The sequence below is a fragment of the Priestia sp. MDV22-iso46 genome, from assembly GCF_058629175.1.
This window is the reverse complement of the sequence record NZ_JBZVWT010000014.1, coordinates 1-57,671: the sequence shown is the minus strand read 5'-3', so window position 1 is coordinate 57,671 and position 57,671 is coordinate 1. Positions and strand designations below refer to the sequence as shown.

64 protein-coding genes and 2 pseudogenes (1 of these 66 running past the window's edge) are annotated in these 57,671 nt (G+C 34.0%); 34 read left to right on the top strand and 32 right to left on the bottom strand.

The genetic code is table 11. The features are described from left to right. Both AC4NPH_RS28635 and AC4NPH_RS28630 read left to right on the top strand, forming a co-directional pair. Positions 1-1,449, top strand: partial view of an S-layer protein gene (locus tag AC4NPH_RS28635; protein WP_098197599.1) — the 3' portion only. 123 nt of this gene lie to the left of the window's left edge; 1,449 of the gene's 1,572 nt are visible here — the last part of the coding sequence; its start codon lies off the left edge, out of view; it ends in the stop codon at positions 1,447-1,449. 153 nt (positions 1,450-1,602) lie between these two features. Next, positions 1,603-1,863, top strand: coding sequence for a hypothetical protein (locus AC4NPH_RS28630; protein ID WP_098197598.1), 261 nt, complete (start codon positions 1,603-1,605; stop codon positions 1,861-1,863). A 322-nt stretch (positions 1,864-2,185) separates the two neighbouring features. Here AC4NPH_RS28630 and AC4NPH_RS28625 read toward each other — a convergent pair whose 3' ends face one another. The 7 genes from AC4NPH_RS28625 to AC4NPH_RS28595 all read right to left on the bottom strand — a co-directional run bounded on the left by AC4NPH_RS28625 (position 2,186) and on the right by AC4NPH_RS28595 (position 8,494). Further along, a complete protein-coding gene (locus tag AC4NPH_RS28625; RefSeq protein WP_029325695.1) occupies positions 2,186-3,184 on the bottom strand; it encodes an NADP-dependent oxidoreductase in 999 nt (332 codons plus the stop codon). A 26-nt stretch (positions 3,185-3,210) separates the two neighbouring features. Further along, positions 3,211-3,570, bottom strand: coding sequence for an ArsR/SmtB family transcription factor (locus AC4NPH_RS28620; RefSeq protein ID WP_029325696.1), 360 nt, complete (start codon positions 3,568-3,570; stop codon positions 3,211-3,213). Positions 3,571-4,323: 753 nt separating this feature from the next. Continuing rightward, positions 4,324-4,539, bottom strand: coding sequence for a hypothetical protein (locus tag AC4NPH_RS28615; protein ID WP_098315258.1), 216 nt, complete (start codon positions 4,537-4,539; stop codon positions 4,324-4,326). Between the two features lie 228 nt (positions 4,540-4,767). Beyond that, complete coding sequence (locus AC4NPH_RS28610) at positions 4,768-5,352, bottom strand: TetR/AcrR family transcriptional regulator (RefSeq protein WP_098197595.1); 585 nt, start codon at positions 5,350-5,352, stop codon at positions 4,768-4,770. A 7-nt stretch (positions 5,353-5,359) separates the two neighbouring features. Beyond that, positions 5,360-6,112, bottom strand: a complete 753-nt coding sequence (locus AC4NPH_RS28605) for an alpha/beta fold hydrolase (protein WP_098197594.1) — start codon at positions 6,110-6,112, stop codon at positions 5,360-5,362. A gap of 352 nt (positions 6,113-6,464) precedes the next feature. Then, positions 6,465-7,214, bottom strand: a complete 750-nt coding sequence (locus AC4NPH_RS28600; protein ID WP_098197593.1) for an SAM-dependent methyltransferase — start codon at positions 7,212-7,214, stop codon at positions 6,465-6,467. A gap of 713 nt (positions 7,215-7,927) precedes the next feature. Beyond that, a complete protein-coding gene (locus AC4NPH_RS28595) occupies positions 7,928-8,494 on the bottom strand; it encodes a CBO0543 family protein (RefSeq protein ID WP_098197592.1) in 567 nt (188 codons plus the stop codon). Positions 8,495-8,676: 182 nt separating this feature from the next. Between AC4NPH_RS28595 and AC4NPH_RS28590 the strand changes: the two genes are divergently transcribed. Then, complete coding sequence (locus AC4NPH_RS28590) at positions 8,677-9,153, top strand: hypothetical protein (protein ID WP_097812999.1); 477 nt, start codon at positions 8,677-8,679, stop codon at positions 9,151-9,153. A 222-nt stretch (positions 9,154-9,375) separates the two neighbouring features. Beyond that, entirely contained in the window at positions 9,376-9,531 is a 156-nt protein-coding gene (locus AC4NPH_RS28585; protein WP_170959623.1) for a hypothetical protein, read from the top strand. A 125-nt stretch (positions 9,532-9,656) separates the two neighbouring features. On the opposite strand, the gene AC4NPH_RS28580 is transcribed toward AC4NPH_RS28585, so the two are convergent. The 3 genes from AC4NPH_RS28580 to AC4NPH_RS28570 all read right to left on the bottom strand — a co-directional run bounded on the left by AC4NPH_RS28580 (position 9,657) and on the right by AC4NPH_RS28570 (position 11,957). After that, a complete protein-coding gene (locus tag AC4NPH_RS28580; RefSeq protein ID WP_098315257.1) occupies positions 9,657-10,139 on the bottom strand; it encodes a hypothetical protein in 483 nt (160 codons plus the stop codon). Between the two features lie 139 nt (positions 10,140-10,278). Continuing rightward, positions 10,279-10,752, bottom strand: coding sequence for a DUF3574 domain-containing protein (locus tag AC4NPH_RS28575; protein ID WP_255286354.1), 474 nt, complete (start codon positions 10,750-10,752; stop codon positions 10,279-10,281). A gap of 701 nt (positions 10,753-11,453) precedes the next feature. Next, complete coding sequence (locus AC4NPH_RS28570; protein ID WP_098315256.1) at positions 11,454-11,957, bottom strand: DinB family protein; 504 nt, start codon at positions 11,955-11,957, stop codon at positions 11,454-11,456. Positions 11,958-12,519: 562 nt separating this feature from the next. On the opposite strand from AC4NPH_RS28570, the gene AC4NPH_RS28565 reads away from it, so the two are divergent. The 4 genes from AC4NPH_RS28565 to AC4NPH_RS28550 all read left to right on the top strand — a co-directional run bounded on the left by AC4NPH_RS28565 (position 12,520) and on the right by AC4NPH_RS28550 (position 16,364). Continuing rightward, positions 12,520-13,470, top strand: a complete 951-nt coding sequence (locus AC4NPH_RS28565; protein ID WP_098197501.1) for an ABC transporter substrate-binding protein — start codon at positions 12,520-12,522, stop codon at positions 13,468-13,470. A gap of 88 nt (positions 13,471-13,558) precedes the next feature. Then, positions 13,559-14,566, top strand: a complete 1,008-nt coding sequence (locus tag AC4NPH_RS28560) for a FecCD family ABC transporter permease (protein WP_098197502.1) — start codon at positions 13,559-13,561, stop codon at positions 14,564-14,566. Continuing rightward, on the top strand, positions 14,563-15,549 hold the full coding sequence (locus AC4NPH_RS28555) for a FecCD family ABC transporter permease (protein ID WP_098315255.1): 987 nt from the start codon (positions 14,563-14,565) through the stop codon (positions 15,547-15,549). Before AC4NPH_RS28560 ends, AC4NPH_RS28555 begins: the two co-directional genes overlap by 4 nt. A 14-nt stretch (positions 15,550-15,563) precedes the next feature. Next, positions 15,564-16,364: an ABC transporter ATP-binding protein gene (locus AC4NPH_RS28550; RefSeq protein WP_098197504.1), complete on the top strand. Its 801-nt coding sequence runs from the start codon at positions 15,564-15,566 to the stop codon at positions 16,362-16,364. A gap of 661 nt (positions 16,365-17,025) precedes the next feature. Here the strand turns inward: AC4NPH_RS28550 and AC4NPH_RS28545 are convergent. Together AC4NPH_RS28545 and AC4NPH_RS28540 are read right to left on the bottom strand one after the other, a co-directional pair. Next, positions 17,026-17,778, bottom strand: coding sequence for a hypothetical protein (locus AC4NPH_RS28545; RefSeq protein ID WP_098315254.1), 753 nt, complete (start codon positions 17,776-17,778; stop codon positions 17,026-17,028). 91 nt (positions 17,779-17,869) lie between these two features. Continuing rightward, complete coding sequence (locus tag AC4NPH_RS28540) at positions 17,870-19,270, bottom strand: alkaline phosphatase family protein (RefSeq protein WP_097812990.1); 1,401 nt, start codon at positions 19,268-19,270, stop codon at positions 17,870-17,872. A 277-nt stretch (positions 19,271-19,547) separates the two neighbouring features. On the opposite strand from AC4NPH_RS28540, the gene AC4NPH_RS28535 reads away from it, so the two are divergent. The 5 genes and pseudogenes from AC4NPH_RS28535 to AC4NPH_RS28515 all read left to right on the top strand — a co-directional run. Then, positions 19,548-20,579, top strand: a complete 1,032-nt coding sequence (locus tag AC4NPH_RS28535) for a DinB/UmuC family translesion DNA polymerase (RefSeq protein WP_257141739.1) — start codon at positions 19,548-19,550, stop codon at positions 20,577-20,579. A 239-nt stretch (positions 20,580-20,818) separates the two neighbouring features. Then, the gene (locus AC4NPH_RS28530) at positions 20,819-21,295 is read left to right on the top strand and encodes a GNAT family N-acetyltransferase (RefSeq protein WP_055991858.1); all 477 of its coding nucleotides are present in this window, start codon (positions 20,819-20,821) and stop codon (positions 21,293-21,295) included. Between the two features lie 282 nt (positions 21,296-21,577). Further along, positions 21,578-21,895, top strand: coding sequence for a YolD-like family protein (locus AC4NPH_RS28525; RefSeq protein ID WP_055991855.1), 318 nt, complete (start codon positions 21,578-21,580; stop codon positions 21,893-21,895). Between the two features lie 450 nt (positions 21,896-22,345). Continuing rightward, positions 22,346-23,092, top strand: coding sequence for a type I methionyl aminopeptidase (map, locus tag AC4NPH_RS28520; protein WP_098197507.1), 747 nt, complete (start codon positions 22,346-22,348; stop codon positions 23,090-23,092). Positions 23,093-23,236: 144 nt separating this feature from the next. Further along, a pseudogene (locus AC4NPH_RS28515) lies at positions 23,237-23,359 on the top strand (DUF8096 family protein); the annotation flags it as partial. A gap of 132 nt (positions 23,360-23,491) precedes the next feature. On the opposite strand, the gene spxA reads toward AC4NPH_RS28515, so the two are convergent. Further along, positions 23,492-23,893, bottom strand: a complete 402-nt coding sequence (gene spxA / locus AC4NPH_RS28510; protein WP_057244072.1) for a transcriptional regulator SpxA — start codon at positions 23,891-23,893, stop codon at positions 23,492-23,494. A gap of 478 nt (positions 23,894-24,371) precedes the next feature. Between spxA and AC4NPH_RS28505 the strand changes: the two genes are divergently transcribed. The 5 genes from AC4NPH_RS28505 to AC4NPH_RS28485 all read left to right on the top strand — a co-directional run bounded on the left by AC4NPH_RS28505 (position 24,372) and on the right by AC4NPH_RS28485 (position 26,379). Then, positions 24,372-24,662 carry a YolD-like family protein gene (locus AC4NPH_RS28505; protein ID WP_228541216.1) on the top strand — a complete coding sequence of 97 codons (291 nt, stop codon included), beginning with the start codon at positions 24,372-24,374 and terminating at the stop codon, positions 24,660-24,662. A gap of 63 nt (positions 24,663-24,725) precedes the next feature. After that, positions 24,726-24,902 carry a DUF8096 family protein gene (locus AC4NPH_RS28500; protein ID WP_098197509.1) on the top strand — a complete coding sequence of 59 codons (177 nt, stop codon included), beginning with the start codon at positions 24,726-24,728 and terminating at the stop codon, positions 24,900-24,902. A 27-nt stretch (positions 24,903-24,929) separates the two neighbouring features. Beyond that, a complete protein-coding gene (locus tag AC4NPH_RS28495) occupies positions 24,930-25,388 on the top strand; it encodes an SMI1/KNR4 family protein (RefSeq protein WP_029324147.1) in 459 nt (152 codons plus the stop codon). A 350-nt stretch (positions 25,389-25,738) separates the two neighbouring features. Next, the gene (locus AC4NPH_RS28490) at positions 25,739-25,912 is read left to right on the top strand and encodes a hypothetical protein (RefSeq protein WP_170959608.1); all 174 of its coding nucleotides are present in this window, start codon (positions 25,739-25,741) and stop codon (positions 25,910-25,912) included. 317 nt (positions 25,913-26,229) lie between these two features. Further along, the gene (locus AC4NPH_RS28485; protein WP_170959609.1) at positions 26,230-26,379 is read left to right on the top strand and encodes a hypothetical protein; all 150 of its coding nucleotides are present in this window, start codon (positions 26,230-26,232) and stop codon (positions 26,377-26,379) included. 89 nt (positions 26,380-26,468) lie between these two features. Here the strand turns inward: AC4NPH_RS28485 and AC4NPH_RS28480 are convergent, their stop codons facing one another. Continuing rightward, positions 26,469-26,741 (bottom strand): HU family DNA-binding protein, encoded by a 273-nt coding sequence (locus AC4NPH_RS28480; RefSeq protein ID WP_098315251.1) that lies wholly within the window; start codon positions 26,739-26,741, stop codon positions 26,469-26,471. A gap of 101 nt (positions 26,742-26,842) precedes the next feature. On the opposite strand from AC4NPH_RS28480, the gene AC4NPH_RS28475 reads away from it, so the two are divergent. Beyond that, positions 26,843-27,043 carry a YolD-like family protein gene (locus AC4NPH_RS28475; RefSeq protein WP_141524694.1) on the top strand — a complete coding sequence of 67 codons (201 nt, stop codon included), beginning with the start codon at positions 26,843-26,845 and terminating at the stop codon, positions 27,041-27,043. 51 nt (positions 27,044-27,094) lie between these two features. Continuing rightward, positions 27,095-27,241: a hypothetical protein gene (locus tag AC4NPH_RS28470; RefSeq protein ID WP_170959610.1), complete on the top strand. Its 147-nt coding sequence runs from the start codon at positions 27,095-27,097 to the stop codon at positions 27,239-27,241. Positions 27,242-28,091: 850 nt separating this feature from the next. Here AC4NPH_RS28470 and AC4NPH_RS28465 read toward each other — a convergent pair. After that, positions 28,092-28,469, bottom strand: coding sequence for a hypothetical protein (locus AC4NPH_RS28465; RefSeq protein WP_098315250.1), 378 nt, complete (start codon positions 28,467-28,469; stop codon positions 28,092-28,094). A 17-nt stretch (positions 28,470-28,486) separates the two neighbouring features. Then, positions 28,487-29,671 (bottom strand): Alp7A family actin-like protein, encoded by a 1,185-nt coding sequence (locus AC4NPH_RS28460; protein WP_491939318.1) that lies wholly within the window; start codon positions 29,669-29,671, stop codon positions 28,487-28,489. Between the two features lie 531 nt (positions 29,672-30,202). Between AC4NPH_RS28460 and AC4NPH_RS28455 the strand changes: the two genes are divergently transcribed. Further along, a complete protein-coding gene (locus AC4NPH_RS28455; protein ID WP_098197514.1) occupies positions 30,203-30,412 on the top strand; it encodes an alpha/beta-type small acid-soluble spore protein in 210 nt (69 codons plus the stop codon). A 334-nt stretch (positions 30,413-30,746) separates the two neighbouring features. Here AC4NPH_RS28455 and AC4NPH_RS28450 read toward each other — a convergent pair whose 3' ends face one another. From AC4NPH_RS28450 to AC4NPH_RS28430, 5 genes are all read right to left on the bottom strand, one after another. Further along, on the bottom strand, positions 30,747-31,613 hold the full coding sequence (locus tag AC4NPH_RS28450) for an Rpn family recombination-promoting nuclease/putative transposase (protein ID WP_098197515.1): 867 nt from the start codon (positions 31,611-31,613) through the stop codon (positions 30,747-30,749). A 414-nt stretch (positions 31,614-32,027) separates the two neighbouring features. Then, the gene (locus tag AC4NPH_RS28445) at positions 32,028-32,450 is read right to left on the bottom strand and encodes a universal stress protein (RefSeq protein WP_098197516.1); all 423 of its coding nucleotides are present in this window, start codon (positions 32,448-32,450) and stop codon (positions 32,028-32,030) included. Between the two features lie 349 nt (positions 32,451-32,799). Beyond that, entirely contained in the window at positions 32,800-33,294 is a 495-nt protein-coding gene (locus tag AC4NPH_RS28440) for a YflT domain-containing protein (protein ID WP_098197517.1), read from the bottom strand. Positions 33,295-33,452: 158 nt separating this feature from the next. Further along, the gene (locus AC4NPH_RS28435) at positions 33,453-33,752 is read right to left on the bottom strand and encodes an MTH1187 family thiamine-binding protein (RefSeq protein WP_047934282.1); all 300 of its coding nucleotides are present in this window, start codon (positions 33,750-33,752) and stop codon (positions 33,453-33,455) included. A gap of 73 nt (positions 33,753-33,825) precedes the next feature. Continuing rightward, a complete protein-coding gene (locus AC4NPH_RS28430; RefSeq protein ID WP_098197518.1) occupies positions 33,826-34,251 on the bottom strand; it encodes a CBS domain-containing protein in 426 nt (141 codons plus the stop codon). Between the two features lie 252 nt (positions 34,252-34,503). Here AC4NPH_RS28430 and AC4NPH_RS28425 point away from each other — a divergent pair, with 252 nt between their 5' ends. The 6 genes from AC4NPH_RS28425 to AC4NPH_RS28400 all read left to right on the top strand — a co-directional run bounded on the left by AC4NPH_RS28425 (position 34,504) and on the right by AC4NPH_RS28400 (position 38,865). Then, on the top strand, positions 34,504-34,830 hold the full coding sequence (locus tag AC4NPH_RS28425; protein ID WP_098197519.1) for a YflT domain-containing protein: 327 nt from the start codon (positions 34,504-34,506) through the stop codon (positions 34,828-34,830). Positions 34,831-35,031: 201 nt separating this feature from the next. Next, positions 35,032-35,259: a hypothetical protein gene (locus tag AC4NPH_RS28420; RefSeq protein ID WP_098197520.1), complete on the top strand. Its 228-nt coding sequence runs from the start codon at positions 35,032-35,034 to the stop codon at positions 35,257-35,259. 1,160 nt (positions 35,260-36,419) lie between these two features. After that, entirely contained in the window at positions 36,420-36,593 is a 174-nt protein-coding gene (locus AC4NPH_RS28415; protein ID WP_098197522.1) for a Fur-regulated basic protein FbpA, read from the top strand. Positions 36,594-36,637: 44 nt separating this feature from the next. Further along, entirely contained in the window at positions 36,638-36,820 is a 183-nt protein-coding gene (locus tag AC4NPH_RS28410) for a YolD-like family protein (RefSeq protein ID WP_098197523.1), read from the top strand. 482 nt (positions 36,821-37,302) lie between these two features. Next, positions 37,303-37,566, top strand: a complete 264-nt coding sequence (locus AC4NPH_RS28405; RefSeq protein ID WP_098197524.1) for a hypothetical protein — start codon at positions 37,303-37,305, stop codon at positions 37,564-37,566. A gap of 324 nt (positions 37,567-37,890) precedes the next feature. After that, positions 37,891-38,865 (top strand): zinc-dependent alcohol dehydrogenase family protein, encoded by a 975-nt coding sequence (locus AC4NPH_RS28400; protein ID WP_098598676.1) that lies wholly within the window; start codon positions 37,891-37,893, stop codon positions 38,863-38,865. 196 nt (positions 38,866-39,061) lie between these two features. On the opposite strand, the gene AC4NPH_RS28395 is transcribed toward AC4NPH_RS28400, so the two are convergent. After that, a complete protein-coding gene (locus AC4NPH_RS28395; protein WP_240530881.1) occupies positions 39,062-40,249 on the bottom strand; it encodes a styrene monooxygenase/indole monooxygenase family protein in 1,188 nt (395 codons plus the stop codon). 567 nt (positions 40,250-40,816) lie between these two features. On the opposite strand from AC4NPH_RS28395, the gene AC4NPH_RS28390 reads away from it, so the two are divergent. Beyond that, on the top strand, positions 40,817-41,113 hold the full coding sequence (locus tag AC4NPH_RS28390) for a hypothetical protein (RefSeq protein ID WP_098197527.1): 297 nt from the start codon (positions 40,817-40,819) through the stop codon (positions 41,111-41,113). Between the two features lie 272 nt (positions 41,114-41,385). Here the strand turns inward: AC4NPH_RS28390 and AC4NPH_RS28385 are convergent, their stop codons facing one another. The 4 genes from AC4NPH_RS28385 to AC4NPH_RS28370 form a co-directional block, all read right to left on the bottom strand. Beyond that, positions 41,386-41,718 carry a hypothetical protein gene (locus AC4NPH_RS28385; RefSeq protein WP_098197528.1) on the bottom strand — a complete coding sequence of 111 codons (333 nt, stop codon included), beginning with the start codon at positions 41,716-41,718 and terminating at the stop codon, positions 41,386-41,388. A 337-nt stretch (positions 41,719-42,055) separates the two neighbouring features. Beyond that, complete coding sequence (locus AC4NPH_RS28380) at positions 42,056-42,304, bottom strand: hypothetical protein (RefSeq protein ID WP_053488669.1); 249 nt, start codon at positions 42,302-42,304, stop codon at positions 42,056-42,058. Positions 42,305-42,659: 355 nt separating this feature from the next. Further along, positions 42,660-44,771: a sigma-54 interaction domain-containing protein gene (locus AC4NPH_RS28375; protein WP_098315246.1), complete on the bottom strand. Its 2,112-nt coding sequence runs from the start codon at positions 44,769-44,771 to the stop codon at positions 42,660-42,662. 58 nt (positions 44,772-44,829) lie between these two features. Continuing rightward, positions 44,830-46,257: a YfcC family protein gene (locus AC4NPH_RS28370; RefSeq protein ID WP_098197530.1), complete on the bottom strand. Its 1,428-nt coding sequence runs from the start codon at positions 46,255-46,257 to the stop codon at positions 44,830-44,832. Between the two features lie 373 nt (positions 46,258-46,630). On the opposite strand from AC4NPH_RS28370, the gene AC4NPH_RS28365 reads away from it, so the two are divergent. After that, positions 46,631-47,776, top strand: coding sequence for a M20 family metallopeptidase (locus AC4NPH_RS28365; protein WP_240530878.1), 1,146 nt, complete (start codon positions 46,631-46,633; stop codon positions 47,774-47,776). A gap of 221 nt (positions 47,777-47,997) precedes the next feature. On the opposite strand, the gene AC4NPH_RS28360 is transcribed toward AC4NPH_RS28365, so the two are convergent. Next, positions 47,998-48,558, bottom strand: a complete 561-nt coding sequence (locus AC4NPH_RS28360; protein WP_098197531.1) for a GNAT family N-acetyltransferase — start codon at positions 48,556-48,558, stop codon at positions 47,998-48,000. 534 nt (positions 48,559-49,092) lie between these two features. Between AC4NPH_RS28360 and AC4NPH_RS28355 the strand changes: the two genes are divergently transcribed. From AC4NPH_RS28355 to AC4NPH_RS28340, 4 genes are all read left to right on the top strand, one after another. Beyond that, on the top strand, positions 49,093-49,392 hold the full coding sequence (locus AC4NPH_RS28355; RefSeq protein ID WP_098197532.1) for a hypothetical protein: 300 nt from the start codon (positions 49,093-49,095) through the stop codon (positions 49,390-49,392). Positions 49,393-49,404: 12 nt separating this feature from the next. Further along, positions 49,405-50,538 (top strand): FtsK/SpoIIIE domain-containing protein, encoded by a 1,134-nt coding sequence (locus AC4NPH_RS28350; protein WP_098315245.1) that lies wholly within the window; start codon positions 49,405-49,407, stop codon positions 50,536-50,538. After that, complete coding sequence (locus tag AC4NPH_RS28345; RefSeq protein ID WP_098315244.1) at positions 50,535-51,230, top strand: hypothetical protein; 696 nt, start codon at positions 50,535-50,537, stop codon at positions 51,228-51,230. Before AC4NPH_RS28350 ends, AC4NPH_RS28345 begins: the two co-directional genes overlap by 4 nt. A 313-nt stretch (positions 51,231-51,543) precedes the next feature. Continuing rightward, positions 51,544-51,720, top strand: a complete 177-nt coding sequence (locus AC4NPH_RS28340) for an aspartyl-phosphate phosphatase Spo0E family protein (RefSeq protein ID WP_098197535.1) — start codon at positions 51,544-51,546, stop codon at positions 51,718-51,720. A gap of 290 nt (positions 51,721-52,010) precedes the next feature. On the opposite strand, the gene AC4NPH_RS28335 is transcribed toward AC4NPH_RS28340, so the two are convergent. Together AC4NPH_RS28335 and AC4NPH_RS28330 are read right to left on the bottom strand one after the other, a co-directional pair. Beyond that, positions 52,011-52,838 carry an STAS domain-containing protein gene (locus tag AC4NPH_RS28335; RefSeq protein WP_098197536.1) on the bottom strand — a complete coding sequence of 276 codons (828 nt, stop codon included), beginning with the start codon at positions 52,836-52,838 and terminating at the stop codon, positions 52,011-52,013. A gap of 466 nt (positions 52,839-53,304) precedes the next feature. Next, a complete protein-coding gene (locus AC4NPH_RS28330; RefSeq protein ID WP_098315242.1) occupies positions 53,305-53,532 on the bottom strand; it encodes a helix-turn-helix domain-containing protein in 228 nt (75 codons plus the stop codon). 985 nt (positions 53,533-54,517) lie between these two features. On the opposite strand from AC4NPH_RS28330, the gene AC4NPH_RS28325 reads away from it, so the two are divergent. Continuing rightward, entirely contained in the window at positions 54,518-55,219 is a 702-nt protein-coding gene (locus tag AC4NPH_RS28325; RefSeq protein WP_098197538.1) for a MerR family transcriptional regulator, read from the top strand. A gap of 142 nt (positions 55,220-55,361) precedes the next feature. Here the strand turns inward: AC4NPH_RS28325 and AC4NPH_RS28320 are convergent, their stop codons facing one another. The 3 genes and pseudogenes from AC4NPH_RS28320 to AC4NPH_RS28310 form a co-directional block, all read right to left on the bottom strand. Beyond that, on the bottom strand, positions 55,362-56,231 hold the full coding sequence (locus AC4NPH_RS28320) for a hypothetical protein (protein ID WP_098315241.1): 870 nt from the start codon (positions 56,229-56,231) through the stop codon (positions 55,362-55,364). A 22-nt stretch (positions 56,232-56,253) separates the two neighbouring features. Continuing rightward, positions 56,254-57,009 (bottom strand): ParB N-terminal domain-containing protein, encoded by a 756-nt coding sequence (locus tag AC4NPH_RS28315; protein WP_098315240.1) that lies wholly within the window; start codon positions 57,007-57,009, stop codon positions 56,254-56,256. A gap of 107 nt (positions 57,010-57,116) precedes the next feature. After that, positions 57,117-57,671, bottom strand: a pseudogene (locus AC4NPH_RS28310) (replication protein); the annotation flags it as partial.

Here is a 57,671-nt window from a genome sequence, read left to right as displayed (position 1 = left end):
AAGGGAGAATATCATGCTCACACTACCCAATCTGATGATGCACAGCAATCTCAAACTGTCCAATTACTTCTCGATAAGGCGTTTGATACATACAGCATGGATTGGATAGCAATCTCCGATCATCTAAGAATGTCTTCACGAGATGCAGAGGGAAATACAGTTCCTGATGGACCTATTCCGTTATCTCAAGGTCTTGCGCAGTATCAAATACCTAAAATAAAAGAACTACAAGAAGCAGGGAAATACAAAAATAAAATTATTTTTTCTGGATTTGAATGGGATATGCCAACTTATGAACATGTGGGAATTGGCATAATAGGAGATCAAGCAGGTTCAAAGGAGAGTTTAAAGGCCGCGAATCAATTTGAATATTTATTTACGAATAGAGATGAAAAGTTATTTAATTCTAACGATGTTGCAACCTGGAAAAAAAATAATCAAAGAGCGTATACAACGGCTGAAGATGCACGTATAGCATTAAATTGGCTTGAAAAAAATTATAAAAAAACGAGCTATGCTATTCTAAATCATCCCTCTAGAAAAACAGTTTATAAAATTTCTGATTTTCGTGACTTTAATAATCTTGCACCAGACGTAGCGTTTGGATTTGAAGGAATACCTGGAAATCAAATGGAGCCTGACAGAGGCGGGTTAAACTTAACAACACCAGAAAACCGAACGTATGGCGGGGCCGATTATATGTTAGCTAAAGTTGGTGGCACCTGGGATGCTCTTTTAGGAGAAGGCCGTAAATTTTGGAGCTTTTCTAATTCAGATTCCCATTTTGAAATTAGTGATAACCGTTTATATTCCAGTGGGTATTGGCCAGGTCAATATTCTAAAAACTATACGTGGGTGAATGGAAATACAGCACAAGCTATAGTAAATGGTATGAGGTCTGGAAAATCTTTTTCAGTTAACGGTGATCTAATTAATGAATTAGATTTTAAAGTGTCAAGAGGTGCACAGAAGGCTGAGATGGGTGAACAGCTAAAAACGAAAAAAGGAAAAATGATGACGATCACGATTCGTTTCAAGAGCCCAGAAAAAAATAATAACGGAGACAAAGTTAAAGTAGATCATGTAGACTTGATTGCTGGTGATGTAACCGGGAAAGTTAGACCAGGAACAGCTGCTTATAATAATGCTACAAACAGCACAACAAAAGTTATCAAACGTTTTACAGAAAAAGATTGGAAAGTAGATCGCAATGGTTATTACGTGATGAAGTACAAAATAAAAGCAACAACCGATCAATATTTTCGTTTAAGAGGAACCAATTTAGGACTTAATGTCCCAGGAGAAATGAAAAAAGGAGAACCACTTATTGATCCTCGAACAGACATTGAAGATAACGAAACACGTTTCGCTGAAATTAATAAACGAAATTATAAAGACCTTTGGTTTTATTCAAACCCTATTTTTCTAGATTTGAATGAAAAGCATTGAAACATAAATACACAACCAAGAAGCTGATTTCTTCAGGCTGTTGAGAAACTTTTTCTCAACAGCTTTTTTTAGATTTGTGTAATTCAAGTCCAAATAAGATAGTAATAATGACTGACAAGGCGATTGAAGGGTGTAGAACTGGAGTGAAATAAGTTGCCTAACAAAGAGTATCCATACTATTTTATAAAGTTAGGTAGGTTATATTATGTAACTGAATCATGTAGACACATAAAAAGGAAAGAAATCTCTAGTTACGAATTTACAAATGATGAATTGGTCGCCTTTCCCTTTGACACACAGTCTATTGCAAAACAGATCACAGATGATTATGGTGGTTATATTGTAGTTAGAAATGCTACGCTTGATGATTATATTAACCAAGGAGAATGCTGGAGTAAGTATATAGATTATTAAGAGAAAAATATATGAAAGCTCTATAATGTTAAGTAAACAATAAAATATTTTTGTTATAAATACTTTATCAATTACATCTATTGTAGAAAAAGACGCTATTTGTCGTCAGGTAGAGTAAATAATAAAACTATGATTTTTATAACAAAGTTTTATTATTTACTTCTTCATATAAAAAACATTCATTTTTTACTTTCAATTTTATTTATCTTATTAAAAACATATTAACGTTACATACTTGTAATTTTTCTATTATTACTTTTTCCTTTTCATGCCTAAAAGAAAAAAAGGAAAGTTAGGATGTATTTTTTGCTTCGTTTGACAACTATCTTATTTTTAATATTATTTTCCCTTTCGCCCTTCCTGACTCCGCATATTCCATCGCTTTTTGAGCATCTTTAAAAGAAAAAACCTTATCAATTATAGGTTTGATTTTACCAGTCTCAATAAAATTTGCGATTATACGTAATTGTTCTCCACTTGGCTTCATAAACAAAAACGTATATTGAACATTATGCTTTTTTTCAAGCCCAGTAAGTTTATGACTTGCTGCTGAAAACAACAACGTCTTAAAAAAACCGGAACCATATTCTTTACCAAAACGAGCATTCGGTAAACCTGAAACGGAAACAAGTTTTCCTCCGTCTTTTATAATACCAAATGATTTTTCGAGTATCTCGTCCCCAAGTGTATCAAATACTGCATCATAGTTTTTCAGTATTTCCTCAAATTTTTCTGTCTTGTAATTTATAATTTCATCTGCACCAAGAGATTTTACTAAATTCGCACCAGCTTCACTGGCAGTCGTTGCAACAGTGGCACCCATTAATTTAGCCAGTTGAATAGCAAAGGTACCGACACCACCAGCACCAGCTTGAATTAAAATCTTTTGTCCCTTTTTTAATTGCAAAATGTCTGTTAGTGCTTGATAGGAGGTTAACCCCACCAGTGGAATCGATGCTGCTTCTTCAAAGCTCAAATTTTTAGGTTTTAATGCGATGTCATCTTCATGAATAGCGATATATTCAGCAAAAGTACCGATTTTACTCTTACGTGGACGTGCATATATTTCGTCACCAGCTTTAAAACGAGTCACTTTTGCGCCAACTTTTGCAACGACACCAGAAAAGTCATTCCCTAAGATAAGAGGCATCTTATATTTAACTAATAATTTCACTTTCCCATCGCGTATCTTAAAATCAATAGGATTAATACTAGCTGCATGAATTTCTGCGAGTACCTCATACTCACCAATTTCAGGTGTGGGCATTTCCGCCAAATGCATTGGAACTTTCCCATACCTATCAATAACCATTGCTCTCATAGCCTATACCTCCAAATAATGTGTGTTTAAATTCCATCATTTCTATAAAAATTTTTCATGAACTTATCAATATCCAACACAAGCGTTCTTAATAAACCTAATTCTGTACGCACATTAATATAATAAAAGTTTTTTGTCCCTTCTTTACGCATTAAAATAACACCAGCATCTCGTAAAACCTTAAGATGATGGGAAACAGCAGGTCGAGAAAGATGTGTTTGTTCAGTAATTTCACCCACACGTAATCCTGTTTGACAATCCGTCCCCATTAGAACTAACAAGATCGATTGACGTGTTTCATCACCAATTGCTAATAGTACCTTTTGACAATTAATAAAATCTTCTTTGATCATATTTAGTTGGTCCTGTTTATTCATTCGTAAAATACCTCCAATAATCGGTTTAATGGTTTAAGTTGATGAACCATATAACTGAATACAACAATATACTATTGTTATGTTAGGTGCAATATTGAGAAAGTAAATCGAGACGAATACATCTTAGAGGAGAAGCATCATTAACTTTTAATGATCAGCAACTAAAAAAAGGGGACTATGTTTGATGATTGCTCTAAGAAATAAAACAATTTTAGTATTCCACTTGATCCGTTAATTAAGATAAATGCTAGTTAACATAGTCAACATTATCGGTATTAATGATGTATAAGATAAATAAAAATCCCTCTTTAATTGAAGAGGGATTTTTATTTATTAATTGTCTTTAACAACAATTTTGAGGTTATAAATGAAATAGTGGCTGCTATAATAGAAGTTAAAAATGTATAGTTCACCGATTCATTTCCAACAGTACTAATCGTTGAATTAAAACTACCTGACATTTCAGGCTCATATGTAAGTGTAAGAAATAGACCTGAAAGAATCTGAAATACGAACAGTAACGCTATAAAGCTAACAATGAAAACTGTATATCCTTTCAAAATAACTCCCCCTTAGCTAATATATCTCCTTTGATTAAATTCCTACTTATTGAAATTATAACATTTTTTTCTATATAGAGGTACTATATAAAGTTAGTTAACATAAAACTGCTTATAAGAATGAAATATATAGAATAGAAAAAGATCCCCTTTACCTTAGGTAAAGGGGATCTTTTATTCATATACACAATAGAATTAAGAACTATTCTTTATTGTTACGAGTGGTACGAACAATTGTATCAATACCTTTTTCACGAGATTGGAGAATCAATCCTGCAACTACAAAACTAATAAAAAGTACCACTATTTTTAATATTACAGCGATTATATGATAATTAATAAAGGTAACGAGAAAGCTTATAAGAATCCCACTTACAATTAATATTGCAATTAAAATACTTCTTTTTAATTGACTCATAACTGATCTTCCTCTTTTCTTGATCTAATCCTATTGTGTACATAATTAGTATATCGCAAAAATTAGTAATTTTTTACTTTTTAAACAAAGTATATCTATGGTTTTTAGTATGAATACTCCATACATTTTTAGTTACCATAATGTACTTTATCGGCACTGAACAAGGATCTTTATTTTAAAAGATCCTTGTTTAAATTTTATTCAAGATAAATTTCGAAAAATAATAGACTAGTTACAAAACTCCCTTATAATTTGATTCTTTATTTCTTCTATCGGAAATTTTTGTGGATAGGTAGATATCATTAACATAATACCTTGGAGTACAGATGAAAAATATAACGACCGTTTCCTCGACTCCTTTACTTCCATCCTTTCAAATATTTCACATTGCATCTCGAACAGTCGAGCGTTTTCTTGAGTAAGCTGTTTACTGTATTTTATCAAGTCATCATCATCCACTGGTTGAGTTTGCAAGTGCAGATAGAAACGATGGACTTCTGGCTTTTTGTAAACATTATCAATTGCACCATTGACTATATATTTAAGCTGTTCATCAGGTGTATCCAAGGTAATTGCTTTTTCCATGACTTCGATCACTTCCCTAATCCTGGCCTCGACCATTTCAGAAAGCAGCTCTTCTTTTCCTTTGTAATAGTTATAGAGTAATCCTTTCGAAATACCCGCCTGTTTAGCTATATTGCTTATAGAAGTAGCGTAATATCCTTGTGTCATAAATAACTCCATAGCTGCAGCTCGAATTTTTTCTTTAGATGCTTGACGAATACGGTCATTCTCTTCCGGTGTACGTGGCATTTTAATTTTAATCCTCCATAAAAGCAGTGATTTCTTGATATATATCTTCAAAATGGGTGAGGGGCAGCATATGATCGGCATCCTCTATTTTGACGAAACGGATGTTTGGAACCTTACGGAAACAATCGGCAACTCTAAAATTATCTGCCAAGTCCTTTTTGCCTATAATAAATAAAGTTTGGGGATTCAATTCTTCTAATCGTTCCATTGCTGGCGGGTGAGGCCATTTCATGCAGAAATCAGTGGGCCACTCAAGCATGCGCTCTAAATGGTGACGGAGCATTTGGACAACTAGATCTTTGTGCGGACTATTGATAACGACTTGATATGTTGGTGAATGAAGGGAAAGTTCTAACATCTTATCTATACTAGGAGCAGCTTCTAATATTTTGTTATGATATTGTTCAAACTCTTTTGAATAGGGAAAACCAGTTAGCGACGGAGCAATTAATACAAGTTTTGATACTCTTTCAGGATAATTAAGGGCGAAATCAGTTGCAATCTGTCCACCCATAGAATGGCCTATAATTGTTGCCTGATTAAGTGCTAAGTTATCCATTAGCACCCGTACATCTTCAACATAGTTTACATGTTTTATAGGAGATGGTGACTGACCGGCACCACGGCCATCAAAAGCAATAACTTTGTAATTCTTAGATAAAAGAGATACTAAAAATGTCCATTGTCTTAAATCAGCTCCACCACTATGAATAAGAACAACAGGGTGCCCATTACCAATAATCTCAACATGTAAATCCAATACAATCCCTCCAATTTTTACTTAATTTTCAGTATTATTTTATTATTGAATGAACGTTTAGTCAATATAAAATGTAATTTAATTTTAAATGGTTTAAGATATCATTCTTACCCCCAAAAATTTACCGATTGCTGAATAAGATCTTTAATAATAAAGTGAATACTCTATACAAGTTTAGTTAACATAATCACTCTTTTCGGTACCTCTATTAAAAGGAATATTTGGCTTGTTAGTTGATGAAAGAAATATGTATAACGTATAAATATTTAGTTATCATAATGTGAATTACAGAAAATATAAAACCTGAAATTCCTTGTTCCATAATGGAAGGTATCTCAGGTTCTTTTGAAATTTATTGATTTTGAAAAAGATAAAGGCCAAACCCTAAAGTATCTCTACCCCATGTAAGGTAAGTACGTTTCCATGACCTAATTTTATTTAACATACTGTCACAATCAGGGTCGTTCTGGTTTTCATAACAATATTTTTCCATAGACATAGCATATAGTCCTTCATATTCATCCCAATCATCGTCACTTGCAACAACTGACCAAATCGGCACGAGCCCCATACTTTCTCCCATAAAAACATTCTCATGGTGTTTTTTTAATTCTAACTCATCTGCTCCACCAAGTGCTTCTAAATATGCCTGACTAGGTTTCTTCTTCCAGTATCCTTCTCCTACTAGAATAAAGCCGCCCTTTTTAACATTTCTTTTAAGAGATTGCAACGTTAATTCCAGGCTCCCTAAAGCATGAGTAGAACCAACACAAATTCCTACATCAAAATGATTGACGTATTCACTTACCACTTGTTTGGCATCTTTTACAATGTACGTAATTTTTTCTTCAGGGATTCTTTTTTGGACCTGTTGCTTTGCCTCTAAAATAGAACCTTCATATAACTCTACGGCTGTTGCTTCAATATCATATTTTTCAACTAAACGTATTAACAGTTCACACTTCCCAGCCCCGATATCTAACACTTTTGCATGAGGTTCTAACTGAAGAAAATCTATAGTTCTATTGATTTTAGTTTCACTTATCGGGTTACTAAATAAATGTTTACTGTGGGCAATTGATGAGAATTTATTTCTGTCCATTGGTTGAACTCCCCTTTGTCCTTTTTAGATACTCTTTTTCTCATTAAATTATTTAAGATAGAAACACTCATAGTCCCAGTCCCTTTCAGAATAAATATCTATATTTACATGTAACAATAATTAATTCGATTTTCGTTTATTTTACTACTCTAGACACTTCGTTAAGTTTATTGCTACTGATAATTAATTCCTTAAAAATTGGAGAAACCCTTCCTCACCGTATCATAATTAAATGGTCAAGGTGGACAACGTATAGCTAGTTAACTTAAAACACATTATAAGAAGCAAAAATAAAAACACACTAACTACCTTCCACATAGTCAGTGTGCCTTTCTTGTCCTTAAAAATGAATTCTAAAGACAAAACGCCTTACTTTTCCGTCCCTATATTTTATGCATATTATTAATATAAAAGAATCAAATTAGGAATTTTTTCTTGAGTTTTGAGCAAACTACTAAAGATGCTTAAAAACATCAAAATATGTATAGCACATGTTATTAAAGAGAAAAATCACTGTCTCCGTCAGTGATTTTTCTCTTTTTTAGATATGTATTATATACACCTTTACTTACCATAATGGATGTTCTAGGTAGTTAAATAAAAAAGATTAGCTTCTTACAGCTAATTTTTTTTATTTAAGAGATAATATCCTAATTTCCATACTAATATGAATCAGGATACTATCTTTAAGAACGTTTTAAAGGTAGTAATCATTATTTTACTAATCGATGGGACTTAGAGATAGCAACTAATTTTTCAACACAAGCTCTTACTATAATTCCAATTACAATATAATAAATAAAAGAGTATATATATTTCCATTTTATATAGATGACAAGATGCGCCCATATAGAAAAAGGTTCACCAATAAAAGAAAATGCACTAGCCATACATATAAGTGAAATAATAAAGGATTTCCAGGTTCTAAAATATTGATACAATAACATGAACGTAACTGGAACCATGCTGAAATCAAAAGGTAAAGCGCCAGGATAAATGGGCAGGAATTGTGTAATGTACCCCCAGAAACGAAACGTAATTCCAATAAGATCTAGAAGAAATGTAATGATGATAATGAAGGTACCAAACAATAAGGTTTCAAGGATTTGTTTACGGTTTAAAAAGATACTCCAAATGATCCAAGGAAGAATTAGAAAAACAAGAAGCAACCACCAGCTTCCTGTTAAAAATTCATCGTGTAACCAATACTTTATATCTAATTCTGCTATTTTATCTTGTAAGGACCTGACTCTCCAAAAATTCTCTATCCTTTTATCCATGGATTTATCCCCTTTATAATGATATACAATACTTTAATTTCCATTTTATTATTTGAGCATCTTATTGTTTTATGTAGCTCTTTATTACCTAAAAAAGCATTCCCAATAAGGAACCTAAATTTCACATTGAGGTATTACACTGATATGTATGGGGAAAATTAATAAAAAAAAGGAAGTTAGTGATGATAGGACTTATTATTGCAATTATTGCCTTTAATCTTATTGCTTTTATCGTCAATAAAAGACTAACAGCAAATCAAATAGTCCATATTTGGATATTTACAACTGCATTTCAATTAACTTTTGATCTTTATGTGAATTTTAAATATCATGGTTACTGGTACTTTACAAAAGGTGTGGATTGGAAGGCATTTCCCGCCCATGCTATATTAATTCCTCCTGTAAATATAATCTTTTTGAATTGGTTTCCTTATAGAAATTTACTCAGTAAAAAAATAATATACTTACTCTATTGGGATATAGCATTAGTCCTTTATGAAGTTCTTACATTGCTTCCTGAACCTTGGGGATACTTTAGATATGGATGGTGGGATTGGTGGTATTCAGCAGCTATCAATCCTATCCTTCTTATGATTTTATTGGGATACTATAAATGGACATGTAAACTAGAAAAGAAAATTGTTCGTAGCCAATCGTAAAGCAAACATCACTCTTACGTACGATAAAGAGTAAATCTTGATTTTTTCATGTAGGAAATAGGTTGTTGAAAAGAATGATTTATAGAATATGTATTTCTAATTTACATAACAGAGACTGTCGGAAATCATATGCTAAGTAGCGCGCTTAAAAGCTTTTTCATTTATAACCAGAGGATGAAAGGTTTATTGTTGGGAAAAATAAACCTGAAAGGAGTGTACTGGATGAGAAAACAAAAAAACTCAACTGATAAACCCACAATTGCAGAAGGAATGAATACTGAAGATGAATTGCAAAAAGATGCAACCCCAGAGGAAATTTCTAAAGGAGAATATACTAACGTAACTACTCTCTCTTTAGATGAAAATGATCCAAGCTAAATTATTTTAGAACAAATTTTTATTACACCGTTTATTTGAAACGGTGTTTTTATTGATTATTTTCCCCTAGTAATTGCCCCTATCCTGAGCATTATATTAGTTACCATAATACAGCTTCTAGGAAGTCAAAAGTTTTCATCCCAAAATAAAATATGATCTAATCCATACTCATCTTCATAAATAAAGATTCCGAAATTCTTTTGATGTCCTAGTAAGGTAAAGAAAAAGAGTGAAGACTCATCTTCAAGATTTAAAAAATTAGCTATTGAGCTTAAGTTATTCCAAAAGTCTTCAAATCTTAATTTCAATCGGTAAGAAGGAAGTATTTCCTTCTGATATAGCAATATATATTCGTTTCTATATGCGCCGAATTCTTCTTGTAAAAAGGAGATTTCCTTCATAATTCTATTTAGATTATGTTTGAATCGAATCTGGGGCTCTTGATCGTTAGAATAAACGTTTTGAAACCTCAATTCAATTTCCTTAGATGTAAGGAATTCAAAATCAGTTATAGAAGCACAAATGCATTTGAATTTTCCTTCCAATTGTTTTTTTAGATTCTTTCTTTTAAGTTCCTCTATTCTTTGTTTACGTGTTTCCTTATTCATTTTTATCAACTCTATATATAAGATTTTTGTTTAAAATCAATTATAACCTTATCCATACAAATCTAGTTACCATAATGTCTCTTATCGGAAAGGCTCTTAGAATAATTTATTCTAAGAGCTTTTTGACCTTATAGACCTTTTATTCAATGAAATACATTCTTCCATTTACTTCAATAGATATCGAAGATTGCTTCATTTCTTTTCTTAGATCTTCTGCATACGCTACAACTTCATTAATTTTATTCTTATCTAAATTTTCAGTGAAGCTATAAACAATGGTTACCTTTTCCTTAACTAATTTTTTATTGTCTCCTATCCAAGCTCCTGTTCCATCATCAGAAGTGGCACCCCCAAACATATTAGAGAATTTCTCTAAAGATTGGTCAACATATTTGCTATTATCAATAGGTTGATCAATATTGTAAGTAGATGGAACATAAATTTTTACAACATCATCAAGGTAAGATTGTCCTCTCAGAACATTTGATTGTTGGTCTGGAGTAGTAGATGTTTGTTTAGATGGGTGTTCAGCATATACTATATAACCAAATAACCCAATTAACATAAGGAATGCTAATAACTTAATTACTAATTTATTCTTCAGTTTTATCACTTCCCCTTATTTAATAATCCCTAACTACAAATAACAAATATAGGAAATTTATCTTTATAATATCAAAAATGTATATGAGCGTATATATACTTTTTTTGTCGATTTTTAATCTTTATACAATATTCATTTATAGTTAACATAATCACAATTATCGGAAATAAAAAGGCCTTTATAATTTACAAAGGCCTTTGAAAAAATTGTTTAGTTAAGCTTAGAGAATGTAGATTTATCAGAGATTCTCAAAAAATCTATTTACCTATTAAAAAAATTTTTTATAGCTTCTAGACGTATCCTATGCCCACAATCTTCACAAGTGTATTTCCCTTTCATATTCTCTTTAACTAGCTTATATTTCAATGTGCCTTCATATACTTTGAATTTTTTTCTGCAACTTATACAAATTACCTCATAATAAAAAATTTCAAATCCCTCCCCCTTCTTAAATTTAATATATGAAACAAAGAATTTATATTTGAAATTTGGGCAAACTATCCAAGACGCCGTGAGGCATCATAATGCTAATTCTCCAATTTCCTTACGAGAACAGAAAAACTACCTTCCCAACTCCAGAGGTAGTTTTTCTGTTTTTAGACTGTATATGATATAAAAAGGTAGTTAACATAATGTCGTTTATTGGAAATCACATGCAAAAAAGCCCTTTTATTAAGGGCTTTCACTTGTTTACTCTTATATATTTAATGTTACATTTTGGGAGCTTCCATACCAAAATTTGCCCATTCTTCTTTTGATGGCCCATAAATACCTGGAACGGTTAATCCTGCTTGTCTCATAAGAACGGTCATTTGTCCCCGATGGTGGGTTTGATGTTGTATTAAAAACATTAAAAGTGACCCATTTGGTATTTTCTGACCCAAAAAGTCTATTCGTTCTTCTAACGTTTTGTCGATCCATTGAGTTTTTAATGCTTGTACAAATGCATCACTTGCTTGCTGATAGCTGTCTGCTATAAACTGAGCCGTAGTAGGAATAGGCCAATCTTCAGACGGCGCTTCAAACGTTAAGTTAGTATTTGAAGCAATTATATGAATGGCAGCCACTGTATGCCAAGCTATACGTCCTAGAGTCCAATTCTGTGAAGTAATTTCCTGTTTAAGCGACTCATCAGTTAAATTTTTTAGTAGTCTCTGAGTAGCATTTGTTTCATATTCCCAAGATTTTAAAAAACTATCTAAACTATGAAACATAAAAATCCCCCTTTTGTATATCCTTTTAATTCCATTTTAACAATAGTTGTATTATAAAACACTATGTATAAGACATTCACTCCTAGTTTACATAAACACTCTTTCCAGTACACATCAAAAAAAGAACTCCTTGAGCCACATGGAGTTTAAGAAAGGGTCCTTTTATGAATTATGCAGCTTTTTATACATCCTTGATATTAATGGTTTATCCCAAGATCCAGGTGGAAGGAGAATGTATAAAAAGTCTGCGTTTTATACATATGCTCGTCTAGAGAAATATAGTCTATATGGCAAAAATGTGCTATTGCTTATTTGCAGTTATTTTCTTATAGTAATAACCCATACCCACCAAAAAGCTACCTCTTACGCTGCACACCAGTCCGCAAAGGTATACATTTCAAGATACTGACACTTCAATTTAAAAGGTTCATCACCTGTGTAAGAGAGTAAATTATTACCGAAAAGCTATTGACTATATAAATACAAGAAGATATGCTTAAACCATTGTATTAATGATAATCATTATCATCTTTAGTGAATTTTATGGGAGGAAAATTGAAAAATGAAGACTGGAAGGAAATTAAAAATAGTAAGTGTAATGGCAATCCTTTCTATATTGCTAGTGTTAGCAGGATGTGGGGCAAAGCAGGATTCTACTGATAAAGAATCTTCTAACAATCAAAAGGTAGCTGTTAAACACGAATTAGGTACTACCAAGGTTCCTGAAAATCCAAAGAGAATTGTTGTTCTTGAATTGTCGTTTGTTGATGCACTTCACGGTTTAGGTATTAAGCCTGTTGGAATAGCTGATGACAACAAAAAAGATATGATTGAACAGTTAGTAAATGGAAAAATGAAGTATACTTCTGTTGGGACACGTCAACAACCGAACCTGGAAGTAATTAGCTCATTAAAGCCTGACTTAATTATTGCAGATGTTCAACGTCACAAAGCAATCTATAAAGACTTACAGCAAATCGCTCCTACAATTGAGTTAAATAGCCGTGAATCTACATATGAAGAGAATATAGATGCCTTCAAAACAATTGCGAAAGCAACTGGAAAAGATAAGAAAGCAGAAGAGCGATTAAATAAACATGAGGAAACGATTGCGGAATTAAAAAAGGAAGTAAAAGAGGAAAATGGTCAGACAATCTTACCAGCTGTAGTTCGAGACACTTCATTCCAAGCTCATACTTCGGCTTCATATGACGGAGGATTCCTTGAAAACCTAGGTTTTAAGGATGCTGTACAAAGTAAAGAAGCCTACGCTGAAATGAATCTTGAACAGTTGTCAGACATTAACCCAGATATCTTAATCCTAGCTAATAATGAAGGAAAATTATTAACAGATGAATGGAAATCAAACCCTCTATGGAAGAACTTAAAAGCTGTTAAAAATCATAAAGTATTCGTGGTAGATCGTAACTTATGGACAAGGTTCCGAGGCGTTGTTTCTTCAGAAGCAATTGGAAAAGATACAGTTAAACTCTTACATGATCAACAAAAGTAAAGCTGTAGCTATGAAGTGAGGAAGTGAGAATAGTTTTCTATTCTTGCTTCTATTTGTATAGTAAAGTATTTGAGAAAGTGTGTTGTAGATGAACAAGAATATCAAGAAACAACGAGCAAGAAGATACATAATAGGATTTATTAGTGTTTTTCTATTGATAGCTGGAATATTTATTCACGTTTCTGTAGGTTCTTCTTCTATTGGTATAACCGATGTAATAAAAGCATTATTTCAACCTGACAATTCCAAACAAACAACGGTTATTCAAACTCTGAGACTACCGCGAGCTGTTCTTGCGGCACTAATTGGGGCTAGTCTTGCTGTAGCTGGAGCACTGATGCAAGCTATTACTAGAAATTCTTTAGCCTCTCCTCAAGTGTTCGGCGTAAATGCTGGAGCTTCTTTAGCTATTGTAGTAGCAACAATCTTATTTCCAGAATTACATTCAAAAACAACCGTTTATTTTGCATTCTTAGGATCTGCATTAGGTGGAATAACAGTCTACTTATTCGCAGCCGGGGGGAAAGTAACACATATCAAGTTAGCTCTTGCTGGTATGGCTGTTCATCTATTTTTATCTTCCCTTACACAGGGAGTGATTGTGTTAAATGAAGATGCTACGGACGTTTTGTATTGGCTTGTAGGGTCAATTAATGGAAAGAACTGGTCTCATGTTTTGATTTTACTTCCCTGGTCTGTATTTGGACTTCTAGCAGCTTTTATTATGGGGCGTTCTATTTCTATATTAGTTCTAGGAGAAAATATGGCAACCGGTTTAGGCGAAAAAGTGCAGTGGATAAGGCTTGTTTCTGGAGTGATTGTTATTATCCTTGCTGGTTCCTCCGTTGCGGTTGCCGGTCCAATTGGCTTTATTGGTCTGATGGTTCCTCATATTGCACGAAAGTTAGTGGGAGGAGATTATCAACGTATTTTACCATTTTCCGCACTTTTAGGCGGGATTCTACTTATTTATGCAGACATACTTTCACGTTTTATTGCATATCCGTTTGAATCACCGGTAGGGATTGTAACAGCACTAATTGGGGCACCTTTCTTTTTATACCTTGCTAGAAAGGGGAGGAATATTAAACAATGAATGCAAAAAAACATCCTTATGGCATACTCAGTGTGCTCCTCATCATCCTAGTTATGATAGCATTCATAAGTTTAGGTATTGGAGCTGTATATACTTCACCAGTTGAAGTTTTTACTAACCTTATAGGAAAATCACAAAGTAATCATTTTATTTTATTTAATTATCGAATTCCACGAATGCTTCTCGCTATTATAGTTGGAGCATCTTTAGCTGTCTCTGGAGCTATCTTGCAAGGGATTTTAAAGAATCCATTAGCCTCTCCAGATGTAATCGGTGTAACAAAGGGTTCAGGTTTATTTGCTGTTGCTGTCTTAATTATTTTTCCAGGAGCTTCTATGGTGGCATTACCGTTTTCAGCTTTCTTAGGAGCTGCAGTAATTGCTATTGCTCTTATGTTGTTCTCATATACACAAAGTACAAAAACTCATTCATTAGCGTTAATAGGCGTTGCTTTAGGAGCTATCTGCCAAGCTGGCATTCAGTATTTTATGATTAAGTTTCCAGATAACGTTAATACAACCCTTTTATGGTTAACTGGAAGCTTATGGGGTAGAGGCTGGAATGAAATGTGGTTTTTAATTCCTTGTCTTATCCTTATTCCTTTGATCATTATTTTTATTTCTAAATTAGATATTTTAAATTTGGGAGACGAAATGGCTGTTGGGTTAGGAGAAAGAATAAAATACGTTCGTTATACTTTATTGAGTATATCAGTGATTTTAACAGGAGCATCAGTAGCTGTTGTTGGATCAATAGGTTTTATTGGGCTTATTTCTCCTCACATAGGAAGAAGGTTAGTAGGTAGCCGTTCGAAATTCTTATTACCTGTATCAGCACTAATTGGGGCCTTATTTTTACTTCTTGCAGACACTGTAGGAAGAGGTGTAGTTCCTCCAATCGAAATTCCATCTGGTATCGTAACAGCAATTATAGGAGCTCCTTATTTCTTATACTTACTACGACGCGAACAAAAAAATAAGTGAGAGGAAGAGTATGTATGACAAAATTAACTGCAGAGAAGCTTTCAATCTCATACGATTCAACGTCGATCATTAATAATATTGATCTCCATATTCCAGAAGGTAAAATAAGTATCATTATTGGCTCAAATGGATGTGGAAAATCAACTATTCTTCGATCTTTAGCACGGTTATTAAAACCAACACAAGGTTGTATTTATTTAAATGGAAAAGATATTCACCAGCACTCTTCAAAAGAGGTTGCAAAACAATTAGCTATCTTGCCTCAATCTCCCGAGGCACCTGAAGATCTAACTGTTAAAGAGCTTTGTTATTATGGACGTCATCCCCATAAAGGGCTGTTTGCTCGTTATTCTACTGAAGATCATAAAATTGTAAGTGACGCTTTGCAATCTACTAAAATGGAACATCTAAGTGATCGAACTTTAGATGCTTTATCTGGAGGGCAGCGTCAACGTGCATGGATTGCTATGGCTTTAGCACAAGGAACTGATTTATTACTTTTGGATGAGCCGACAACATATTTAGACTTGGCTCACCAAATTGAAGTACTTGAATTATTGCGTAACCTAAATAAGCAACAGAACCGAACAATTGTAATGGTTCTACATGATTTAAACCAAGCTGCTCGTTATGCCGATCACTTAATTAGTATTTCAAGTGGAAAGATTTATACAGAAGGATCTCCGACGCAAGTCTTTACTGAAGAAATGATAGAAGAGGTGTTCGGACTTTCATGTAAAATAATAGACAACCCTGTCGACCATTCACCTTTATGTATACCAACAGGTATTTATAAGAAGAACTTCAGTAAATAGATAAGGTAACATACGTATAAAGAAGCTACTGTGTCCGATATAGTCAGTAGCTCTTTTTTATATACAGTTTTATACAGGATTGACTTAGCAACGATTCCACGAATGCTGAGCATGAAGAAATTATAAAAAAAACAGATGCTTTATGCGGTCTTTACTTCTCACCTTTATATTCCTTAATTATCCATCATAATGTATGTTAGAAAGTTATTCAGTGCCATTTCTTATATAGCGTGATTCTGTAACAATTTAGCGAATTTATATGTTCCTTGTACGTCCGTAAAAGTATACGTTTACGGACATATAGGAAACTACTAATTCCAACTTATATATATATCCGCAAAAATTAAAAAACACTTTTCGGACGTTCTGTTATTTACACGTACCTTTACGAACAATTTTCTTTATTATGTAGTTGGGGTAGCGTCAGTCAGGAAGATGCGGATTTACAACGTTAAGCTAAATTAGGCATAAAAAATCGATTCCTTTACAGCGTTAGGAACTGCTTTTAATTTTGAGATAGTTTTTTGTCCCAGCCTCTTCTAAACAGAACTTTTAGGAGGGGTGTTTTCATGTCATTATTATATTTACAAGCTATAGAAGTGCAACTTTATAAACAAAAAGGCCCATCTTTAAAGATGGGTATATTAATTGGTAGCTTTTATTAAAACTCAATTTTAATTTTTTGTGCTTCGCTGATTTTTTTCTCGTTTTTATCAAATACATCACTTGTGGTTATTTCAGCCCACTTAATATCCTTTGCTTCCTTTTGGTCTGACTCATTGTGCCTATCTTTGTGCGCATGACCGCCTGTTGCATTCACAATAAAACCAATATTTCCAAATTTCGTGCCATTACCTTCAATTTCACCATTTAACTCTTCAAGGTAAATATCTTTTTGCCAATCAAATGTTTCACCTGTATTCGTTTTCAGTAAGGCAATTGGTGCAAAATTCACTTTCTCTGAAGACTTATTTTTGATCTCAACGAAAACTTTAACAAAATCAAACTCTTCGTCATGTGTTAAGACGTGAAAATAATCAATCATACTGTAATCAGGTCGTAAGTGAATCAGTTTCATTTCTTTTATTGTTAATTCAATTTCACCAAGTTTATAAGTTTTATTCAAAGGTTTAATTGCTTTTAATGTAGCCTCACCTTTTTCATCTGCATATGTCTGACCGACTTTTTGCAATGAATGGTCATCTGTTACTTGAGAATTAGGCTGATACTCGTCACTTTTGCTCTCAGTTTGTTCCTGATCCTTTTCCTGTTTCGTTTCATCATTTTTTTCGTCTGTATTATTTTCTGTTTGGTTTTCGTTCGCTGCATTTTTTTCATTGTTTTCAGGACTGGCATTGGATGAACAACCAACAAGCAGCATGATTAAAAATAATATAGAAAGAGTGTGTTTCATGATGATTCCCCCGTATGATTCTATATTCTAAAAAAGTTCCCGTTGCTTGTACTTAAGCAACGGGATACACTTTATCTTATCCAATTATTTCTTACTTATCTTGAATTTTAATATTATAATCTAAGACATCAAAAATATTTTTTGCAATATCAGTGTTATCATTTGATCCAGCAAATTTTTCACTTGATGGTCCGAATGCATAGACAGGAACATCTTCACCTGTATGTCCACCTGTTGTCCAACCTGTGTGAGAACGTTTGTTAAAAATATTCTCAATGGCATTATCGATATCAAGAACTTTCTTTGTTTTAGCTGCTTCTTTAACAGATTGAATTTCTTGTTCTGTTAAGGCGAGGGTATTTTGATCAATATATTTCTTTAATGTTTCTTCAACGCCTGCTCCTTTAGCAATCTCTTCAGCCATGAAATCAGGCGTGCGCTTTGCAGCTTTGATTGGTTCACTGAACCAGTTGTAAATACCGTCTGAACCAATTGAGTATCCACCAGTTGAGTGGTCAGCTGTTGCTACTACTAAGGTATGTTTGTCTTTTTTTGCAAACTCAATTGCTGCTTTATATGCTTGTTCAAAGTCATCCATCTCACTCATAGCTCCAACGATATCATTGTCATGCCCTGCCCAGTCAATCTGGCTTCCTTCTACCATTAGGAAAAACCCGTCTTTATCTTTGTTTAATTTTGAAAGAGCAGTGTTTGTCATGTCTTTTAATGAAGGAACTTCTTCTGTGCGGTCAATTTTCTTTGGAAGTCCACCATCAGCAAATAAACCAAGCACTTTACTATTTTTATCGTTTAACATATCTTCACGGTTTTCCACATAGCTGTATCCAGCTTTTTTGAATTCTTCTGTTAAAGTACGATCTTTACGATCAAAGTTGCTTTTACCGCCACCAAGAAGAACATCGATTTTATGTTGGCCATTCACCATTTCATCAAAATAATCGTCAGCAATAGAGTCCATGTTTTTACGACTCTGATCATGTGATCCGAAAGAAGCAGGTGTCGCATGTGTAATTTCAGAAGTTGCAACTAGACCTGTTGCTTTTCCTTCTTCTCTAGCAGCTTCAAGAACCGTTTTTGCTTCTGATCCGTCATTATCAACTGCAATCGCATTGTTATATGTTTTAATACCTGCAGACATGGCGGTTGCTGCAGAAGCAGAGTCCGTTACATTTTGTGCAGGATCTTCTGGATACGTTGTTTGCTGACCTACTAAGTATTTATCAAATGTCGTTGGCTCAACAAATTTCGTAGATGGATTGTCCTTTAAATAACGATGAGCAGAAGTGTAAGAAACTCCCATGCCATCACCGATTAAAACAATGACGTTTTTAATTTCTGCATTATTAGTTCCTTTTTGCTTAGTAGATTCCTCTGCGCTTACATGTGAGAAACCACCAATTAAACCGCTAAAAGCAACTGTTGAAAGAACAGCTACCGGTAATAACTTTTTCGTTAACTTCTTTTTAAACAATGTTGTTACCCCCAATTGTTATCATGTTTTATGTCCCAAAGAGAATTATAGAGAAGGTTTATTAATAGGTTTTTAATAAATTGTAAATCAAGTGTTAAAAACAGGAATAATTCCCTTTACAAATGAAAAAACACCCCTATATTAACAAATAAGGGTTAATTTTCATATTAAGTTGTTGTAAATATTATTAATTTGCTAAGTTTTAGAAACCAATTATTAAGATTATGAACTTTATAGTTACGTAATTTTTGTAATTCCTAAAAGGAAAGATATTCATGTGGTGAATCCATCCATGGAGAGATATATCAAGGCGTCGAACTATATTTCTAGTTTGGTGTTACAGTATGTGGCTCCTGAAGATTTCCGTGCATATAGCATTGATGAGTTGTTTATTGATGCGACAGCTTCTTTGCATTTATTTGCTCGAACACCAGAAGAGCTAGCTCATCGAATACTTAATGAGATCTATCGCAAAACAAGACTGACTGCTACCGCAGGAATCGGTCCTAATCTCTTACTGGCTAAAGTCAGCTTAGATCATGAAGCGAAGCACAGCCCAACAGGGGTTGCTTATTGGCGGTATGAGGATATTCCCTTTAAGTTATGGTCGATTCATCCAATGAAGGATTTCTGGGGGATCTCGTCAGCTACAGAAAGACGCTTAAACCGTTTAGGCATCTATACCATAAAAGAACTCGCTCTTTCTTCTAAGGAGATGTTACGTAAAGAATTTGGTGGCCTAGGAGAAGAAATCCACCAACATGCGAATGGGATCGATTTTAGTCGCATTTCTGATGTGTACATCCCTAGTTCCCGTTCCTTTTGGAAAAGTCAGATTCTCTTTCGAGATTATACAAGTCGAAAAGAAGTTGAATTATTACTATTGGAGCTATTGGACGATGTTTGTTTTCGTTTACGCATGCATCAAGTGGTGGCTCAAACGATCCATTTATCGATTGGCTACAGCAAACAAACAGGTGGAGGATTCTCCAGACAAAAGAAAATGGGGAGAGCTTCAAACTTAAGCCAAGATATCTTTCCGTATTGCTTAACCATCTTACATACATATGATAGTGGCATGCCGATTCGCTCCATTGGCATTTCATTATCAAACACCAGCATTCAAGAAGAGGAGCAAATGAGCTTATTTGAGGATATCGATCAGCGTGAAAGAGCCTATGCTCTTGCCAAAACGATTGATGAGATTCGGATTCGTTACGGGAAGAATAGTGTACTACGTGCGTCTAGTCACCTTCCTTATTCAACAGCTCGTTATCGAAATGGCCTTATGGGTGGCCATAAAGCTTAAGGAGGAAAAAGATATGGAACAGAGAGGAATGAAAGAAACAATAGCATATTATAAGAGTAAATACGAAGTATACAAAGATTGCTATTCATCTATTGTTTTTTCCTTGTAGGATAGATAACAGCACTCAAAATATACAGTATCTATAGTATTCATAGTATAGGTATTTGGAGACGAATTAAATGATTGGAGTGCAAATGGTAGTTACGTGTTAAACAATTATTGAGAGGAAGGAGAAAAATATGGATATATCCATTCGAAAGGCTAATAAAGGTGATTACGAATCTTCATTGTCTTTATTCAGGCAAGTTCATGAGTTACACGTTTGCGAAAGGCCAGATTTGTACAGAAAGAATTCCACTCCAATAAGTGAAGAGTTCTTTGAAAGTCAGCTAAATGATATCAAACAACACATTTTTGTGGCTACCATTGGTAATGAAATAGTCGGAGTCGTTGGGATGAAGGAAGAAGAAATAATTGAAAATTCATTTGTGAAAGCAAGAAAGGTATTATTTATAAACAGTTTATGCGTTGCTCAAGCACAGAGAAAGAAGGGGATAGGAAAAAGGCTTATGAAATATGTTTTTGATTTTGGGAGCAGTCTGAAAGTTGATAGTATTGAATTGGGAGTATCAGAGAAGAATCCTTATGCAATTGAATTTTATGAATCCATTGGTATGACAACAAAGAGTAGAAAAATGGAGATTGTATTAAGTTAACAGGTGCTTATCTCTAATAAGATAACATAAATGAACTTCCATAACCGGACACTGTAATAGAATAAGGATCGTAAAGAATGATCAATCTTTTTTCATAAAACGCTCTTTCTCTTTGCCTATATATCAAGGTTTATATTGTGAATTTAATCAAATTTTAATTCAAAACGAGACAACAAAAAGTAATATAAATTCTAATTTTGAAAAACGATTATCGATGTAGACATGGATACATCGATAAAAGCCATCAAAACGACAGCTTTTTTAAAGGAAGGTCTTGATAAAATGAAAAAATGGCGCCCTTTTGCTACAATGCCAGAGCAATACTTAGGATTGCAAGAAATCATAAACAAGCAACTAGAAGTACCTCAACCTCTTTTAACAGAAGAGCAAATGGAACAAATCAATTTCACATTGATTGAAGCCTTACATACAAATAAACAAGTATACCTTACATATTATAAGAACGGGCAACTTATAACCGAAACAGGATTAATACAATTTGTTGATTCCCTGGGGGATCTCTTTATTTTTATCGATGAAGTATTCGAATTAAAAAATAAAATGAGGTTAAGTGAGCTAATTGATGTTCGTTTTACATAAAATAATTTCACCTTCACTTTTTGTGGTAATCTAATAAAAGTCAAATAGAAAAGAGTGATCAACGTGGAAGAGAAACAGCAGCAAGAAATAGATCTTGATAAAGTGTATGAATACGCTGAATATCCAGATAAGGTTTAAATAGAATAAACTAATAAGAGGATATTATGTTCAATATACGAGCATATATCCTCTTTTCTTATAAAGATTAGATTCGTTATTTAGATACTACACATATAATTTAATATGTATATATTATAAAGGAGCTTAAGTTTGTTGCAAATGGAGGCGTGATGAGGTCTTCAGATCGAGCGTTAACATGATTAAGGGGGTGAGTGGTATGAGTTTTGTAACTTTGTAATAAGTGATATTAAGCAATCGGACCAGCTTATGGAGAATTGGAAACATTACTTTGGGTAAAATGAAAACATCAAAAAATTGGAGGGTTCATATATGACAGTTGGAGGCAAGGATGATATTGATGGGCTTAAGGAAATCGGCAAAATCGTTGCTTTAACAATAAGTGAAATGAAAAATCAGACCCGTGCCGGAATGACGACCAAAGAATTGGATGAAATCGGAGGACATTTTTTAAGAAGATATGGTGCGGTCTCTGCACCAAAGATAACCTACAATTTTCCCGGTAACACATGCATTAGCATTAACCATGAGGTTGCTCACGGAATACCGGGGAATCGGAAGATTCAAGAAGGTGACCTAATAAATATTGATGTCTCTGCTGAGTTAAGTGGTTACTTTGCCGATGCAGGTCATTCCTTTCAGATCCCTTTATATAACCCTTCTGTAACACGTCTCTGTCAATACACACACAATACTATGATGAAAGTTATTTCTTCACTTAAACATGGGGTGAGATTGAATGAAATCGGAAGAATTATTCAAAATGAAGCCCGAAAAGGTGGTTACAAGGTAATTACGGATCTTTGCAGTCACGGCATTGGAAGGTCTTTACATGAGGCCCCTGAAGATATTTTACCTATCTATGACAAGTATGATAAACGGGTATTGAAAGAAGGTATGGTTATTACTGTTGAGCCTTTTTTATCAACTGGAGCAGAGTATACAGTTGTAAGTTCGGATGGGTGGACTTTATGTGTGCCCGATAATAGTCTTTGTGCACAATATGAGCACACAATAATTATTACAAGGGATCAACCAATAATTACAACGATAGCTTAGATATTGTTTTCAGATGTTAGGCCCATAGATGTTTAAGGAAGTTCATCAACCGGGCGTGTTTGTTGAGCAAAGATTAAAAGGTTAATACCTATTATTCATGCGCAATATGTATCAACCTTTATTTTCTATGTTTTTTTCGATTTGGATCTTGATAATAAGGTCAGTGGCAGATGCGACAACTGCAATTCATCTTACTTCAAAAGTTCGGTAAAAGGTAGTATTTTCTTACGCGAATGTCGGGAATGCGGTATGAAGAAGAGTATCTAAGTATAGAGGATTATATAATAAAAGGAGAAGGTTTTTTACCCCTCTCCTTTTTATGTAGATGTAGTTGTGTTTACTCATTTTTAGAATCTGAAATATATACCTTACTACACTGCCGATGCCTTCTATTACCCTCTAATGATCACCTACTACTGCCTGTTCTGTCATCGTGAAAGTACGAAGTTTCCGAGGAATAAAAGCTCTTATCTCTTCTTCTTTATATCCGATTTGCAGTATTTTACGATCTTGTATAATAATAGGGCGTTTAAGTATAAAAGGATGGCTCTTTATCAAATCATACAGACCCTGTAACGACAGTGCATCAATCTCTATATTTAACTTTTGAGGGATCTTTGACCTTGTAGAAATAATTTCATCTGTACCCTTTTCTGTCATACTAAGAATATTTTTAATTTCATCTTCTGTAATAGGTTCATACGATAGATTTCTCTCAATATAATCAATTTGATGTTCCTCAAGCCAAGCCTTTGCTTTTCGGCAAGAAACGCAGCTGGTTGTCGTATATAGATTAATCATTTTTTACACCTCGTCTATATGTATTTTTCTCTATCTTTAATTAATCAATGTAAATAAAAGTATATAGAATTCTAATAAGTAAAAGCCACTTGTATACTACAAGTGGCTTTTTTCTACGTTGAACACATTAGATAATTCACGTATTATTCCCATCACTATTATAACATAGTTTGTGCATCTGTTTAATAAATTTCCGGTCTTAAGATGACTAAAAATTTGAGATGTATGATTAAGAACAATACTAATCTTCTATATTTTATAACAAGGAAATGAAACATATCATTTCACTTTTTACAGCGCAGCAAGTGTTTTAAAGAAGGAGATTGAAATGATGTAAAGTTGGAGGATAATTAAGCTTTATCTTTAATAGTGAGATGTGTAAAAAATAAAGGTTAAGCTTATCTTACATCATTACTTACTCCTCACGTACTTCAGTATGTCAAACAGAGGAATGAAAAAGTAGCGACCATTCGCCAGTCTGCCAGAACAATACCTAGGGTTGCAGGAAATCATAAACAAGCAATTAGAAGTACCTCAACCTCTTTTAACAGAAGAGCAAATGGAGCAAATCAATTTCACCTTGATTGAAGCCTTACATACAAATAAACAAGTATACCTTACATATTATAAGAACGGGCAACGCATAACCGAAACAGGTTTCATACAATTTGTTGATTCCCTGGGGAATTTGTTTGTTTTTATCGATGAAGTATTTGAATTAAAGAACAAAATGAGGTTAAGTGAACTAATTGATGTTCGTTTTACATAAAATAATTTCACCTTCGCTTTTTATGGTAATCTAATAAGAGTCAATTAGAAAAGAGTGATCAACGTGGAAGAAAAACAGCAGCAAGAAATCGATCTTGATAAAGTGTATGACTATGCTGAATTTCCGGATAAGGTTAGTGGAAGATGCGACAACTGCAACTCATCTTACTTCAAAAGTTCGGTAAAAGGTGGCGTTTTCTTGCGTGAATGCCGCGAATGTGGCATGAAGAAAAGCATTTAATTGGTATTGATCGAAAGGGTTGGGGAAATGAGAGATATTTGGGATGATGGATACAGTCAATCAAAGAAATTAACAGAAGAAATGGTCAACGATGCAGAAAAGAAGTTGGGTGTGAAGTTACCAAAATCCTATATTGAGTTATGTAAAATGCAGAATGGAGGCTCCTTAAAATATTGTGACTACCCTACCTCCGTTCCAACAAATTGGGCAAACGATCATGTAAATGTTCCCGAAATTTATGGAATAGGGAAAGAAGGCATTTTATCTAGTGATTATTATATAGAAGAATGGGACTTACCTAAAGATATTCTTCTATTGTGTGGAGAAGGACATTGGTGGGTTGCATTCGATTATCGGAATACAAAAGACAATCCTCCTATTATTTATATGGATCTAGAATGGGGAGCAGACACACTTATTTTTGAATTAGCTCCTAACTTCGAAACATTTGTAAATGGCTTATTTATTTATGAAGATGAAGAATGACTATATTTATACAATAAAAAAGAACTGGCATTCAAGTGTCAGTTCTTTTTTATTTATTTCATAAGTAAGGAGCTTACGCCTTTGTGTTAGTTTAATCGTGTTTTCACTCTTTTTAAAACTTGAGGCATCCAATTTACAAAGTTGCTGCCACTGATTCGATGACTTTATATCCTTTTTTCCTTTTTGTGCCGTAGAATATGAGTTCGTTGAACGTTTTTGATTAAACTTTATTTTTAGGTTAAATATCCAACTCTTTCGACTGAATAGAGATAAAACGTTAAGTGCATCCTCATGAAATACGGTGAATATGAGCATACTAAACCTATCCAACCCAAACTAGGAGGTACACGATGAAAAATCAGTCTAACAATTCTCAGCCTGCAATAGGGGATGACAGATTTAACACTGCTGGATATACTTCTGATAAAGTAAATATCAATGATGTGCATGGAAAACATCAATCTAACTTCAAAGATAAAGTTTCTACCTCTGAGAATGAGGATGCTTCTTCTACGAAACCATAAAATCCTTTCTAACGAGAAACCTTTTAAGTTCTCGTTAGTCTGGAAAGCAGGTTAATATTTATTAGCCTGCTTTCTTTATTATTGATTATGACAATACATATAAGGGGCATCTGGTTGTTCTTCACGTTCTACTTTTGTTACTCTTACAACGGAAAGCGTCTTCTAGAATACTTTGAAACAATACCTAAAAGTATACCTTTGACTAGTAAGATGATCTACTTATTACTTATAGATTTAGCATAAAGAGTGAGTTTTTCAACATAATTATAATAAAGATAAATTGAATCTATTAAGTAACCCAAAGGTGGTGATTCCTTATGAAAAACAGGGATAAAAGACGAAAAAAGAAACGTGATTTTTTAAAAGATTACTTAAAAGACAAGTTAGGTAATTGGAAACCTAGACTTGGCAAAGAGCCTACCTCTAATTCTAAGACGACGACTCAAGAAAATAGAAACCTTGATTAGATAATATTTAGGTGTAGGTCTTCAGGAATTTTCCACTATGAAAAATAGCCCCCTTTAGAAGCTAGAGGGGGCTTGCTTATAAGGCCTATTTATTTAACGGCTTCTTTTAATTCTTTTCCTGGTTTAAAAGCTGGAGCCTTTGAAGCCGGGATTGTCATTTCTTCACCTGTTTGAGGATTACGACCTGTACGCTCTGAGCGCTCACGTATTTCAAATGTACCAAATCCAACTAATTGAATTTTTTCTTCTTTGGCAAGCGTATTAGAAATCGTTTCAAGCAACGCATCTACAGCCTTTTTGGAATCCTGTTTCGTTAGTTCTGATTTTGTTGCAACTGCATCTACTAGTTCAGTTTTATTCATGTTCAAACACCTCATTCTCTTATTTTTCGATAATATGTAGAGATGCTAACATATCATAGCTTCTCCATACTTGTCACTTAATAAGGGTAGGTAAAAGAAAGATGAATTTCACCTTAATTGAAGCCTTACACACAAATAAACAAGTGTACCTTACCTATTATAAGAGAGGCCAATGTATAACAGAGACAGGATTCATTCAGTTTGTTGATTCCCTCGGGGATTTATTCATTTTCATTGATGACGTATTTGAGTTAAAGAATAAAATGCAGTTAAGCGAGCTCATTGATGTTCGCTTGGCTTAGTTCCTGAAGAAGTCGTGTACAGGAAGCATTTATTTTGGTAGAGGGACATTCATGTACAATTTTAGAGTATACACGTTACGTGACGGCTCGAAGAGAATTATTAAACTAAAAGAAGGCGAATCCTTTAAACAGGAACTTCAAAGAGCAGGTATTCAAGAAAATCAAATTTTTCAGATGCAAATGACCAAACGTAAATAATAAAATACTCAGCAAAAAGAACCATCGTAAATTCGATGGTTCTTTTTGCCGAATAAGACATTTATGAGTAGTAAGCATATATGTTATCAGAGATGCATAGAGTGTACGTATACAAATAATACTAGCTAAGTTGCACATGAGATCACTGATTTAGCGATACAGAGCAACCTTTCTAGGAAAGGGGAATGTCGTATGGAATTTCTCAAAAACTTTACTGTCCAAAGTATTTTCGTTGTTTTAATTTTATCGATGTTAGGAAGTTGCTTATGGGGAATTTGGAAACATGCATTGGAACATCCAAATTCCACTATAAGCGAAGTGTTTTCTCTACCTGAAATGAAAATCTTAAAATCATGTTTGTTTCTCGCATTTGTGGTAATTGGATTTTACCTTCTATACCACATTTACGCAAAATGATGATTTTTTATTTAAAACTACATGGTTGGGGCCATGTAGTTTTCTTTTAGAAATCAAATAATTTATGAGCATATGATGGATTGATCTAAAATATACTTAATGGTTTATTTATAGTTATCTATCAGTCTATCCAAAAAAAAACTATACTCAAGCATATGAGATGACTACTATTTATATGAAGAGAATTTTTATTTTATTTGAGAAATATGTAATCTGACACATTCAGCCTTTAGATTGGTTAGGGGCTTTTTCACATGAATGGTAAAATACATAGACAAAAAAATCACAAAAAAAGTTGAATTTAAAATTTTTAGCTGTTTTTATACAAAGCATTTTACCTTGAATATCATAAAAAGTTAGTATCTGTTTCCTCACGGTTTAGAGTAAACCACAAAAAGAAAACCACTAGAATGAGTTCTAGTGGTTTTAATGTTTAAAAATCGTTATATTCTTCTAAGTCGTCATCGTCTAATGAGCCAGATATATTTTCTAAATCTGCAATCTTTCCTTCTTTCAGTTGGGGAACCTTTGAAGGCTCTTCTTCTTTGAAGGAATGGTTTCCTACAAAACCTGTTGTTTGGGCTAATGCCTTTAAATCAGCTAGTTCATTCTTGATATGTTCAAACATCTCGTAGGTTTTTTTGTCTTCCATTGCTTTTCTTCCAGTAGATGCACCATCTAGATCACGTAGAATTAAAGATGAAATATAATCCCCTAACTTACGCGATTTAGCATATGTGGCCAATTTATTGTACACTTCATCACTCAATCGATTTGTCTTAATGGTAAACGCATTTTGGCGTTCTGACATCCTTATCACCTACGTTATTAGGATTTAACGGCTTTTTTCTCTGCTGCTTGCTTTTTCTGAACGTAACCAATACTACGAATCTCTAAACCAAATAAATTTAAGTGACGGCTATCTTGGGGAACCTTATGATACTTGTCTGTGCGCTCTTCTCCAATTTTTTCACGCATACTATTCATGATAGCAACTTCTAAAGTAGGAGCTACCCCGCCACAGTACACATATTTACGCACTTTGTTCGCTGGTGGTGGTGCGACATCATTTAATTTAGCCAATAAAATCTCCACATATTCTCGAAGAGAAGACTTGATTGTATTTGTTAAATCAATGGATTCACCTGTATTTTCGTTTTTTAATACAAACTTTTGCTTGCTGTAGTTATCAAGAATAAATTGATCAAAGGCACGTAAGTCTGTAAACAGTTCTAGGAATTTCTCTTTACGCAATTTATTAATATGCGCTAAATAAGGAATGCCTTCAATGCTTTGGAATGATTCACGACTATTGGCAGCTTTCAACCCTTCGGGTAGAATAACCACATCAATGGAACCACCACCAATGTCCACCATAACTGTTTCACATTCTACATACTCATTTGCATCTTCACGATCTTCAAGGGTTAAGTCTTTTTTTAACGCAAAACGTGCACTTTCTCCCTCTTTTAAGCATGCACTTTCTTCCACTACTACCTTTAACGTATTTTCAAAACCAGGCGTATGGACGGTAAACGTATGGTCGCCTAAGAAGCGATTAGCCATGGCTTTTTGAGCCGCCCCAAATGTGCTCTCTTTCTTAAGGAGCCAGATTGGTAACATAGTAGAAAAATAGTCAATTTCAATTGTGTTGTCTTTTTTATCTTTCGCATGTAACGCATGGTAATACGCAATCGCAGCTAAAAAGGTGATGTATGGAATATGACTTGTAATTTTATTGTGTAATTTATTAATGTGATTGTTGGCAAGCAGTTGACTTGCTGCAATGTCACCGACTAAGAAATAGCGCTCTTTCTCTTCTCCCTGAATTGTTGTGGAAAGTAAAATACGCTTCTTAAATTCTTCTGGAGCTGTAACCGCATCTGTAAAAAAAGAATCTGCAGCTTCTTTTTGCAGTTCAACTACATTCGTTGGAAAATCAAATAGGTATCCATCCATAATGTTCATATCAACAGAGTTCCCGCAATCTTTATTAAAACGTGAAATTTTCATTTTTACACACCTCATCTTTTAAGTTGAACTTATATTCAACTCATTGTACTTGATGTAGGATAAATATTCAATATATGAGAACAATTTAATTATCTACAAAAACTTACATCTATCAACAATTATTAAAATTAAATAGAACTTATATTTACATATGACATTCCACCAATATCTCACTAAAGATCATTAAAATAACGATCAAAAAACCTAATGACTTGGTCTTTTTTTACTCTTAGAAACACAAATAATTTTATTCTTTAATGAGGTAATATATAGTGAAACTTGTCTTTAAATGTCATCTTAGCTATTTCTTTGAATCCTATCCTCTTATGAAGTAGGTTTCTTATTATTTTAGGAGTTATAACGATTAGATATTATTTAACAAAGAGGTTCAATTTTCCCCATCAGGTAGTCACTTTTTCTATACGAATTTATAAGGTAAAGAATAGTTTAAAATTATTTTTTTTATTTTATGAATAACTGATTCTCCTTTTACACATGTTAACGTTATAAACAATAAAGAAGATGGATAAAATGGCAAACAATAAAAATAGCAACACAAATGAATTATTGGTATATGGTGCTCAACAAGCAATTGACCAAATGAAATATGAAATCGCTAGTGAGTTTGGTGTTAACCTAGGTCCTGATGCAACTGCTCGTGCAAACGGATCTGTAGGTGGTGAAATTACAAAGCGTCTTGTACAAATGGCTGAGCAACAACTTGGCGGCAGAAGTTTCTAAGACAATTGTATAAGGGTGACTAAAGGAAGAATGGCGTCCTTCTTCTTTTTTTCTATGATTTAAACAAAAAGAGACACGTACATAGCATAAAGAAGCCCCCATCAACGTTGATGGAGGCTTCTATCATTTAAACATAACTGTTTTTCCCTTGTGAAGCCTTATCGCTATGTATATCTGTTCATAACGAGAGTGCCCGTCGTTCTTCGAGTAGATAAGTAAAAGCCACTCGTAGACTACAAGTGGCTTTTTGCTACGTTGAATACATCAGATCATTCACGTATCATTCCCAACGCTATTATAGCATAACTTATCTATCTGTTTAATATATTCTATATTATCGTATTACTCTTCCTACTTCTTCTATACTTAATCCAGTAAATTTTGCAATATCATCTAAAGGCATACCATTCTCATACATGCTACGAATCAATTGGATTTTCCCTTCTTCTAGCCCTTCTTCACGAGCATGGGCTAATTTAGCTTGCTCATCAAGCAATAGTTTTTCACGCGCTTCATATGCGCTTCGGAAAGAAGAATCGTGACTCATATTTTCCCATTTATCCATCGCTTTTTGTAAAATTGGATCTTGATTCATGGCAATCTCCTCCAATGTTTGTGTTAAATGTTCATCTTCATGAGCCGGTAATAATAATATCCAACGAACAAATGCATTTTCCCACGGGTTGACTTTTTCTTCACGCCACTGTTTCACAAGCTTTGGAATTTCCACAAAATGAATTTCAATATCATCACTTAAAACACGTTGCTTGGTTGTATCCCACAGCTGACCTGTCGTCTGAAATTCTTCATCTGAAGAAAATAAAATGAAATCCAATAAATTAATGGTGATGGTTTTTCGTAAGGCGCGATAAGGCATCCCCTCTTGCATTTGTGAAGTATATAGTTTGCCCCAATAATATAGAGAGCGTTTCACCATATCATGCGTATTACGAAGTTGGATCTCAATATTTACTTGTGTGCCATTATTGAGTGTAGCTAGTAAATCTAAGATTGATAACTTATCATCTTGGTAAGCCTTGTGGAGGTGTGGGTCTTCCAATTGAAGAGATGCAATGGGTGCTTCTAAGGATTTTTCTAAAACAGCGTTTAGAAAACCCGTTAAGATATCCTCACTACCCTTGGTGCCGAATAACTGTTTAAAAGCGAAATCAATTCGTAAATTTACTAATTTTGTGGACATAGATTCGTCTTCCTATCTTTCTTATTTCTTACCCTTATTTTATAAGATAGCCCGATAGGTTTGCAAATGTTCACATTAAAATAATTTACTTGTCATTCTAATCTAAACTCATTATAAGAAGCTTGAACCGATTTCTAATAATTTTTTTAAAGAAGAAAAAGACTCAATTTATCGGATCTGCACGTTGTGGTTCATAAACGTGCAGAATGTAAAGGTTGTAAACCTCAAACAAGAGAATAAACAACACTTTTCGCTTTAAGGGTTCCTATGTTTAAACCTAAGAAAGAATTTAAAGAAGTTATTGAGGAACGTGGACCCTTACTTTTTTATAAAAAAGCTCCACGAATTCTCACGTAGAACTGTTTGCCGAACTGTTTAATTAGCGTCATTAAAAATAAATAACCATCGAAAAATTTATTTTACAATAAGAACTGGGCAATCAACAGAATGTATGACTGCACGACTCACACTTCCTAAGAACATTCCTTTTATTAACCCTTTTCCCCTACTTCCCATCACAATTAAATCATATGGATTTTCTTTTACATACGATGTGATTTGTCTAGAGGGATCCCCTTCTAATATATGAGTTTCATAAGGAATCCCTGCCTCAAGAAGAAGTCCATTAGCTGTAGATAGAATTTCATGGTTCTCTTCCTCAATTAATTGATCTATTTCTACGTTATAAACAGGTTGCTGTAAGTCTATAGGTTCATCATTAACATGTAGAATGACCATCTTTTTAGTATTTGCTGTTTTAGCTAGTTTGGCCGCATGTTGGAGAGCATGAATAGAAGGTTTAGAACCATCAAATGCTACTAGAATCTTGTCATACATATCAATTGTCACCTCAATAGTATATATTTTATTATCGCATGAATTATAAAAATAAAAGCTTATTTATTAAATTCCCTTAAGGAAGACTTCCATAAACATTGTAAAAAGGTCTGTATCAAAATAGATACAGACCTTTTTCACATAAAAATTTACGTGATGAGTGTCCTTATAATTTCCTTTTATTAAGCAGGTAAATATAATTTCGTTACAGGCAATGTTTTAGGTTAACCTACTACTAAGTCTTCCAAACCTCATCAGCCCCCATATTTTATACGACCTTTAACAGCTAATCTTCTACACCTTCATCCATTATATAACCAGTGAAGCATCTTTTTATCTTTATTCAGATTTAAAGAATTCTTCCTGACAGAGGTGGCTTTTGCTCTCTATTTCGGCCAAATTTCTCCTTTTCATCAACAAGTACTAAAATTTTTCCTTCTTTGACTGAGTTACCATAGTATTCAGCTTCCTCTTTAGGAATACCTACTCCAACAAGAGCGCCTGCTAAACCTCCTACTCCTGCACCCGTTACAGCGCCTGTTAATACGGCTGCAATTGGTCCTGCAGCAACGATTGGTCCTATTCCTGGGATAGCAAGTGCACCAGCTCCTGCTAATAAACCTGTTAACCCTCCAAGTGCTCCACCAGTTAGTGCGCCTGTTGTAATTCCGTCAACAACTTCGGTATCCGTTTCTTCCGTTACTCTATCTACCTCTCTACTATCTCTCCCAAGGATGGAAATGTCACGTGTAGCATATCCCTGTGTTTTCAGGTCCTCTACAGCTGCAATGGCTTCTTGCTCTGACTTATATACTCCTACAACTCTCTTTGCAGTTCGTTCCATTTTTCTCTCCTCCTAAATAAAGAATTACATCTTCGAATAAGATAAAAGGGCAGTGAAAGGATTATTCCTCAATCAGTAAATACTAATTGCTATCTTTTTTTGTATATATAGCAACGTTTATTTAATTAGATTTATAAATTTTAAATAAGTGTTAAAAACTAGTCTAATGCATTTTCTACAGTGTCTATTTGATGATTCATATCTGTTTTCTTATCTTTTCTATGATCAATACGTATGTTTGTGATAATTCGATTAGGCCCACTTGAAATTGCCTCTTGATGTATATCTTTTGCTACTTGCCATAACTGTTCAAGATCTCCTTCTATTATAGTAGAGGTGGGTGTTACATCATAATGTAAATCCTTTCCCTTAACCTTACGTACAGCATTAATTACTTCTGAACTAAAGCTTGTTGAATCCGTTCCAACAGGTATAATACTTATATCTAATAAAGGCATAGTATCTACTCCTTCCTCATAAATGTATGCTTTTAATTGGAAAAGAAAATACTTATATAAAGTCTCCTGATCTTTATTTATTAGGCTCAGCAGGAAGTGAGATGTCCTCAAGAGCTTTCCCTGCTTTTTTATTTGAAGCATTACTTACTGCTAAATCACCCAGAGAAACCATTCCAATGAGCTTTCCATCTTCTACAATGGGAAGTCTGCGTATTTGGTACTGAGACATGATTTCTGCGGCTTGCTCTACAGACATGTGTTTTGTACCAGTGATGACATCTGTAGTTATCATTTCAGATATTTGTGTATTCGCACTGAAATTATTAGCTAATCCATTAACAACTAAATCACGATCCGTTATTAATCCTATTAGCTTATCGTCTTCACAAATTGGAATAATACCTACATCTATCCTCTTCATCATAGTAGCTACCTCACCACAAGAACTTTTAAGGTTACAGCTCTCAACATTTGAGGTCATTACTTCTGTTATATTCATAACAATTCCTCCTTTATTTAATAGCTGTCTTATTTCATTTCATTCCCGTACGTCATCTTCCAAAACGTAATCCAGAGTTTTAATCCCTACAGCTTTAGATTTTAAAGAGAGGTAAGTAACTTAATAGATGCCCTGAAACATAGGATGAAAGAACTTGCAGAAAAATCTTAAAAATTTATTACTGAGTATAAAAATGATTTTTATTTCTTAAAAATGGGTACATATTATTTAACTATAAAAGGAGGTTGTTTTATGAAAAATGTAAGAGTAGTAGAAAACGGAGTTCAAGCAAAAGAAGTAATTGAACAATTTCTAAATCGAGGATATAAAAGAGACGAAGTATATTTATTAGCTCATGATAAAAATCGTTCTAAAGACTTAACAGAAGCATTGGAGACAAATGATGTCGGTGTTTCGGAACAAGGGGCATTTGATTTAATGGCCAACATTTTCCGATCCCGTGGAGATGAATTACGTTCTAAAATCCACTCTTTAGGATTATCAGATGCAGAAGCTCAGCAATATGAAAAGGAATTAGATCAAGGACGTGTACTAGTAATTGCAACAAAAGCAGGTTAATGTCACAAATATAAAAGGGGACCTATTAAGTAGGTTCTCTTTCATTAATCTTTGATTACATTCCCTTTAGTAAGATTAGATTATAATCATCATTTTCACATACTGCATAGTTAAACTGGTTATTTGTCATATTTGTTATCGACTTTTAAATGACTAAGGAATTAATCTCCATTTACATATTAAAAGAAAGGAAATAGGATGATGAATAATATAGAAAAAAAGAAATGTGAAATTATTAATTTAAAAAAGCAAGATGAAGTGAACAAAAATTTGATAAAAGTCTCTGAATCTCTTATAGCTATGTTAAAGCAACTTAAAGAAGAACCTGAGAATCCAGAAGCTTTGACTGCAGTTGCGGATTTGGAAGGCCAAAAAGAACAACTAAAGGCTAAATCTAAAAAGCTATCTGAAGAACTCGCTCAGTTATAAAAATGTATAGAAACAATTTGAATAAACACCCAAATAAACCTTATACAATATGTAAGCTTTATTTGGGTGTTTATACTAGGAACTACTTTTTATATGTTAAATCATGATATAATGGCACGCTTGAAGTCTCTAGTTTAGGGACTGAGCCTTTTATTAAAAACTTTAGAATATACACATAAACATTTATCCTCGGATCTGGAAGGTTCCACGCTTTATGCAATGCTAATTTCGTCCCAGCTTTGAAAAGATCGAGGGCGATTCAGTGAACTTATCCGACTGGAAACCTTATTCTCCCTGCCATTAATACTGACGATAGGATTTACTTACAGATAATTCCTAATATCTCTTTTCACTTCACTTCGTTTATATCTGTTTCTTTTTCTCATAGAAGAAAGATAAATAAAAAATACTAAAAGAATACTCGCAGGAAGATATAAAGAATCGATGCGAGCAGAAAACAATTTAGTCAAGCTAGTCAGGCCTTTCAATTTTATATTTAGTTAAATGATTTATAAGATGTTTTTTCTTAAGTCCCCTTCGTTGTAAAGGAAAAACATCTCGTTCATATCCTAATATGGCAATAATAGTTGATTCTAAATTGTTGTGTTGGGTGGATAAGGCTGCTCTTCTCCTCTCAACCATTTCATGAAAAATATAAGCGACCAGTCCAATACCCAACACATAAAAAAGAGCACATACTCCATAATCATCTACCCATTACCTACTGCTAGATTATTTCGTCTTACTTTGCGATTTTATGTAAGTTTAAAGGAAGTTTTGTAGAAAGTATTTCATTAACCAAAAAATGATACCATAATATACCTAATATTAGTTTTTATAGAAAGTCATTACAGTGAATAATGAATACAGCCTTTGGTGTTTTAGAATGGCATTTCATAGGAGAAAAAAGAAAAAAATATGAAAAATAACTACTCAAAGGTAAAATTTACAGATTTACTTTTCATTATAAAGCGAGGCGATAAACATTGGCTTAAAAGTAAAGAGATAGCACATATACACACACTTCTCTAATCGAGTTTACTTATTTATTACATCAATTTTACTTCATTTTCATTTCCTTGTAACTGGCCAGCTTTATAATGAATTAGAATAGTTCGATAATCATACGAAAGACCATTCTGAGATTAGGAGGTAAAATAATGAGTGAACAAATCTACTACGATATACAACGTAAAAAAAACTTTATTATAGATTCGTTAATTCATTTAGGAATTTATAAAAAAGGAAACAAACAGCTTTATGAATTAACCTTACAGGAGTTAGAAACAGAGTACCGAATAGTTAATTCGGCAATCCATGATCTGTCTTTCTAGTTTTTTACTAACTGCAATTCATTTGTTAAAAGGAGGGTTAATCTATGTTTTTGAAAAAGCTAATCAAAAAAGGATCAGTTACGGTTAATTATTATGAAAATGGGTCATTACAAACGTGTAAAGGTCATGTTTATAATCTTAATCTCCATGAACAGACACTGTCTTTAAGAGATGAAAAACAAAATATTTTTTTTATTCGCTTATCTGGTATTGAAGATATTTATTGATTTCATTTGTTTGATTTTAATTTAGTAAAGAGCTTTCTCTATTTTTTATGGTCACTTTGTACGTGTGAAAAGTTACTAGCTAGGAAACCGTAAAGATAAAAAAATGAATTGAAAAAGGAAAAGGAATGATGGAGGAAAACAAACAAATATGGTCTGATTTTATCCGGAAGGACCGATTTGAACTGCATTCGTACCTTACTTATTTATTTAATCAATGTCATGATGGTAGTCCAAGGCAGTTAGAAGATGAAAATATAGAAGAATACATCTATTGATAAAGCAAATTGAAAGGATAAAAAAATGAATATAAAAATAATGTAGACGACCTCACGATTCTAATCCGAATGAATAGGTCGTCTATTGCTATTATAAACCTTTTTCAATATATAGTAGATACATCAATTATGTTTATGATTTTATACAAATAAGCTGATCTGAAATTGAGTTTTTACCCGTATAAAGCTTTGAAGGAGGAAGAGCTTGTGAATACAACTGCTAATGAGTTGTATGACTTTGGAATAATTTTAAGAAGGAAGCTATTGAATAATAATCTTTATGCTTATTATTTAATTGATGCAATCAGAAGAAGAAATTATTTTGATTTTTTATATTATTTTTTGACAGCAACTGTAGATAGTCAAACACCTATACCTGAACATGTCTCCAATGTTTTTTTGAAGATCCTTAGCGATAAGGAAAAATTGAGTGACTTTACTCCGTTTGTCATGGGTCTGGTTGAAAAATAAATAGAGTTAAAGATATATATACGCTTCCTCAGATATCTAAATCCCTTTATTAAATGCAGTCATTGTTTTTTTGTTTTAGACATGAGTATTGGCTTTGGTGCAAAATAAGTCAGCTTGTTAATTAAATATGATTTTTACTGGGAATGGATTATATATTTTTGTTTATAGTTTAATAAAATTCGAGATATGCACCCAAATCATATGAATTAAAACCCCAACTGAAATTCCTTTCAAGCTATCTGTAATAGTTGTCATAAGAACTAGAAATGAAGAGGTTGTACAATATAACTATATAAGTAAACAAACTAAAGGAGGCTATCTATCTTGAAAGCAACAAGTATTAAGTTTTATGAATTCGGAGAACCTCAACAAGTTCTACAAATAGAAAATAAACAAGTGAAAGATCCTGGGGTGGGTGAAGTGCTAGTACGAATGAAAACTCGCCCCATCAATCCATCTGATTTAATTCCTATTAGAGGGGCCTATTCAAACCGGATTTCTTTACCTGCCATTCCAGGATACGAAGGAGTTGGTATCGTAGAAGAGGTAGGTCCATCTGTTTCTAAATGGTTTCTTGGCAAACGAGTATTACCATTACGAGGTGAAGGTACATGGCAGGAGTTTGTAAAAACATCAGCTGAACTAGCCATTATAGTTCCAGATTATCTAGAGGATTACATAGCAGCACAGCTTTATATCAACCCTATTACAGCATGGGTGATTTGTACGGAAGTATTAGCGTTAAAACCAGGGGATGACCTAATAGTAAATGCCTGTGGTTCTTCTATTGGTCGTATTTTTGCTCAATTCTCCCGTATTTTAGGGTTTCGTTTGATTGCAGTAACGCGAAATAATATCTACACAGAGGAATTAACTCAACTTGGTGCTTCATATGTAATTAATACAGAGATGACTTCACTCTACGATACGGTTATGGAATTGACGAATGGTCGTGGAGCTAAAGCAGCAATTGACTCTATTGGTGGACCATCTGGTACAAACTTAGCCTATTGTGTCAGTCCAAATGGAATATTTTTGACTATAGGTCTTCTATCGGGAATACCCGTCAATTGGGCAGAAATTATGAATAACAATAAAATAAATACAAATATATTTCATTTACGTCATTGGAACCAAAAGGTCTCTACACGTAAATGGCACGAAACATTTTATCAACTTATACAATTTGTTCATGAGAAACAGTTAACATTAACAAAACCCCAAGTTCAATATCATCTTTCAGATGTAAAAAAAGCTCTTAATACTAAAATTAAGGGCAAAATACTTTTAACTAGTTAAAAGTCAGGAATATTCTTTATAAAATGTAAACTAATAATATTAAAGTAATCCCTTTAAACAGCCAAAGAATGTTTATATCTTTGGCTGTTCAGTAGGTTTCTGATTTATTTTTTTGAATGGACAGCAAGCTTACCGAAGTAGCTATTTCGTTAGTGTTACTAAGCTATAAACCCCTTCATGGCGGTTAGTGGCTTTTTTAATGTATTGTTGTTGAAGTAAACGCTTCGTACGCTTTTGTCGGATTGGCAAACCATTCAGCAATTTCATTTGCTTTTACTTGGTCCTGTGCACCCTGAAGTAGCAATTGAACAACATGTTCAGGTAATGGTTTCGTCATGGCATTTGTCCATTCAGTTACCTCTTTTACATACTGTTTCGTTCGATTCCAATAAGACTCTCCTGTTTCTACATCCCAATTAGAATTTTTGTATTCCATAAGAGTTTCGTACAATTGTTCCGCACAATAAGAAGAAAGATTACAACCTTGACCTGTAATAGGATCATTTAGAAATACACTATCGCCACAGCCCACTACCAGCTTGTTTTTAACCATGAGATATGGCTTTCTAATAATAGGTGTTAAGGCAGTTTGAAGGAAGCTATTTTCATCACATAAAACGAAATTTTTTCCATCAATCCGATTGTAAATTTCAGGAAAAAATTGTTGAGCTGTGCTGCCCATTTTAAGAGTAAATTCTTTTGCACTTTTTATTCCTTTAAATACGTCTAAATCACTGTTTGGTATTGCCGTAATGAACATTATAGTAGCAGGACCGTGTTCTGTTACTGTGGGTATTTCAAACATTTCACCCAACTCAGGAAGGACCGTTACGCCTACTCCCAGAGGAGTATTTGCTTTTATACCCGTAAAATAACCAACTATACATTTTCGCTGAGGAGTTTTAAAAAGAGAAAGATCCTCTTCGGTCGAAAACGGCAAAAGAGGCCCATTTTTCCCTGTACAATCAATAACCAAATCAAACTCATCTATTAGTACTCCCACACTCTCTTTATCTACCTTTTCTAAACGGAAAGAAACTCCTTTTTCTATAAGATCTTTAATAGAATGCGAGTAATATAAACGTTGATCAACAGATAATGCCGGTTCTTGCAACTTTCCTACGAATAGTTTCTGATTTCCAATTGTAATATAAATACTCTTAATAAGGGGTTGTTCTCCCCATTCCGGCACATTAAAGCGCGTTTCACGATTCCTTGTGGGTCCAAAATGTACCTGGGTGGACATGATTCTACCTCTCCTAATCTGATCTGGTGATTGACGCTCAATGACCGTAATATCAAAATCGTTCCTTAAAGCATAAGCTAGGTGCAGTCCGGATACCCCACTACCAATAATACAGAGTCTCTTTTTCAACAATCTCACTCCTTCATTAGAAAATTCGGCATTCACCGAGGGAATAACATGAATACATTAGTTACATTATTGTACTAGGCCTATGAAATTATTTGCTAACATTTCACTTAAATATAACTACTATTTATTTTATTGGAAGCTAATTTTTATGTAAATGATTCCTTAGGGATAGGGATTATAGACTGTAAAGTGAATTTGAGTTATGGCTCTAGTGCAAAAAATCCTTTATAGAAATATAAAGTGGCAGCTTCCTTTAAATTACTAACTTATAATGATAATTCAAACAATTGATCACTGAATTCTTTTTGATTTTGGATAGATGGGACCCATAAAACAAGTTGTCATTTTTTGAGTGGACAGGCAACCTTACTCTAGTAGCTACATAGTACCTAAAGAATTCTGACTCCATTACCTGATTGGTGTCTATTTTGGTAGCGTAAAACATTAATATTTGCGTAATTGAAGCTACTCTAAAAGAGGGGCTTTTTTAGAAGGATTTTAGGTTTTTAAATTTAAATAACAGGTTAATATTGACTTATAAAGGAATTGAAGGGTGTAGAAATGGAGGGGAGTAAGTTGCCTAACAAAGAATATCCATACTATTTTATAAAGTTAGGTAAGTTATATTATGTAAATGAATCATGTAGAAACGTAAAAAGGAAAGAGATATCTAGTTATGAATTTACAAACAATGAATTGGTCGCATTTCCCTTTGATACACAATCCATTGCAAAACAGACCGCAGATGAATGTGGTGGTTATATTGTAGTTAGGAACGCTACTTTTGAAGAATATATTAGCCAAGGGGAACGTTGGATCAAGTATATAGATTATAAAGAGAAACATATATGGAAACTCTATAATGTTAAGTAAATAGTAAAATACTTTTGTTATAATCCTTTTTATATTTATCAATTTTGTAGAAAAAGCTTATATTTGTCGTAATCAATTCCAATTTCTCTTTTTGAACCATCTCTCAGAGTGAATACTCTAAACCAATCTTTCATGTAATCATATCTCCTTAAAAACGAAAAGAGCAGCCATCATGTACTGGCTGCGCTCTTTTAGCAAAAATGCACTTACACAAATGGGTATGTGAACGTACTAGTGTTATACTATATCAGTAATAAAAAAAGGAATAATTTCTATTTACCTTGATACATTATTAATCGCTCTTTTGCTAAATTAATTAATTCCTTTAACTCTCTAACGGACTGCTTGTTATTACAATCACTTAATAAATCTATTGTGTCTTGCAAAAATTGTTCTCTTCTTTTTACTCTTTTATATTCAGCTCTATATTCTTCTGCCATCCTTGCTATTCGAGTAGACCCCTCACGAGGAGTCGCAACTCTTTCAAAATTTGGGGCACGAGGCTTTGTTACTTTTTCATCAAACGTAGCGTTGTCTGGATTCCTATTCCTCAATCCTGATTGACCCAAAATACTCCTTGCCGCCCGTTCTCTTCCAGTGGCCATTATCATTTCCCCTCTCTGCAATTGAGATTTGAAATAAACCGTCCTGTATAGATTCAATAACAGTAAAATAAATCCTTCTTTAAATATTTAGTTGCAGTTAAATAAAATCTTTGTTATTTTTTGAGTGGATAGGCAAGCTTACTGCAGTAGCTACATAGTATCTAAGAATCGCGACTTCGTTACCTAATCAGTAGCTAATTCAGTAACGTTACCGCGTTAATACAAGCTTTATATGCGTAATGACGCCCTTCATGTTGCTTTCTTTATTGGACCCTTCACTAGTTATAGATAATAACCTCACTTTTCCCTTATAGAAAAAGCAGGGCCGTCTAAAATGTTAGGTATTTTTTTCAAACGTTACAACATGTATTTCATTATCTATTAATTGAAAATATGACTTTGGATATGATCCGATATAAATAGGTAACCTGCCTTTTTCGTTTTCCGTATAAACGTTATAACCCAACTCATCCACAGTCTCAAATCCGTAATACTCCTGCCCTTTTATAATATTCAAGCCTTCAGTCAAACCGTCTAAGACACATATAATTTTTATAAATTCAATTTCTTTATTTTTTTCACTCATACTTCCACTCTCCCACTCAAAAGATTTCTGTATATTCGGAATTATATCGTTTTAAAAAGTTTTACTCCATACGCCAATCGACCCTATTAAATTAAATATCGATGTTTTTATGCAAAAACTGCAATCTCTAAAACTTGGATAAGTCCAAGAGGCCCATAAAAAAGGAAGCTTTTGTTCAATTGTTCGAAGTTGGGACAAAAACTATTGTAGAATGGTTTGCGGATTATTGGAATAAGGCAGACGGAAAGAGCATTACGTCACCTACCAATTTTAGTTTTTATGATTATGATCGATGCTATGATTTAATTATATTTTTATTCTTTTTTTAAATATAAAACACTTACCAAAAAGGCTGTTATTTAAAAGAAATAACAGCCTTTCTTTCATTGGAAGTCATTAAGTCTTCAAATCGTCTTAGTACTTCTATACCTAACTCTGTAATCTCTGTACCTTGTTTTCTAACTCCAACTTTAATGCAGTTAACCTTATTTAACATAGATAATCGATGTTTCAATTGTGAATCAGACAAGAAATAAGGAAGCATTTCTTGTATATTGCCTCTTCCTACACTTGTTTCTTGCTTTTTATAAATTGTTAGTATTTTTAATATGGCTTTATAATCTTCTGCAAAACTGCCTCTTTTTAAAAAAATAATAGCCTCTTCGACCTCAGACAATGAATCATCTGTTAAATTAGAAGTCTCTTGAGATAACAAAATTTGATCAGGCATATGATCTGTAATGACTTTATTTCCTTCCACAATAACCATTAAATAATGAATGAAATTTTCAAGTTCACGTATATTTCCTGGCCAATTATAATTTATTAAAAGATTTTTTACATCTGAGTCAAATACTAAGTTTTTCTTATTTAACTTAAAAAAGAAGTCTATTAGTGTAAATAAATCTTCTTTTCTTTCTCGAAGTGGTGGAATGTTTAGTGGTAAGACGTTGAGACGGTAATATAAATCTTCTCTAAACGTGCCTTCCTTAATCATTGCCTGTAAGTTTTTATTGGTTGCAGCAATTACTCGTACATTAATCGGTATAACTTTATGACCACCCACACGCATTACCTGGCGTTCCTGAAGAACCCGCAAAAGAGATGCTTGAATACTTAAGGAGGCGTCTCCTATTTCATCCATGAAAATAGTTCCATTATGAGCAAGTTCAAATAACCCCATTTTCCCTTCCTTTTTAGCACCCGTAAACGCTCCACCTTCATAACCAAATAATTCACTTTCTATTAATGTTTCAGTTAATCCCGCAAAGTTTACTGCTACAAATGGGCCTTCCTTCCTTTCAGAGCTATTATGTATTGCTTGGGCAAACACTTCTTTTCCTGTCCCATTTTCTCCAGTAATCAAAACTGTATAATCACTTTTGGCGAGGCGACTTGCTTTCTGTTTGGCAGATACAATCAAAGGGCTGTTTCCAATAATATTGTCAAATGAGTATTTCGTTGTTAGACCTAACTCTGTACTTTTCCGTCTAATTTCTTGCTCCATTCTTTGAACCCTTGTTACATCTTGAAACGTAATTACAAGTCCTGTAAGTTTTTGATTAAAGGTTAACGGGACTTTTGACACTAGCAATGACCGGTTATTTATTTGAAGTATGCTATCAAGTTGTTCTTTTTGTTCATCTAAATTCTTACTAATCTGAAAATTAGGTATAACCTCATGATAATGCTTTCCAATACAATTTATAGAAGGAAGTTGTAGAATTCGATGAGCATCTTCATTAATTAATGTAATGAATCCTTTTTCATCTAACCCTATAATTCCTTCGTGCACTGCATTTAAAATAGATTCTAATTTTTGCGTTAGTTCTTTCTCATTCTGAATAGATAATGATAAATTCCTTCCCATTTTAACAAAATCCCTAAAGAATTCTGCCGTATAAAAATGAGCTTTTTCTAAAGATAAATTTAAAAGACGGGCAATATCGAGCATAGTGGTTAAATCAATAGGGCGGTTCTCTAAATCAATAATTTTCTTTATATGCTTAGGTACCAACTCAACTTGTCCAAGTGTAATAGCCAGTTCGAAATTGTCAGCCTCTTTGGCATTTGTAACCCCCGGAACATAAGGAATTAATGTTAAATGACCAAAACCAAACGCATGCAGGAGATCAATAGACTCCCTAACATTCTGTACATAATTAGTAACCAATAAAATTTTTGTTTGGGGAGCCAAATCTAGAAGCTGCTCTAGTTTCGCAATTCGGATAGAACGTCTAGCAAGCATAACAGGAATGTTGGGCTTCAATGCTTTAATAGTATCTTCAAGCATTGGACTTGATAATATAATTAAATCAGCTTTATTGATCATCTCTTTATTTAATTGTAGAGATTCATAACATGTCTCAATATAGATTTTTGAGCCAAAAAACATTCTTAGATTTTCTTTAAATGTTTTGCATACTTTTTTACTGATAGTCACAAGAAGTATAGTGGGTTTTTTCATTCTTTTCTCCTTACTACACGGTTGCATTTGCTCTTATTCTATCAGATTTTAAATCGAATTAGAAAGGACCCCATTTTATTAATACACCAATGGTTAAAAAGATAGCAGCTAAAATAGACCAGATAATAGTTAAAGGAATCATAAATTTAAGCCATTTACCATATGAAATACCACTGGTAGCCAATATAGCCATTAATACGCCTGATGTTGGGTTAATGCAGTTTACTACTCCCTCACCAAATAAAACGGCTTGTACTGCTACTTGACGGGTAATGTGCAACAAATCTGCAAGTGGGACTAATATTGGCATTAACATAGTTGACTCCCCAGAGCCTGATGAAATTAAAAAGTGAATAGCTGCACTACCTATGAACATACCTAACGTCCCGGTAATTGGAGAAAGTGGCGCTAAAAGAGTTGAAAGCCCATGAACAATTGTATCTAAGAGTTGTCCTTGTTCAAGCAAAATAATAACTGCACGTGCCATCCCTACAATTAGAGCCCCATATACAAGCTTTTGACATCCATCCATGAATGTTTTAGCAATATCATTAACCTTCATACGAGAAATAAGCCCCGCACCTATAGCAATAAAAATAAATAAACCTGCCATTTCGTTTTCAGTCCATTTAAAAATAAGTGTACAAATAATAAATGCTAATAGGGAACCTCCGGAAAATAATAAAACAATTTTGTGTTGCAATGTTAGTTTCTGCATTTTTATCTCGTTCTCGTTTGTACCTAAAGAATTAGGAAAGCGTTCTAAACCCAGGATACTTTGGGTAATGTCTTTTTTAATTTTACGCGCATACCAATAGATGTAACAGATAGTACATACTAAGAAAGTCAAATAAATTACAATACGAAAGCTCATTCCAGACAATAGAGGAAGCTCAGCAATTCGTTGGGATAATCCTAAGGTTTGTGGGCTTATCAAAGAGACATTCCATCCTGCATACGTACCGAGATAGATAAGAGATACACCAAAAATCGCATCCAATTTTAATTTACGCGCAATCATCACTCCTATTGGGATAAAAGCAATAACAGAATTAACAATGATACCTGTAGTGCCAAGTATAGAAAACATTAAGCAAATAGGAATGATAAGCAGAAGAACTCGTCCTTTACATAGGTTTATAACATTACGAATAAACGTATCAATGGCTCCGGTCTTATCAATAACAGCTAATGCGCCACCTGTAAATAAAATAAGAAAAATTAATGGCGCTCCAGCAACCATTCCGGCTTGAATTGCTGTAAAGATCTCTAGAAAATTAACCGGAGTAGATTTTACCAAATGATAACTTCCAGGAACAGTCATCGTAATGTCCCCTTTTTTCACTCGATCAAATACTCCTGATGGAACAAGATAAGTAGCTATCGTGCAGATGATCAAAATATAAAATAAAAGCACATAAGCGTCAGGTTTAAATAGTTTTCTTTTAATAGGTTTATGAATCGTTTTTTCAGCTGTAGACTGCATAAATATAATTCCTCCTCCAAAGTAAAATGTACAATATTAAGAAAAAACATTACCCCTCCTTTAAACATATTTTGATTATTCAGAAACTTATTTCCTGAAAACAATTACTACTATACACTTAAACACAATGCAAAAATCGTGCCAGTTTCTTAAATCAATAAAATAACCCTTTAAAATAGTTTACATCAAAAAAAACATATTTATAGGTTTATTTATAAGTTGTTAAAGACCTATAAATAAACCTATAAAACAATAAAAATGCAAAGAAAGGCGATTCAGTAAGAAAACAAAGTTGGCAAGGTTCTTGCAATAGTATGAGGTGAGACCATACACACTTAACATATATAGTGCAGAATTTAGAGGAGGAATTATATTGAGTCAGTTGTTAACGAAACAAACCATTTATAGTTATTTGCAAGACCATGAACAGGATATGTTGGATGATTTAATTGAATTTGTAAAAAAAGAATCACCTTCTTGTAATAAAAAGTTAGTAGACGAATGTGGTACATATTTAACTCACCTTTTTCAACGCCGATTAGATATAGAACACTATGAAGTAAAAAAAGAATCTAAAGTCGGAAATCACATAAAGTTTACGATTGGGAAAGGAGAACAACAAATTTTAATTATTGGGCATTTCGATACGGTTTGGGAGAAAGGTAGGCTTAAACTTAAAAAAGAAGGAAATAAACTATTTGGTCCTGGCATCTTAGATATGAAAGGTGGAATTATTCAATCCATATGGGCAATTAAAGCAATTCAAGCACTAGAGCTTCCTCTCAACAAAAAAATTGTCTTCCTTTGCAATTCAGATGAGGAAATCGGTTCAATTACTTCTAAAGAATATATTGAGGAAGAAGCAAAAAAAAGTGAGGCTGTACTCGTAGCTGAACCTGCTGTAGCTGGTTCAGGGGCCTTAAAGACTTCTCGTAAAGGTGCAGGGATTTTCAAGTTGAAAATATGGGGACGTGCAGCTCATGCGGGCAATCATCATGAAGACGGTGTAAATGCAATTGAAGAATTAGCTAAGCAAGTAATTTTACTACAAAAATTAACTAACTATCAAAAAGGTACAACTGTTAATGTAGGCACGATTACTGGAGGAAGTGGCACAAACGTGGTTCCAGAATATGCTGAAGCTGATATTGATTTACGTGTTTCAACAGAGGAAGAGGCAAAAAGAGTAACGGACATTATTTTAAATTTGAAACCACTATCAAATGAAATAAAACTTGAAGTAACCGGTGGTATGAACCGACCTCCAATGGTTAAAACCGAACAAACACAGGAACTATTTGAATGTGCTCAAGCTATTGCTAGCGAGCTAGATATAGACTTAGAAGAGGCAGCTGTTGGAGGAGGAAGCGATGGGAACTTCACAGCAGCTATAGGTATTCCTACTCTCGACGGTTTAGGCGCTTGTGGTAAAGGCATTCATGCAGCGCATGAACATATACAAATCGATAAACTGGCTGAACGCTCATCTTTATTCGCTAATTTATTATTGAAATTGTAATAACAAGAAAAAGATGTTGTTTTTCATCTGAAGGTCGATATGGAAAAAGAGAAGGGTTTACTCTTCTCTTTTTTATTTGTCTCTGGTTGCTTCTTTTTAAGATCCGGAAATTACAAGTTATCATGCTACCCATAATCCTCATTACGTTCCAATTTATATAAATGCAATATTCCAGATACTGCATAAGGTTGCAAAATTTTAAAAGTAAGTAGAATAAATCCCTAACTTTCTTCCTTCCCACTTCCACGAAATGACAGCCGGTGAAAGGTATTGATATACACAAACAGTTCTTCCCCAGTTCTCTTTCTTGAATCAGCTATGAGAGGAAGGTACATGGCACGGTAGGTTTCTGGCACCCATATGTAGTGATGAACATATTCTGTGAGAAGGAAGCCACAGGATTGCCAAAAGTTGATACGCCTTCTATTATCTAATGTTTCCCCTGACTCAGCCTCAATAATTAATTTCTGATATCCCTCAGCAGCTGCTTTCTGTCGCAGGTAATCAACAAAATGTTTGCCAAGTCCATGTCCTCGCTCTTTTTCAGATACGGCCAAATAGTCAATGATCAACACCTGATCGGATACAAGCTTCCCTGTGAGAGACATAACAACTGGTATTGACTTGTTATATCCTACATGGAGCTCAGCAATTCCTTGTGTAAACATATTTTTGATGATTTTAACCGGTTTAGCCCCCTTATCACCAAATGCCTCCAAATAAAGAGGGCTCGCGTTCTGCCAAAGTTCATCGTCCCATGTACAAACTGTTCTAATTTTCACAATGATTTCTCCCACCTAACTTGTTGTTCTCATCTTAAACCAGATAAATTGCACCTGATCCTCATACCTTCTATTTTGCCAATGAAGTATCTTTTTATCTCTCGTCCAATTTATGAAAAAGATAAAATACCGAATTCATTCAGTAATCAGTTGCATTTGACTACAGGAAATGTAGGATAAAGATCTTTTTATTTATAGGACAATCCCCCTCCAGCATATAAAAGACAAGCACGTCTTACATCACCATCTACTGATCCCCTACTGTAGTAAGGATTCTTTTTTATTTTTTGACTGGACAGGCAAGCTTACTGAAGCAGCTACATAGTATCTAAAGAATCACGACTTCATTACCTAATCAGTATCTAGTTCAGTATCGCTACCGAGTTAATACAAGCTGTATACGCTTAGTGAAGCCCTTCATGGAACCTGTAAGGGAGCTGAGCCGAAGAGGCGAAGGAGGCGACCGGATGGGGTGAGCTGAAATAATTCATACCTGAAAGGCAAAAAAATTAAAGAATGAAAGAAGGTATCAACATGAGAAAAACAAAAGGGTTTACCTTTCGAAAGATTTTTCCTTTCCTCCTACAATCATCACTTACGAGACCTCGTCCCTTCAGGGCTTATTCCTTTGTTCCTTTTAGTCCATTTGCCATGCTTGACCCTACCATTCTCACCATAGGAGGGATTGTTTTAGGAATTGCCTTCATTGAACAGGTATTAAATCGATGGGGTGTAATCGATCTGGCCGATCAGTTTGAAAAAGTGATGCGGTTTATCTTGCCTGTCACCTTTTATGGAGCCTTATTTTACTTCTTTGCGACATTTATGTTTTGAGGAGGGTTTTAGATGTTTGAGAAACTAAAATTGCGTGGGAAGCTTATTAAAGCGTTTCGTACAGCAGAGATTTACCGGGTCATAAAGCGTGGGGATCGTACCTCCTATCAATTTCCTAAAATTCATCAGATCGATCATCATATTAACTACACTCGATATGCCTTTTCCTTACTGAATGGTATTGATCCTGAACTCTTAACGAAAAAAAGATGGGCCTTACGCCAAGTATTAGGCAGCCACATCGAAATAAATGGCAGCCTAAAAAACTTTAGTATCACTGTCCACCATAAAAGCTTACCAAAGATGCTTACCTATAAGTATGAAACCATTCACCCTCAGATAGAGAAAATGGAGCTTCCCATATGCATTGGTCAAGACATCTATGGAAATCTTGTCTCATGGGATTTTGCGGATTTAGAAACGTTACTGATTTCTGGCGAAATTGGAGCCGGAAAAAGCAGTCTCATGCGTGTGATCCTCACAACATGGGTGAAATATGCCCCTCCTGAAGACTTGCGCTTAGTGTTAGTGGATCTTAAACGAGCTGATTTGGGGTTATTTCATGGGATCGAGCATGTGGATGCGCTTTGCTTTGAGGCCAAGGATATGAGAAAACCTTTTGCTTTATTACGAGCTGAAATGTATCGAAGAGGCGATTTATTGTTAGATCATGGTGTAACTCATATCAGTAGACTACCTTTTAAGCTGCCTCGTATTGTTGTGGTAATTGATGAAATGTCCATCGTGAAGAGAGAAACCGATCTTGTAGAGATGATTCAACAGTTTGCCAGCCAAGGTCGTGCACTAGGCGTTCATACGATTATTGCCATGCAGCGTCCCGATGCTGATTTGTTGAATTCAGCACTCAAAGCAAACTTACGGGTTCGGATCTCTGGAAGGCAGGCCGATGCCATAAATGCAAAAGTAGCCGGAGTAATTGGTGCCGAAGAAATCGATGCTGCAGCCAGAGGGCGTATGAAAATTAAAATTGATGAAGTGAAAGAGTTTCAAGCCTACTTCTTAGATGAAGGAGCTTGTAAGGAAATACTTTCACCTTATAAAACACTCGTGAAAGACCCTGAAGCAGAACTAGAAGTGGTATCACCGTCCATCTTTGGGTTATTGGAGAAGGAGGAGCAGCGATGAGTTTCCGTTTATCTCAACGTGATAAAGATATCATAGCGTTTATTAATCAATTTAGAGCTGTGGATCGAGACTCATTAGTTGACCTATTCTTTAAACAGCTTAAATCGCCCGTAAATGCGTGTAATAGTGTGATGGTACGTTTATATCGATTGGGGGTAATTGAACGTACACAGCAGTATTCTCCTACTGTCTATTTGCCTGTGGATGCAAAGATCAAAAAGAACTCTCAAAAAATATTACATTTCCTTTCTATCTTGGATGTCTATAAACAAATGTGTATGTATAGCATACCTAAACAGGTCATTGTTGAAGATAAGCCCACCGGACGAAAAGAAGGGATTGAACCGGATCTATTTTGTATTTTTAAAGGATCTCCTTTTTGGATTGAAATTCAACGAAATCAGTATTCCGAACAGAAAATGCAAGCGAAGATTAACCTCTATGAAGAGTTTTTCTGTTCGGATGAGTGGAAAGCGTTGCACTGGCAGCCAGAAGAACGGTCACCTATCTTCCCTTCTGTCATTTTAATTACACCTGTTCGTTATGCTGTTACTTCTGACCATATCCGCATTATACAAGTAACAAGTATTCATGAACTGATGGAGAAATACAAGAGTTCTGCGAAACAGCAAAGAGAGGCAAAGCCAAGAACATCAGCTTCTTCTGGTGGGATTAAAATCAATCTCACGTAATGGCGAACAACATAAAAAAACTGCCTCAACACAGAGAATGAGGCAGTTTTTCTGATCTCACACTCGTTGAAATGTGAACGTCATAGCAAGTATACAATACCAAATTTATGTAAAAGTTTCCACATTTTTTCATGAAGATTACACAAAGAAAATGACTATTCAAACCCTTTTTCCAGGATTTCGACCCTTTAAGTAAGCATTATCAACCATACTCTGCCTTTATTTTATATTGGGTGTTGAAATAGAAGGATCATACATTTATTGTTAAATAAGTTGACGAATTAACACTTTTGGTAAACGGGTTGGAGAGATAGTGCAGGAGGATAAGGATGTTCTAAAACAAACTTTACTTATAGAAATAGAAAAGGCCAAGGAGAATATGATTCAAGTGGCACGAGAAGAAGGTATAACCAGTGAAAGTACACTTCAAGTCAGTCAGTCCATTGATCAATTATTAAATAGATTACATAAGGTAAGCTTAACAAAGTAAGTATTCGTTTCTTAATAAGTAAAAAACAATCGCTTTCTCTTCGCATTGGCCTAGCATGAGAAAGCGATCGCTTTTTAGTAAGTGGTGATTAACTTACTAATCGACTTGTAAATTATAAATAATTTGGATAATAAAGTAAAGGTATTTTTGTACCTTTACTTCCTAATAAAAAGCTATCTCAACAATAAGCGAGATAGCTTTTTATTAGGAATACTAATTATAAAGATGGCGTTCTAAGCCATAGTAGGCAAGGCTTTTTGTCTTACAACCATTTATTGATAGGTAAATATTTACTTAACTCGAGAACTTGTGTACTCTAATGCCCCATAAAGGGTATTGAAAGTGACGATGTCATTTAATTTTACACCTAACTGAACCATTGTAAGGGCAATTTCAGAGCGAATGCCACTTAATACAACATCTATTCCTATAAGTTTCAAAGCTGCAACCACTTTGAAAAGTTGGTCTGCAACCATAGTATCAATAATAGGTACGGCAGATAGATCAATAATTAACCAACTCAGTCTGTAAGTGTTACCTTGTTTCAATGCATTTTCCATTAAAATTTGAGCTCTATGTGTATCAATCTCCCCTACAAGAGGAATTACACCAATTTCTTTTGTTACACGCACTACAGGTATAGATAGTTCATCTATAGCGTACTGAGCAGATTGAATTTTATCTATATAATCTTTCATATAAGATTTACTGACCCAATGTACAGCTTTGTCTACTACCAAATTGTATCTAGATATAACCTTAGAGAACAAATCAAAGGAAAAATTTTCTTTCTTTGCTTCTTGTGTAATGATTTCTCCAATTTGATTTCGATAATAACTGATTTCTTCTAAAGCAATATCTAAAGGAAGTTGAAGAGCCGTTAATAGATTTGCTACTTCGATTCCCCACTGTTCTAAGATTTGAAAAGTATGCTCTTCATCAATAGATATAGATTCTGCATAAATTTCAATTAAATTTTTTCGCCAAGGAACCAATTGAACATAAACATCATGATTATAAAAATGATAATGTCTTTTTTGTTCAGCTAATTCTTTTTTTTTATGTAAGATTACAGCCGTAATCCGTTGTAATTTTTTATTTAGCAATACATCTTCCATTTTTTCACCTACTAAACATCATGATTATGTAGTAAAAGCATAACATATATATTTTTTTGGTAAAACGGGTTCCTTTATGCAAAAGCTAAATAACTTAAACCATAATATTTAGTGATTGTATTTAAAATTATCTTACTTTACTCAGTAAGAGATCTATTAATTACGTAGTTGCTGTAATACGTTTTATGTAAACGAGCTTTATATTTTATATATGATATTCATAAATTAATGTCTTTTTTTCTCGTGGTCTTTCTGGGTGTCTTTTACTGTTTTAGCCATAGCTAGAAATATAATTAATGCAATGACAATACCCAGTATAATACCTCCGGACAATAGAATCATCCCCTTTTAAAATGCCTATTTTTGTTAATTATATTATATAGATTAAGAAGCTATCTCAGAAGCATTAAGTACCTAAGAGGCACATTGTTTAAAGAACTAGGTAAAATACGTTCAGTAAGCCTTTTTATATGTCAAAAAAGTCTTGAATGTTCTTGTTTTTGTCCATTTTTCGAGCAGTATTCATAATTTTCTTCATGACAACAGGTGATGGTATGTAGTCTCTATTGTTACAAATACGCCAAACGGTATTTCTCGATACTTTACTTCTCTCTGCAAAATCAACCTGAGCAATACCTTCTTGATCTAACCACCTACCAAACTTTGAACGCTTTGGATTCTTCCACCAGAACATAACCATCCCTCCTTATCTATCAGCCTGTCCACTTTTCACCACTTTGAATCATCTTTGGAGAAAATATAGGCATAAGGAAGTAATTTAGGCATAGAATAAGAGAAATAAAATTAATTTGCGCATGTTGTCGATATTTTTCCCATAGACATATAGCATGAATACAGTTAAGACCGCCTTATACACTATAAATAATGGGCGGTCTTTGTTGTGGATATTCGTATCTAAATAGAAAAGAGCCTAGATTCTAAGAATAGAAGCAAGGCTCTTTTTTTGATTTCGGTGCAAAGAATACGTAGTAGACCATAAAATGTCACTTTTCTCTAAATAAATAACTTATGCAATTAATTTAAACAATTTATGAATCAATTATTTGGAATGCTTAGCGCACTTTTTTATTTCAGTCATTATTTAACTTACCAGCTATAGAATCTGTCTTAAACAGTCACTCTAGTTCCTTATCTACTAAAACTGAGCGATTCTACACTTGGTTTGACAAGGATTTTATGTAACTTCGCTCAGAACGCCATGTATTGCGAGGTTTTTGCACTTTTTAAATACAAAAATAAGTGCAATTTCTCTATGAAAGAGACTACCATTCGATATCCTGCACTTTATCTATACAATTTTATGTGCAATTTGTTCAACTAGAGTTAAACTTATACTTAAGAACGTATAAGTTTAAACACAACATCATCCTTATAGTTAAACTCAAGTTAAACTTGCACTCAAGAACGTGCAAAATTAAATGTAATATTCACCTTGTAGTTCAACTTAAGTTTAATTTATACTCAAGATTGTGCAAAATTAATTATAGATTACAAAAGGTTATATCTTCTTTTGTGTAGAATTATATATTCAAAACTATGTTTGTTTGAAATTGGATAGTACTTTATGAAGGATTTCGAGAAAGTTTAGTAGTAGATTTGATATAATGTTAACCAGTATAGCAATCTTGGCGTAGAACAAGATAAGGAGTGATTGATTTATGTCGCAAACACAAGAGGAATTATCTTATCAAATAAAAGATGTTGCAGAGATTCTAGGATGGTCTCAATCCAATGTGCGAAAATATATGAAATATATGAATTTGCAGGGTAGTCGAACCGAGGGTGGTCATCGGCGCTTTAGTCAGCAGGATCTAAATGATCTGCTAGAAGCAAAACGTTTAAAAGAAGAAAATGACTACTCTTTAAAAATGATTCAAGCGCATTTTAACAAGGAATTGACCGATGAAATGATTGAGAAAAATGAGTCTCTTAAGTCATTTTTAGAAGAATCAGTAGAGGAACTGCAAGAGCAAGTAGAAGGTAATACAGAAAAAATAAAATCAATGGCTGAGTTGTTTGATGGGTTTGTTAAACATACTGAAAAGCAAATAAAACAGATATCTGAAAATACTACTCAAGAAATACTATCTCTTCAGCAATTAATGCGAACCTTGCCAGACATTAAAAAGTCTGAACAAGACCAGCAAAGGTTGAGAGAGGTTGAAGCGAAAATAAGGATTCAAGCACGGGAAGAAGCTGTTGAATTGTGGAATCAAAAACCGGAAAGTGAAAGGTTTATACGAAGTGGTTTTCTAGGTCTGCAGAAAACCGAAAAACTAGGGGAAAGACAGGATTTTATTGAATCATATATAGATAAGAAAGTTCTTCAATACGTTCAAAGTGATGAAAGTGTTAATTAATATATGGTTTATCCGTCATGTGAAATTAAATAAGAAGTAAGACAAAGTAAAAGGCCCTCTTGCTTCGTAGAAGAGGGTCTTTTACTTTGTCTTATTTTTTTTATAGTCTTTTCATAACCTATTTGAAGGGAATGACTCTTTTTTAATTTTTTGAGAGTAAATGAGAAGAGACAATACGCTCATTGGATAGGTATGTCTTTTCCTTTGAGAATAGCTTTAATCCCATAATATCAGGATGAACTTGCACAGTGACAGAATGATAATGTAACCCCTGATCTTCTACAAGAGGAAAACCATCATTGAGCTTCTTATTGTACTCAGGTTTGAAATGATTGATTAGAGCTGCTTCCGTTGCCTCTATGATTTGATTATTTAACTCCAGAGGCGGATTCTTTGTTATCTCTTGTAGTTGAATTAGATCTTCGTCCTCACTGTCTATTTCCTCTAATAACTGTGATTTGAACTCTAATAATAGAAGAGCTAGGTCTTTTTCTGGATAGTCACGAAAAATAGCTGCTTCTACCTTCAGTAACGTAGGATCAGACATTAACTCTTCAGCAGGAAGGCGTTCTCCATTTTCTCCAAATGCCTGCCCAATATAAACGATCTCTGTATCTAGATAATACTTTGAATGCTCGCGATAGACTTGAAGTAGACTTAACTCGATAACACCCTTTTCCCAACCTGTGAATACCATTGCTTTACGTGGCTTCTCATATTCAAATTCAAAATTTCTGTGATCAAATCCTGGGATAACACTTGGAAAGACGGAAACGTCAAGCGTCTCCCTTGTAGTATGTCCGCCTGTTCCAACAATTACATCAAAACGTATATGATTTTCAAAGAATTGGACAGAATCTTCATCTATACTTAATTTCGGGATAAGAGTAGCCACGTAAATATTATACCTTCGATCATCTGGCGATAAATGACCTAAATCATAAGGGTAACACAAGGTTAGATGATAAGCCCATGTTTGCAGTCCATACTCTGACATATAGTTAGTATTCATAGCTGCCTCCTTAGATCGTACGTTATTTCTGATAGTCATAGACAACCGGAACGTTGTCCATTTTCATGGTTTTGGCCACAATATAACGACGATAGCCATCCTTTAAAACCTTCGTTTCTTTCTCAATCGTTAACGGCTTGTCAAGGTGTCCTGTGCGCTTCACAAATTCAATGACTTCTTCTGTTTTCACAGGGTTTGGACGTGTCTTTAAGAAGGCTTCAGGAACGATAATGTCCTCAAAACTCACGACATCCTTTGTCCCTTTTGGCTGAATAGGTTGCTGCTTCTTTTGTTGTGCAGCCTTTTTCTCTTGAACAGGTGTTTCGTTTACTTCTGGCTGTACAGTTTTCGCTTCTTTTGCTACAGGCTCTTGTTTTTCTTCCTGCTTAGTAGCTGCAACCTCTTGTTGAGCCTTAGAAACCTCTTGTGGGGCTTCTTTCTTATCTTTTGAATCATTGGCTTCTTTATCGTTTTTATTCGGGAGAACGGTAATCTGGAAGCAGATGATACCAATTTCTCCAGGGCACTCGTCAATCGGAATATCTAACGTCGGTTCCCCTTGAATTAAGATCTTTTCATGCATAATACTCTTTTTTGTCAGTCCGGTTTTATTGAAGGCTTTCTTGGCAACAAACACGGTATACGAAATAAAGGTGCTCTTTTTCAGACCTTTAGGCGCAGAAGGTGAACCTTTTTCACGCATATCAAAGGCAACGTAGCGATCATATTCTCGTAATGGTCCTGTCGCGGATCCTGTTAGGGTCATTTTATGTGGCATCGTGATCTCCTCCTACATAGATTTATATATTGATTATTTAGAAGTATGTTCTAAATAATAATACTCTTATTAAACATCGGCTACCAAGGGATTTCTTCACTTTTTTATTACGAAACGGTGTCCTGTAATTGGGCATGTTGTTGTAATAAAGCCTGTTCCTGTGGTGTTAAGGCTTGTCCAAGATCTTGTTTAAGTTGCGCCATTTCTAACGAACTGTATGTAGTACTGTGCTCTTGGAGTAAGGTTTCTTCTTCTGGCGTTAGTTCTTGCCCTAAATCTTGTTTTAACTGAATCATTTCAAGCTGTTGATCCAGAGAAATAGCTATTTCTTGTGTAGACTCTTTTTGCTCCTGTTCAGCTTGTAACCAAGCAGGAACCAATTCCTTACGAATGATATGTTTAGGCGTAAATAGAGCTGTTTCAGCTTCAGTATGTATGTCTGACTCAGATGTTGGTTCTTCTGTATTCCCTTTAAGTAGATTCGTAAATTGATTGTAAGCAATTTGATAAACAAGACGACACATGTCATCCAGTGATAGGGTAGTACCCTTATGATTCGCCTTATGGACATATTTATCTAAGCCTACAATGGCTGTATAAGCGACTTCATGTACTTGTTCTTTCACAATCTCAATCTCTGTATCTCGTTTTACTGCTTTAGC

Excerpts from the sequence above, each read along its gene's own strand:
- spxA (WP_057244072.1), bottom strand. The coding sequence starts at position 23,893 with ATGATTAATCTATATACGACAACCAGCTGCGTTTCTTGCCGAAAAGCA.
- AC4NPH_RS28465 (WP_098315250.1), bottom strand. The coding sequence starts at position 28,469 with ATGTCAGAACGCCAAAATGCGTTTACCATTAAGACAAATCGATTGAGT.
- AC4NPH_RS28455 (WP_098197514.1), top strand. The coding sequence starts at position 30,203 with ATGGCAAACAATAAAAATAGCAACACAAATGAATTATTGGTATATGGT.
- AC4NPH_RS28430 (WP_098197518.1), bottom strand. The coding sequence starts at position 34,251 with ATGAATATAACAGAAGTAATGACCTCAAATGTTGAGAGCTGTAACCTT.
- AC4NPH_RS28445 (WP_098197516.1), bottom strand. The coding sequence starts at position 32,450 with ATGTATGACAAGATTCTAGTAGCATTTGATGGTTCTAAACCTTCTATT.
- AC4NPH_RS28470 (WP_170959610.1), top strand. The coding sequence starts at position 27,095 with ATGTACAATTTTAGAGTATACACGTTACGTGACGGCTCGAAGAGAATT.
- AC4NPH_RS28545 (WP_098315254.1), bottom strand. The coding sequence starts at position 17,778 with ATGAAACACACTCTTTCTATATTATTTTTAATCATGCTGCTTGTTGGT.
- AC4NPH_RS28485 (WP_170959609.1), top strand. The coding sequence starts at position 26,230 with ATGAAAAACAGGGATAAAAGACGAAAAAAGAAACGTGATTTTTTAAAA.
- AC4NPH_RS28435 (WP_047934282.1), bottom strand. The coding sequence starts at position 33,752 with ATGCCTTTATTAGATATAAGTATTATACCTGTTGGAACGGATTCAACA.
- AC4NPH_RS28415 (WP_098197522.1), top strand. The coding sequence starts at position 36,420 with ATGAGTGAACAAATCTACTACGATATACAACGTAAAAAAAACTTTATT.
- AC4NPH_RS28375 (WP_098315246.1), bottom strand. The coding sequence starts at position 44,771 with ATGAAAAAACCCACTATACTTCTTGTGACTATCAGTAAAAAAGTATGC.
- AC4NPH_RS28380 (WP_053488669.1), bottom strand. The coding sequence starts at position 42,304 with ATGAGTGAAAAAAATAAAGAAATTGAATTTATAAAAATTATATGTGTC.
- AC4NPH_RS28370 (WP_098197530.1), bottom strand. The coding sequence starts at position 46,257 with ATGCAGTCTACAGCTGAAAAAACGATTCATAAACCTATTAAAAGAAAA.
- AC4NPH_RS28440 (WP_098197517.1), bottom strand. The coding sequence starts at position 33,294 with ATGGAACGAACTGCAAAGAGAGTTGTAGGAGTATATAAGTCAGAGCAA.
- AC4NPH_RS28330 (WP_098315242.1), bottom strand. The coding sequence starts at position 53,532 with ATGTTCTGGTGGAAGAATCCAAAGCGTTCAAAGTTTGGTAGGTGGTTA.
- AC4NPH_RS28385 (WP_098197528.1), bottom strand. The coding sequence starts at position 41,718 with ATGGCCACTGGAAGAGAACGGGCGGCAAGGAGTATTTTGGGTCAATCA.
- AC4NPH_RS28615 (WP_098315258.1), bottom strand. The coding sequence starts at position 4,539 with ATGAGTCAATTAAAAAGAAGTATTTTAATTGCAATATTAATTGTAAGT.
- AC4NPH_RS28320 (WP_098315241.1), bottom strand. The coding sequence starts at position 56,231 with ATGAATACTAACTATATGTCAGAGTATGGACTGCAAACATGGGCTTAT.
- AC4NPH_RS28345 (WP_098315244.1), top strand. The coding sequence starts at position 50,535 with ATGAGTTTCCGTTTATCTCAACGTGATAAAGATATCATAGCGTTTATT.
- map (WP_098197507.1), top strand. The coding sequence starts at position 22,346 with ATGACAGTTGGAGGCAAGGATGATATTGATGGGCTTAAGGAAATCGGC.
- AC4NPH_RS28560 (WP_098197502.1), top strand. The coding sequence starts at position 13,559 with ATGAACAAGAATATCAAGAAACAACGAGCAAGAAGATACATAATAGGA.
- AC4NPH_RS28625 (WP_029325695.1), bottom strand. The coding sequence starts at position 3,184 with ATGAGAGCAATGGTTATTGATAGGTATGGGAAAGTTCCAATGCATTTG.
- AC4NPH_RS28420 (WP_098197520.1), top strand. The coding sequence starts at position 35,032 with ATGAATAATATAGAAAAAAAGAAATGTGAAATTATTAATTTAAAAAAG.
- AC4NPH_RS28565 (WP_098197501.1), top strand. The coding sequence starts at position 12,520 with ATGAAGACTGGAAGGAAATTAAAAATAGTAAGTGTAATGGCAATCCTT.
- AC4NPH_RS28590 (WP_097812999.1), top strand. The coding sequence starts at position 8,677 with ATGATAGGACTTATTATTGCAATTATTGCCTTTAATCTTATTGCTTTT.
- AC4NPH_RS28475 (WP_141524694.1), top strand. The coding sequence starts at position 26,843 with ATGAATTTCACCTTAATTGAAGCCTTACACACAAATAAACAAGTGTAC.
- AC4NPH_RS28530 (WP_055991858.1), top strand. The coding sequence starts at position 20,819 with ATGGATATATCCATTCGAAAGGCTAATAAAGGTGATTACGAATCTTCA.
- AC4NPH_RS28480 (WP_098315251.1), bottom strand. The coding sequence starts at position 26,741 with ATGAATAAAACTGAACTAGTAGATGCAGTTGCAACAAAATCAGAACTA.
- AC4NPH_RS28490 (WP_170959608.1), top strand. The coding sequence starts at position 25,739 with ATGAAAAATCAGTCTAACAATTCTCAGCCTGCAATAGGGGATGACAGA.
- AC4NPH_RS28315 (WP_098315240.1), bottom strand. The coding sequence starts at position 57,009 with ATGCCACATAAAATGACCCTAACAGGATCCGCGACAGGACCATTACGA.
- AC4NPH_RS28460 (WP_491939318.1), bottom strand. The coding sequence starts at position 29,671 with ATGAAAATTTCACGTTTTAATAAAGATTGCGGGAACTCTGTTGATATG.
- AC4NPH_RS28350 (WP_098315245.1), top strand. The coding sequence starts at position 49,405 with ATGTTTGAGAAACTAAAATTGCGTGGGAAGCTTATTAAAGCGTTTCGT.
- AC4NPH_RS28585 (WP_170959623.1), top strand. The coding sequence starts at position 9,376 with ATGAGAAAACAAAAAAACTCAACTGATAAACCCACAATTGCAGAAGGA.
- AC4NPH_RS28425 (WP_098197519.1), top strand. The coding sequence starts at position 34,504 with ATGAAAAATGTAAGAGTAGTAGAAAACGGAGTTCAAGCAAAAGAAGTA.
- AC4NPH_RS28410 (WP_098197523.1), top strand. The coding sequence starts at position 36,638 with ATGTTTTTGAAAAAGCTAATCAAAAAAGGATCAGTTACGGTTAATTAT.
- AC4NPH_RS28335 (WP_098197536.1), bottom strand. The coding sequence starts at position 52,838 with ATGGAAGATGTATTGCTAAATAAAAAATTACAACGGATTACGGCTGTA.
- AC4NPH_RS28600 (WP_098197593.1), bottom strand. The coding sequence starts at position 7,214 with ATGGACAGAAATAAATTCTCATCAATTGCCCACAGTAAACATTTATTT.
- AC4NPH_RS28610 (WP_098197595.1), bottom strand. The coding sequence starts at position 5,352 with ATGCCACGTACACCGGAAGAGAATGACCGTATTCGTCAAGCATCTAAA.
- AC4NPH_RS28495 (WP_029324147.1), top strand. The coding sequence starts at position 24,930 with ATGAGAGATATTTGGGATGATGGATACAGTCAATCAAAGAAATTAACA.
- AC4NPH_RS28355 (WP_098197532.1), top strand. The coding sequence starts at position 49,093 with ATGAGAAAAACAAAAGGGTTTACCTTTCGAAAGATTTTTCCTTTCCTC.
- AC4NPH_RS28555 (WP_098315255.1), top strand. The coding sequence starts at position 14,563 with ATGAATGCAAAAAAACATCCTTATGGCATACTCAGTGTGCTCCTCATC.
- AC4NPH_RS28450 (WP_098197515.1), bottom strand. The coding sequence starts at position 31,613 with ATGTCCACAAAATTAGTAAATTTACGAATTGATTTCGCTTTTAAACAG.
- AC4NPH_RS28595 (WP_098197592.1), bottom strand. The coding sequence starts at position 8,494 with ATGGATAAAAGGATAGAGAATTTTTGGAGAGTCAGGTCCTTACAAGAT.
- AC4NPH_RS28325 (WP_098197538.1), top strand. The coding sequence starts at position 54,518 with ATGTCGCAAACACAAGAGGAATTATCTTATCAAATAAAAGATGTTGCA.
- AC4NPH_RS28580 (WP_098315257.1), bottom strand. The coding sequence starts at position 10,139 with ATGAATAAGGAAACACGTAAACAAAGAATAGAGGAACTTAAAAGAAAG.
- AC4NPH_RS28550 (WP_098197504.1), top strand. The coding sequence starts at position 15,564 with ATGACAAAATTAACTGCAGAGAAGCTTTCAATCTCATACGATTCAACG.
- AC4NPH_RS28525 (WP_055991855.1), top strand. The coding sequence starts at position 21,578 with ATGAAAAAATGGCGCCCTTTTGCTACAATGCCAGAGCAATACTTAGGA.
- AC4NPH_RS28570 (WP_098315256.1), bottom strand. The coding sequence starts at position 11,957 with ATGTTTCATAGTTTAGATAGTTTTTTAAAATCTTGGGAATATGAAACA.